Here is a 55,931-nt window from a genome sequence, read left to right as displayed (position 1 = left end):
AGGGCGGTGGCCAGGCCCGCGAGGAAGTGGCTCACCGCGCGGGCGAAGCCCTCTTCGCCGCGGATGCGGACCGCCGTGAGGTCGTGCAGGGTCTCGGCGTCGACGTCGATCATCCGGTGCGGGAACATCACGACGACGGCGGCGAGGTCTGCGCCGAACTCGAGCGTGTAGGGACGGCTGGTGTCGTACAGCACGATGTCGCCGGGTGCCAGCAGCGCGGTCCGGTCGTCCTGGATGAGGATGCCGGTGCCCGCCAGCTGCAGCGTCAGCTTGACGTAGTCGCCCGGCGAGGTGACGATGTGCGCCGGGGTGCGCTCGACCGCGTGCGCAGTCGCGCGCACCGTGGAGAAGAGGACCCCGTCGCTGACCCGCCCCTCCAGCCGCGCATGGAAGTCGGCGCCGGCCGGGGTGTGGACGGTCAGCGGGACGAACGAGCGGGAGACGGCATCCTGCCACCGCGCGATCTCCGTCGTCGTCTCCTGCACGGCCACGGGAGCGGATCCGGCCACGTCGCACCTCACCTCATCGTGATTCGGGTGTCATCGGCCGGCCCGGCGCGTCGCCGTCGACCCGCGCGATGTGCCGGGGAGTCTACTCCGGGCCGCAACGGCAGCGGCAGGTCGGGGAGGGGTCGCGCGCGGGCGGACCAGTGCTCTGCGCCCGCCGACCGATGCGCCGGCAGCGCCATCGAGGAGGTCACGCCATGATGACGGTCACCGGAAGCGGATCGTTCCGCCCCGACTCCGCCCTCTACCGGCCCCCGACCCACTTCCTGCGGGGGAGCCTGGGGCGGTTCGCCACCGGCGTCGCCGTGGTCACGTTCGACGCCGCCGAGGACGATGGGAGCCTGCGGCGACAGGGCATCACGGTGAACTCGTTCACATCGGTGTCGATGGAGCCTCCGCTCGTGCTCGTCTCGATCCAGCGCAGCGTCCGCAGTCACGATCTGCTCGCGGGGCGGCCGTTCGCGATCAATGTGCTCGGCGCCGAGCAGCAGGATGTCGCGCTGCACTTCGCCGGACGGCCCGTGGTCGACCCCGTCTGGATCGAGGGGCGCTGGGCGCCGCGGCTGGCGGGCGCGCTGAGCCACTTCGTGTGCACGCCCTGGGCGACCTACGACGGCGGCGACCACACGCTGTTCCTCGGCGAGGTGCAGGAGTTCGATTACCGCAGCGGCGATGCGCTCGGTTTCGTGCACGGTCAGTTCTGCACGATCCCGGAGCCGTCGCTGGGGCACGAGGCGCTGTTCTGACGACAGGAGAGGGCATGGGAGCGCGGACCGGGGGCGAGTACCTCGACAGGCTCAACGCGATGACGCCGACGATCCACATCGACGGGGAGACGGTCAGGGGACGGGTCGCCGAGCATCCCGCCTTCCGCGACACCGCACGCACCTACGCGACCCTGTTCGATCTGCAGCACGACCCCGCGCATCGCGATGCGCTGACCTTCGCGTCGCCGACGACCGGCGATCGGGTCGGCATCTCGTTCCTCGTTCCGCGCAGCGAGCACGACCTGCAGCGCCGTCGCGAGGGGATGACCGTCTGGGCCCGGCACGCGAACGGGTTCCTCGGCCGCACCGGCGACTACCTCAACTCGGCCCTGACGGCCCTCGCCACCGCGAAGAGCTTCTTCGCCCGTGCCGATCCCGTGTTCGCGGAGCGCATCGGCGCGTACTTCGAGCACGCCCGCGAGAACGACCTGCTCGCGACGCACACCCTCATCCCGCCGCAGGTCAATCGCGCCCAGGGCAGCGCGCAGCAGGCCGGCGGCGAGGTCGCCGCCCGGGTGGTCGAAGAGCGCGACGACGGGATCGTGGTCCGCGGCGCCCGGATGCTGGCGACGATCGGCCCCATCGCTGACGAGCTGCTCGTGTTCCCGTCCACCGTCCTGCGCGGCACGCCGGAGGACGCCCCGTACTCGTATGCGTTCGCGATCCAGAACGATGCGCCGGGACTGTCGTACTACTGTCGCGCGCCGCTCGGCTACGGCCGGTCGCACTTCGACGAGCCGCTCGCGTCGCGCTTCGACGAGATGGACGCGGTCGTCGTCTTCGACGACGTCTTCGTCCCGAACGAGAGGGTGTTCCTGCTCGGACACCCCGAGCTGTGCAACGCGTTCTACTCCGAGACGGGCGCGGCCGCCCTGATGACGCACCAGGTGGTCACCCGCACGCTCGCCAAGACCGAGTTCTATCTGGGCCTCGCATCCGAGATCGCCGAGGCGATCGGGATCGGCGGGTTCCCGCACATCCAGCAGGACATCGCGGAGCTCGTCTCGTACGTCGAGATCGAGAAGGCGCTGCTGCGCGCGGCCGAGGCGGACGGCGCGCCGAACGACGAGGGCGTGTTCCTGCCCAAGTGGGATGTGCTCAACGCCGCGCGCAACTGGTACCCGACGAAGGTGTCGCCGCGGCTGGGCGAGATCATCCGGAAGTTCTCGGCCTCGGGCCTGATGGCGCTTCCGAGCGAGCGGGACTTCGACGCCGACGAGGCGGGGGCGCTGGAGCGGTATCTCCAGTCGGCGACGCTCCCGGCCCGCGATCGGGCGCGGCTGTTCAAGCTCGCGCTGGATGCCTCGGTGTCGGGGTTCGCCGGACGCGAGGCGCAGTACGAGTACTACTTCTTCGGCGATCCGGTGCGGATGGCGGGGGCCCTCGTCGCCGGCTGCGACCGCGCGCCGCTGCGAGCACGGGTGTGGGAGCTGCTGGACCGCCCGGGACAGTGAGGCCGTCCTTGCGTTGTATCTGAAATCGTATATGATACGACGAAGTCCGGCGCGCTCCGGATGATCCCCACCGACGCAGATGGCGACATCGACGAAGGAGTCCTCCATGAGCGAGACACCGCCTCCCGGATTCACCCCCACCGGCACCATCGCGAGCCCCCGGGACCGCCGCCGCGTGGTCTTCGCCACGGTCGTGGGCACCACGGTGGAGTGGTACGACTTCTTCATCTACGCGTTCGCCGCCGGACTCGTCTTCGCCGAGCTGTTCTTCGCACCCGCGGGCGAGGGGTTCGCGCAGATCCTGGCGTTCATCACCGTCGGCATCAGCTTCCTGTTCCGCCCGCTCGGCGCGTTCCTGGCCGGGCACTTCGGCGACAAGTACGGGCGCAAGGTCGTCCTCATGCTGACGCTCGTGCTCATGGGCGCCGCCACCACCCTGGTCGGCGTGCTGCCGACGTACTCCGCCATCGGCATCGCCGCGCCGATCCTGCTCATCCTCCTGCGCATCCTGCAGGGGATCTCCGCCGGTGGCGAGTGGGGCGGCGCCGTTCTCATGGCCGTCGAGCACGCGCCCAAGCGCCGGCGCGGCATCTTCGGCGCCTCCCCGCAGATCGGGGTGCCCCTCGGCCTGCTGCTGGCCTCCGGCATCCTCGCCCTCATGGCCGCCGTCACCACCGACGAGGGCTTCCTGGCGTGGGGCTGGCGCGTCCCGTTCCTGCTCAGCGTCGTGCTGATCCTCGTCGGCTACTACGTGCGTCGCAAGGTCGAGGAGAGCCCCGTCTTCCAGGAGATCGCGGAACGCAAGGAGGAGTCGCGGATGCCGATCGTCCAGCTCTTCCGGAAGCACACGCTGCTGGTCCTGGTCGCGGCGCTCGTGTTCGCGGGCAACAACGCCGTCGGCTACATGACCACGGGCGGATTCATCCAGCGCTACGCGACCGATCCGGGGGGCGCCCTGCGCATGGATGCGGAGCCGGTGCTGTGGGCGGTGACCGGATCGGCGGTGACCTGGCTGATCTCGACGTGGGTCGCCGGGTGGATCTCCGACCTCATCGGGCGACGCAGCACGTACATCATCGGCTGGATCCTGCAGCTGGCGGGCGTCCTGCTGCTGTTCCCGCTGGTGAACACCGGCAACGTCTGGCTGCTGTTCGCGGGCCTTGCGATCCTCACGATCGGGCTCGGCTTCACCTACGGGCCGCAGGCGGCGCTGTACTCGGAGCTGTTCCCGGCGAGCATCCGCTTCTCGGGCGTCTCGATCTCGTATGCGATCGGCGCGGTGCTCGGGGGCGCGTTCGCCCCCGCGATCGCGCAGGCGCTGGTGCAGGCCACCGGCAGCAGCGAGTCGGTCACGTGGTACCTGGTCGGAATGACCGTCGTCGGTCTCATCGCGACGCTGCTGCTGCGCGACCGCTCCGGGATCCCGCTCGGTCCCGAGCACGAGGCGGAGCAGGCGAAGAGTCCGATCTACGGCCTGGCGAAGGCGTAGCGGCGCGCTGCTACGACCACTCGATCATCATGATCGCGATGGTGGACCCGAGCGCGACGACGGCCATCGCGATCGTGAGCCAGGCGAACGCGGCGTTGCGCCGCGGTGGCGCGGACACCGTCGCGCCCACGATCAGCACCGCCGCGTAGAGCGCCGCGATGATCGCGATGCCGATCACCGCGACCGCGGTCTGACGTACGGCGAGCCAGGCGAGCACGCCGATCGAGACGAGGGCGAACAGTCCGCTCCACAGGAACCACCAGCCCCGTCGCGCCGACCTCAGCGCCGGCTGGTTCCGCACCAGGGTGGGGTCCTGCTCGCGGCGGCGCGCGGGGTCGCTCCGATCGTCCATACCCGCACCGTAGGCGGACGGACACGGCCGCCGCGAGGGGGTTGACACCCCGCGCGGCGGCGCGCAGCTCAGCCGTTGATGACCTGCGGAACCGAGACGGCCTTGAGCCCCTCCACGCCGAACTCCAGGCCGTAGCCGGACTTCTTCACACCCCCGAACGGCACCATCGGATGCACGCCGCCGTGCGAGTTGATCCAGACCGTGCCGGCCTCCAGGCGCGCCGCGATCTCGCGGGCGCGATCGCGGTCCGCCGACCACACCGACGCGCCCAGGCCCACGTCGACCCCGTTGGCGAGCTCGACCGCCTCGTCGAGGTCGCGGTACCGGATGATCGGCAGGGCCGGGCCGAACTGCTCTTCGACCACCAGCGGGTTGTCCGGATCGACGTCTGCCACCAGCGTCGTGGGGTAGAAGTGGCCGGGCGCTTCGCGGTCGGGCTCGCCGCCGAGCACCACCCGGGCCCCCGAGGCCTTGGCGGCCTCGACGAGCCGGTCGACGACGTCGAACTGCATGCGGTTCTGAAGCGGCCCGAGCACATTGGCCTCGTCCAGCCCCACGCCCATCGGCATCTTCCGGGCGACCTCGGCGAGGGCCGCCACGACGTCGTCGTAGACGTCGTCGTGGACGTACAGGCGCTTGAGGGCCGCGCAGGTCTGCCCGGTGTTGATGAACGCACCCCAGAACAGGCCTTCGGCGATCGCCTGCGGATCGACGTCGGGCAGCACGATGCCGGCATCGTTTCCGCCGAGCTCGAGGGTGAGACGCGTCACGTTCCCGGCCGAGGCCTCGATGATCTTCTTGCCTGTGGCCGTCGAGCCGGTGAACATGATCTTCCCGAAGCGCGGGTCGGCCACCATCGCCGCGCCGATGTCGCCGGCGCCGGTCACGACGTTCAGCAGACCCTCGGGCAGGACCTCGTTCATCACCGCGGCCAGGGCGAGGCCGCTCAGCGTCGTGTGCTCGCTGGGCTTGGCGACCACCGCGTTGCCCATGCGCAGGGCCGGGGCGATCTGCCAGATCGCGATCATCATCGGCCAGTTCCACGGCGTGATCGCACCGACCAGCCCGACCGGACGGTAGTGCAGCTCGGCGTAGGTCTCGCCGTCGTCCACGACCACCTCGGTCGGCAGCGGCGTCGCCGCGGTGGCGCGCAGCCAGCCCACGCACGCGCCGACCTCGAACCGGGCGTTCGGGCCGTTCAGCGGCTTGCCCTGCTCACGCGAGAGCACGCGCGCCAGCGGTTCGGTCGCCGCCTCGATGGCGTCGGCGACGCGGTTCAGGGTCGCCGAGCGCTCCTCGTCGCTGAGAGCCGCCCATGCCGGCTGGGCCTGCTGCGCACGGGTGATCGCGCGGTCCAGGTCGGCGGTCGTGTGCACGGGCGCGTCGGCGATCCTCTCGCCGGTGGCCGGGTCTTCGACGGCGCGGGTCTCGCCGCCGGCGGGGGCGATGGCCGCCAGCAGGTTCTCATAGGTGTCCATGGGTCTCCTCCGGTTCTGGGTCATTGTCTCGAATCGCTCCCGCGGGCTCTTGCCGCAGGGCGCACGAACACGTGCTCGCCGCGCACGGTCGCATCACCGTCGGCTGCGCATGTCCGTCGGTGAGCAGCCGAACTCGCTGCGGAAGGCCCGGCTGAAATGGGCGGCGTCCGGGAAGCCCCACTCGGCGGCGATGCTCATGACCGAGCGGCCGTCGCTGGCCGGATCGAGCAGCCGTGTGCGGCACTCCTCGAGGCGCCGGCGGCGCACCCAGGTCGCGACCGTGGCGTCGTTGTCGTGGAACAGCGACTGCAGGTGCCGCGGCGAGATGTAGTGGGCAGCCGCGATGCCCGCTGCATCCAGCTCGCGGGAGCCGAGGTTGGCGTCGATGTACCGCACGATCTCGGCGAACAGGCGCTGGCGGGGGCTGAGCGCCACGCGCCCGAGGGCGAGCTCGTTGGCCAGGAGTGTGACCACGAGGTCGACGGTGTTGCGCGCCAGTCGGGCGCCGGACGGGCCGCGCACCACAGCGAGGTCGGCGGCCAGGTTCGTCAGATGCGGGACCACGAGCGGTCCGATCCCGCCGCTGCGCTCCAGCGACGTGGCGGTGAGCTCGCCGACGGCGTCCAGGGGCAGGTCCACCAGGTGCGTCGGGAACATCATGACCAGGGTGCGGAAGCGGTCCTCGAACCCCAGCGAGTACGGCCGGTCGGTGTCGTAGACGGCCAGCGAGCCGGGGCGCAGGAGGGTCTCGCGCCCGTCCTGCACCAGCAGGCCCGCCCCCTCCAGCTGCAGGCCCACCTTGTAGAAGCGGCGTGGCCGGGTCGCGATGAGCTCCGGCGTGCGCTCGACGAGGTGGTCGCCTGCCTCGACGATCGAGAAGTGCACCGAATCGGCGACCGCGTGCTCGATCGTGCCGCGGAAGGGGTCGGGATGGTCGGTGGTCACCTGCAGCGGCACGAACGACTCGCTGACCGCGGTGCGGAACCGGGCGAAGTCGAGCTGCTCTGTGGGTGCCGACGCCGTTGTCGACATGGCCATGTCGTCATGCCTCCTTCATGGCGCGGAACTCCTCGATGAGTCCCCGCGCCGTCGTGATCCCCGTCTCGATGGCGCCGTCGACGACGACGCCGTTCCAGCCCTTCGCCCAGTCGGCGCCCGCGAAGCGCAGCCGGCTCTGAGTGCCGCGGAACAGGCTCCACCCCTCCAGGAACTGGCCCGATCTCGGGGTGGCCCACGTCTGCCCCGACCACGGGTCCGCCCCCCAGTCGTGCCCGGTGCACTCGACCACCTCCAGGTCGGGCCGCCAGCGTTTGACGAGCTCGTCGACCTGATCGCGATCATCGAGGTCGATGGTCGTGTGATCCGAGCCGAAGCCGACGAGGATCGTGGTGTCGTCATCGAGGAAGTACTCGCTGCGCACCAGCGCGATCGGGTGCCCGGTGGGCGCGTAGGCGATCAGGGAGTGGTGTCCCTTGATCTTGATCCAGATCTTGAAGCCCGTGCAGTTGAAGCCCTCCTCGACCACCTCCTGCGCCTTCTCGGGCAGCGGCGGCGTGAACGAGATGCGCGCGAGGGCACCCAGCGGAGCCGTGACGATGACGGCATCCGAGCGCAGGACCGTGCCGTCCTCGAGCGTCACGGCGGCGCCTCGTTCGTCGTGCTCGACCGCGGTGACGATGCTGTTCAGGCGGATCTGGGCGCGCAGATCCGCGGCGATGGCCTCGTAGATGCCGCGCATGCCGCCGGTGAGCTTGAATCGCAGCGTCTGCTCGTCGAGCAGCGACAGGCGGTGGTCGCTGAGGGATGCCCAGTGCTTGGCCATCAGGGGAGAGGCCGACGCGGTGTAGCCGTTGTAGCCGGCCGACCAGTAGGCATCCGCGAGATCGATCTCCTCCTGGGTGAAGTCGCCGTCGCGCAGCGCGTCGAGCACGCTGCCCTGATCGGCGGCACGGAAGCGCGCGATGAGCTCGTCGTCGCCGCTGCCGAGGATGTGCAGCGGGTCGTGCGGGTAGGGGAAGAAGTCCCGCGAGCCCTCGAAGATCTTCGCCTGCGGCCGCTCGAGCTTCGCGTCCAGCTCGGCCTCGCTGCCGTGGTGGACCTCATCGCCGCTGAGCCAGTAGGCGTTCTCGGTCACCGGGCTGGGGTAGATGGTCTGCCCATACCGGGTGATCTCGGTCCAGATGAACGGCTGCATCCAGTGCACCCAGGTGGCGCCGAGCTCGAGGGTGTGACCCAGGCGCTGTTCGGTCCAGGCGCGGCCGCCGATGCGGTCACGCGCCTCGAGGACGGTGACCTCGACGCCGGCGCCTTCGAGCTCGCGCGCTGCGACGAGTCCGGAGAAGCCCGCTCCGACGATCGTGACCCGGGGTCGTTCGATGACCATGTGAATACCGCCTTCGGTGTTCGGGTGAGCGCCACGAGCGTATGGCTATCCATATGGATAGTCAAGGGTCGTCAGTGGGCGGATGCCTCGGCCACGAGCCGTCGGATGCGGGTGAGCACCCGATCGACGTCGGCGCCATCGCCGAGGGTGAGCTGCTTGAGCACGATGCCGTCCAGGGCGAACCAGATCGCCTCGACGAGCTCTTCGTCGTGCACGCCGAGTTCGTGCAGCCGCTCACGCGTGGCGGTGCGGTAGGTCTCGTAGTAGCGCTCCACGTAGGGCCGCAGCTCGGGCCGGCGACGCGATTCCAGCAGCAGCTCGTACTGGAACGCCTCGATCTCCTCGCTGCGGCGCGCATGAGACTCGATGCCGGAGGCGAAGGATGCGGCATCGGTGGCGGCCACGCGCATGCTCGTCTCGTGCAGGCTCTTCTCGACCGCGAACTCGAGGGCGGCGGCGATGAGCTGGTCGCGCGAGCCGAAGTGATGGCGCACGAGTCCGTGTGAGACGCCGGCCTCTGCGGCGACGGCGCGGTAGGTGAGGTCGCGCAGGCCGCCGCGGGCGACGACGGTGATGGTCGCCCGCAGCAGGGCCTCACGTCCGGGCGAGCGGGTCACACCCGACACGATACGCACGGCGCGGCGCTGTGCCCGAAACGGCAAGGGGTGTGCCGGATCAGTCAAGTGGAGCCGCGGCCCGGGGGCGAGGATTCGAGGAACCTCACCCGAAGGCAGGAGCAACCATGAGCGCGAGCACCGCCACGGACGTGCCCACCCGCGGCAAGCGGCGGCTGGGCGTGCCCGCCATCACCGTCATGATCATCGCGGCATCGGCGCCGCTGACCGTCATCGCCGGGGGTGCCACGACGGCCTACTCGGTCACCGGATCCATCGCCGTGCCCATCGGCTACATCGTGCTGGCGATCGTCCTGGCGATCTTCGCGATCGGCTACGCCGCGATGAGCCGCTTCATCACCAACGCCGGCGCGTTCTACTCCTACGCGGCGCGCGGCCTCGGCCGTGCGACGGGGGTCGGGGTCTCCCTCGTGGCGCTCGTGGCGTACAACTGCATGCAGATCGGCATCTACGGGATGTTCGGCTTCCAGGTGTCGCTGTTCCTCGGCGAGAAGTTCGGCTGGGACATCCCGTGGTGGGTGCCGATCCTGGTGTGCATCGCCGTCATCGCGGTGCTGGGCGTGAACCGCATCGATCTGTCCGCCAAGGTCCTCGGCGTCATCGTGCTGCTGGAGTTCGCGGCCGTGATCCTGTTCGACGTCTTCGCATTCGCGAACCCGGCCGAGGGGTTCACCGCCGCGCCCATCTCGCCGGCCGAGCTGTTCACGCCCGGCATCGGCGCCGTGCTCGTGTTCGGCATCGCCGCCTTCATGGGATTCGAGTCGGCCGCCATCTACGGGGAGGAGGCCAAGGACCCCAAGCGCACGGTCGCCCGGGCGACCTTCGCCGCGGTCATCATCATCGGCGTCTTCTACGCCCTGTCGTCCTGGGCGCTCGCGCTCGCGATCGGTCCGGACAAGATCACCTCGGGCGGCATCACCCTCGACGAGGCGGGTCCGCCGCTGTTCTTCAACTTCGTGGCCGAGCGCCTCGGGGTGATCTTCGTCGACATCATGTCGCTGCTTTTCATCACGAGCCTGTTCGCGGCGCTGACCTCGTTCCACAACGCCGTCGCGCGCTACTTCTTCGCCCTCGGGCGCGAGCGGGTGCTGCCGCACGGCCTGGCGGCGGTGAGGCCGCGCCAGGACGCGCCGTGGGCGGGGTCGCTGACTCAGACGGTGCTGGCCGCGATCGTCGTGATCGGGTTCGCCATCGCCGGCGCCGGGTCTGAGCTGGGCATCCTGTTCCCGGTCGTGACCCTGTTCTCGTGGCTGACCAACACGGGCGCCCTGGGGCTGGTGCTGCTCATGGCCATCGTGTCGCTCGCCGTCGTCGGATACTTCCGCAGGGATCCGCGCGACGTCGGCGTCGGATCGCGCCTCGTGGCGCCGATCGTCGCCTTCCTGGCCCTGACCACGGTGCTGGTCCTCATCATCGCGAACTTCAACGTGCTGCTGGACCAGGCGCAGGTCGACGCGGTGACCTTCATCCTGCCGGCGATCATCGTCATCCCCGGGATCCTCGGGGTGCTGTGGGGGCTGTGGCTCAAGTCGGCCCGGCCGGAGATCTACGAGAACATCGGCCATGGCGCCGACGACGCCTCGCAGACCCTGACCGAGCTGGGCGACGAAGAGCCGGCGGACGTCCGGCGCTGATCGCGGTCAGCCGCCGAGCGACTCGCGGATCGCCGCGGCCGATCGGTTCAGGCGCTCGGCGATCATCGCGGGGTCGTCGCCGCGGCCGACGTGCACGACGGCGATCGCAGCCGGGCGGTGCCCGCCGCGCAGCCGCAGCGGCACCGCCACCGCCTGGACGGTGGGGATGACCTCGTCGTGGCTGGTGGCGTAGCCGTCGCGAGCGGCTGCGGCGAGGTCGGCCCGCAGGCGGTCGCCGACGCCGGACGGCCACTCGGCCTCGGGCAGCGCCGACAGGATCGCCTTGCTCGGCGCGCCGACGAGGATCGAATGCCGCGCGCCCGGCCGCTGCGCGACGGACGCGACGGCATGGCGCGGCTCGACGCTGGCGAGCGTGATGCACTCGTCGCGATCGAGCACCGCGAGGAAGCACGTCATGCCGAGCTCGTTCGCGATCGCCGTCAGCTCCGGCAGCGCCTCGGCCTGCAGATCGTGGGCGACGCCGGCTGCGAGGGCGGCCATCCGCGGGCCCAGCACCACCCGGCCGGACGAATCGCGGGTGATCAGCCCGTGATCCTCCAGCGTGCGCACGAGCCGGTACGCGATCGAGCGGTGCACCTCGAGCCGGCGGGCGACCTCGTCGATCGCGAGGGGCTCGCGCACGTCGGCGAGCAGCTCCAGGATCCGGATGCCGCGGCTCAGCGTCTGCGAGGCGGGCGCCGCCGCCCGTGCTTTCGCGGTGGCCATCGGCATCCCTCCCGGGTCTTGCGGTCGACGAGCGGCTTCGTATACGATCTGTTCAATAGTAGAACGGCGTGTTCGAATATAGAACAATCCGTCGGCGCAGACAAGACACCGCAGTCAGGACGAGGGATCGACGACGATGCAGTTCCACCACCACGGCTATGTCTCCGGCGACCCCCGGGTCAGCCCCGCCGCCGGGACCGGGATCGACCGCCCCGCCGACCTGCCGGATGAGATCGACGTCCTCATCGTCGGCTCAGGACCGGCCGGAATGCTGCTCGCCGCGCAGCTGTCGCAGTTCCCCGACGTCGTCACCCGCATCATCGAGCGGCGCGACGGCCGGCTGGTGCTCGGTCAGGCCGATGGCATCCAGCCCCGCAGCGTCGAGACCTTCCAGGCGTTCGGCTTCGCCGGACGCATCATCGAGGAGGCCTGGAACCTGGGCTGGATGAACTTCTGGGGTCCGGATCCGGAGAACCCGCAGAACATCATCCGCACGTCCCGCACGGAGGACTACGGGTTCAAGATCAGCGAGTTCCCGCACATGATCGTCAACCAGGCGCGCGTGCTCGACTACTTCGCGGAGGCCGCCGCCCACGGGCCGGGCCGGATCACTCCGGACTACGGCGTCGAGTTCGTCGGTCTCACCGTCGACCGCGAGCAGGATCGGCCGGTCGAGGTGCGCCTGCGCTACGTCGCCGGCGACCGCGCAGGTCAGGAGCGCACCATCCGCGCGACCTATGTCGTCGGCTCGGACGGCGCCCGCTCGCCGGTGCGCGAGGCGATCGGCCGCAAGCACATCGGCGGCATCTCGGCGCACGCGTGGGGCGTCATGGACGTCCTGGTGAACACCGACTTCCCGGACTGGCGCACCAAGTGCGCGATCAACGCCGAGGCCGGCAACATCCTGCACATCCCGCGCGAGGGCGGATTCCTCAGCCGGGTCTACGTCGACCTCGGCGAGGTGCCCGAAGACGACGACCACCGGGTGCGGCAGACGCCCATCGAAGAGATCATCCGCCGGGCGAACGCGATCCTCCACCCCTACTCGCTGGACGTGAAGGAGGTCGCCTGGCACAGCGTCTACGAGGTCGGTCACCGGGTCACCGACAAGTTCGACGACGTGGATGTCGAGGACGACCACGCGCCGCACGTGTTCCTCACCGGCGACGCCTGCCACACCCACAGCGCCAAGGCCGGTCAGGGCATGAACGTCTCGATGCAGGACGGCTTCAACCTCGGCTGGAAGCTCGGGCAGGTGGTCACCGGACTCGCCTCCGAGGAGCTGCTGAAGACCTACTCCGCCGAGCGTCAGCCCGTCGCCCAGGAGCTCATCGACTTCGACCGGGAATGGTCGAGCCTCATGGCCCGCAAGCCCGAGGAGATCACCGATCCGCAGGAGCTGGCGACCTACTATCTCGCGACCGCCGAGTTCCCCTCCGGGTTCGCCACGCAGTACAGCCCCTCCTCGATCACGGCGGCCGGCGCGCAGCAGGATCTCGCCACCGGATTCCCGCTGGGCAAGCGCTTCAAATCGAGTCCGGTGACGATCGTCGCCGACGGAAACGCCGTGCACCTCGGGCACACCGCCTCCGCGGACGGGCGGTGGCGCATCTATGCCTTCGCCGACGCGCCTGCCGCGGGCGAGCCGTCGAAGCTGACCGACTTCGCTGAATTCCTGGCATCGGATGCCTCGCCCCTGGCGACCTACACACCCGCCGGCGCCGACCTCGACGCGGTCTTCGACGTCAAGGTCGTCTATCAGCAGGGGTGGGAAGGGGTCGACATCAACCGCGTGCCCGGCGTGTTCCGACCGAAGGTCGGTCCGTTCCAGCTCCTGAACTGGGAGAAGGTGTTCTCAGCCGGGCCGAACGTGTGGCTGCCGACCGACATCTACGACGAGCGCGGCCTCTCCCGCGACGGCGTGGTCGTGGTCGTCCGCCCGGATCAGTACGTCGCGCACATCCTGCCGCTGACCGCCCACGACGAGCTGAACGACTTCTTCGCCGGCGTCCTGCTGCCCCAGCGCTGAGCGCGTCGGTCAGCGGGGCGACTGCAGACCGTCCAGGGCGACGGCCAGCACGTCGCGGGCAAGTTCGTCCGGGTCGACCGCGCCGTCGGGCCGGTACCACTCGACGAGCGAGTTCACCATGCCGAAGACCAGGCGCGTGGCGACCGCCGCGTCGATGTCGGCGCGCACGAGTCCCTCGTCCTGGGCCGCGCGCACCAGCGCCGTCACCCGCTGATCGAAGGCGCGCCGGCGGCGCAGCGCCTCCTGCTCGACGTCGGTGTTCCCGCGCACCCGCAGCAGCAGCGTCACGGAGGGCTGCCGCGCGGTGAGCACATCCACCGCGCCCCGCACCACCTGGCGCAGGTGGTCGGATGCCGTCCCGGGCTCGGCGAGAGTGCGGTCGAGCACCTCCTCGAGCGCGTCGAGCGCGGCATCCAGCGCGAGCCGCAGCAGCTCCTGCTTGGACGCGAAGTGATGGTAGAGCGCCGACTTCGTCAGGCCCAGGCGGGCCGCGACATCCGCCACCGAGGTCGCGTCGTACCCCTGCTCGTTGAACAGCTGCACCGCGACGGCGAGCACCTGGTCGCGGTCGTGGCCCGGCCGGCCACGGCGGGGGCGCGAGTCGGCGGACATGCACCCCAGTGTGGCACGTGGGCGGGGTCCCGATCGGCCGCTGCGCCTCGATTACTGAACGAGCGGTCTGCTATTCTGGGCGCGGTTCGCACCGGGGCGGATCGAGAGGATGCCGATGTCCGGACAGCAGCGGGACGCCGAGCCCTTGCGCGTCGACCGACGCGACGATCGCGTCATCGCGACCCTGGATCGCCCCGCGGTCCGCAACGCGATCGACCGCGACCTCGTCGACCGCCTGCACGCGCTGTGCGGTGAACTGGAGGCCGATCCGCGGGTGCTCGTCATCGCGGGAGCGGGCGGTGTGTTCGCGTCGGGCGCCGACATCGCCCAGCTGCGCGAGCGCGGCGCCGCCGACGCACTCGAGGGCATCAACACGCGGGTGTTCGCGCGGATCCGGGCGCTGCCGATGCCGGTGATCGCCGCGATCGACGGCTATGCGCTCGGCGGCGGCGCAGAGCTCGCGTACGCCGCCGACATCCGCATCGGGTCGCCGAGCCTGAAGATCGGCAGCCCCGAGACGGGCCTGGGCATCATCGCCGCCGCCGGGGCGACCTGGCGGCTGCCCGAGATCGTGGGGGAGGCGCGCGCCGCCGAGCTGCTGCTGACCGGCCGTGTGCTCGACGCCGAGACGGCGCTGGCGTGGGGGCTCGTATCGGCCATCCACCCCGCCGACGAGCTCGATGCCGCCGCGCACGCGCTGGTCGACCGGATCGTCGCGAACGACCCCCTCGCGACCCAGTACACCAAGCGGGCGCTGCGGGCCGGGCACGACACCGGCGCCGTGCTCGCGCTGCAGGCAGAGCTGTTCGAGAGCCCCGAGAAGCACCGTCGGATGACGCGGTTCCTGGAGCGGAGGCAGCGGCGATGACCCTCCCGCAGCGGGTCGGCGTGCTCGGTGGCGGCCGGATGGGTGCGGGCATCGCGCACGCGTTCCTGCTCGCCGGATGCGAGGTGACGGTGGTCGAGCGCGATGCGCAGGCCGAGGCATCCGCGCGCTCCCGGGTCCTCGAGAGCGTGGACCGCTCGCTGGCGCGGGGAGCAGACGGCACGAGGGAGCGCTTCGAGGCGATGCTGCACACCGCTGTCGACGTGGCGGCCTTTGCCGGCTGCGGGCTCGTCGTCGAAGCGGTGCCCGAGGATCGCGCGCTCAAGGTCGAGGCGCTGCGGCGGGCCGAGTCATCCCTGTCGTCCGGCGCGGTGCTCGCCTCGAACACGTCGTCCATCTCGATCGACGACCTCTCCTCGACCCTGCAGCGCCCGCGCCGGTTCCTCGGGCTGCACTTCTTCAACCCCGTGCCGGCGTCCGCGCTGGTCGAGGTGGTGATGGGCGCGGCGACCGATCCCGCGCTCGAGACCGCCGCGTGCGAGTGGGTCGCGGCGATCGGCAAGACCCCCGTGGTCGTGCGAGACGCGCCCGGCTTCGCGTCGAGCCGTCTCGGCGTGGCGCTGGCGCTGGAGGCGATCCGCATGGTCGAAGAGGGTGTCGCGGCACCCGCCGACATCGACACAGCCATGGAGCTCGGGTACCGGCACCCGATCGGACCGCTGCGAACGACCGACATCGTCGGGCTCGACGTGCGCCTGGGCATCGCCGAGGAGCTGCGCGACAAGCTCGGCGATCGGTTCGAGCCCCCCGCCCTGCTGCGCCGCATGGTGGCCGAGGGCCGCCTCGGGCGCAAGAGCGGCCGCGGCTTCTATGAATGGAGTGAGCAATGACCGACATCCTGCCCAGTTACGTCCAGGACGCCTGGTGGGTGCCCGACGAGGCTCGGGAGCACGACGGGGATTCGAGCGGCACCGTCGTGCGGGATGCCTCCACCGGCGCTTCCGTCACACGGATCAGCACCGACGGACTCGACCTCGCCGCGGCGCTCGACCACGCCCGCACCGTGGGACAGCAAAGCCTCGGCGCGCTCACGTTCCATCAGCGCGCGGTGCTGCTCAAGCAGTTCGCGACGACCCTGGGTGACCGCAAGGAGGAGCTGTATGAGCTGTCCCTGCGGGCCGGAGCGACCCGGCGCGATTCGCTCAGCGACGTGGACGGGGGCATCGGCGTCCTGTTCACGTACTCGTCGAAGGGCCGGCGGGAGCTGCCCAACGCGCGCGTGTACCTCGACGGGCCGGTCGAGCCGCTCTCGAAGGACGGGTCATTCCTGGGTCGGCATATGTACACGCGGCTGCCCGGCGTGGCCGTGCAGATCAACGCCTTCAACTTCCCGATGTGGGGCGCGCTGGAGAAGTTCGCGCCCGCGTTCCTCGCCGGGGTGCCGTCGGTGATCAAGCCCGCCACCCCGACGGCGTACATCGCGCAGGCGTGGGTGCGCATCCTCGTCGAGTCCGAGCTGCTGCCCGCAGGCTCGCTGCAGCTGATCAGCGGCCCGGTTCCGGGACTGTTCGACCACCTCGGGCTGGGCGATCTGGTCGGGTTCACCGGCAGCGCCTCGACGGCCGAGCGGCTGCGCGCACAGGCCTCCCCCGACGTGCGCTTCACGACCGAGACCGATTCGATCAACGCGTCGATCCTCGGCCCGGATGCCACTGCGGGAACGCCCGAGTTCGACGCGTACGTGAAGCAGCTGCTGGTCGAGCTGACGACCAAGGCCGGGCAGAAGTGCACGGCGATCCGCCGCGCGATCGTGCCGCACGGCGCGGCCCGCCCGCTGGTGGAGGCCCTGCGCACGAAGATCGCCGAGCGCGTCGTCATCGGAGACCCGCACGCCGACGCCGTGACGATGGGGCCGCTGGTCTCGGTGGAGCAGCGCGAGGAGGTGCTGCGGCAGGTGGGCAGGCTCCGGGAAGCGGGTGGCACCCTGCTGCTGGGCTCGCTCGACGCCCCCGAGGTCGTCCGCGCCGACGGCAGCACCGGCCCTGCTCCCGAGGGGGCGTTCGTGGCTCCCATGGTGTTCGGCTTCGCCGACGGCGAGTCGCCCGCCGTGCATGAGGTCGAGGCCTTCGGTCCCGTCGCGAGCGTGCTCACCTACGAGACCCTGGCCGAAGCGGCCGACCTGGTCGCCCGCGGCGGCGGCTCGCTGGTGACGAGCCTTGCCACCCACGACCCGGCTGTCGCGACCGAGCTGATGAGCCGCATCGCCGCCTACAACGGGCGCGTGCTGCTGCTGGACCGCACCGACGCTCGCACCTCGACCGGACACGGCGCCCCCGTGCCGCACCTCGTGCACGGCGGACCGGGCCGCGCCGGCGGGGGAGAGGAGCTGGGCGGCATCCGCGCGGTGCTGCACCACATGCAGCGCACCGCGGTGCAGGGATCGCCCGAGATGCTCACCGCGCTCACCGGCGTCTGGCACCCCGGCGCCGGCACGCGCACCGACCGGCATCCATTCCGCAAGTCCCTCGGCGAGCTGCGCATCGGCGACCAGCTCGCCTCGGCGGCACGGGAGGTGACCCTCGACGACATCGAGACGTTCGCGCATTTCACCGGCGACACCTTCTACGCCCACATGGACGAGGAGGCCGCCGCGGCCAACCCGTTCTTCCCCGGGCGGGTCGCGCACGGCTACCTGCTCGTGTCGTGGGCGGCCGGGCTGTTCGTCGACCCCGACCCCGGCCCGGTGCTGGCCAACTACGGCCTCGAGAACCTGCGGTTCGTCACGCCGGTCTCGCCGGGCGACGAGATCCGGGTGGTGCTGACGGCCAAGCAGATCACGCCGCGCGAGACGGACGACTACGGCGAGGTGCGGTGGGACGCCGTCATCCTCAACCAGGACGACGACCTGGTCGCCCAGTACGACGTGCTCACGCTCGTGGCCAAGGAGGCGGCGTGACCGAGATCATCCCCGAGTACGCAGACCTGCGCCCCATGCTGCAGCGCGACCGGGCCTCGGCCGCGCTCGGCATGGTGATCGAGCGCGACGCGCCGGGCGAGGCCGTCGTGAGCATGGTCGTGCGCGACGACATGCTCAACGGCTTCGCGATCACGCACGGCGGGTTCGTGTTCGCCCTCGCCGACACCGCCTTCGCCATCGCGTGCAACGAGGACGACGTCGTGACCGTCGCCGCCGGCGCCGACATCACGTTCCTCAAGGCCACCCGCGGCGGCCAGACCCTGCGCGCGCACGCGCGGCGCCGCATCCGCTCGGGTCGGACCGGGCTCTACGACGTGACGGTGACCGACGACACCGGCGACGTGGTCGCCGAATTCCGGGGACGCTCGATCGCCACACGCGACCGGATGCCGCGCTGAGTCACCGGAGCTCGCGCCGCATCAGCCATCGCTCGCGGTGCCCGGCGTGCGCCGTGGTGAGCAGGACCCGTTCGAATCCGTGCTTCTCGAAGAGCTCGACCGTCCCGACGTAGCCGCTGACCATGTCGGTCCGCTCGCCGCGGGTGTCGGCGGGGTAGCCCTCCACGACGTCGGCGCCGTGCGCGCCGGCGTGCTGCACGGCGCCGTCGAGCAGGTGGTGCATCAGCCCGCGCCTGCGATGCCCCGCCCGCACCACGAAGCAGACGATCGACCACGGATCGCGCTCGTCGACGCGGGGGATCGTGCGGGAGTTCATCAGACGCCGGTAGGTCGACCGCGGCGCCACCGAAACCCAGCCGGCGACCTCCTCGTCCTCGTACAGGAGCACGCCCGGACCCGGCTCGCGCGAGCATTCGTCGCGCATGTACTCGATGCGCGCCGGCGTGGCCAGGCGCGCATCGCGGTACGACATGCAGATGCACCCGCCCGCCCCGGGCTTTTTCGGCACCAGCAGCTCGGCGAAATCGTCCCATCGTCCGGTTGCGGGAAGCACCTCGATGCTCATGAGCCGAGGGTACCCGCGGCATCCGACGCTCCTGGCGGACCCGGGTCGACAGCGCACGCCGATCGCCCCCGCCACGCTGGCGTGGCGAGGGCGACCCGGGCTGCTCGGCGTCAGCCGCCGAATCCGATCGGCACGAACTCGGTCGCAGCCTTGCTCGGGTCGGTCGTGCAGTGCAGGTTGATGATCAGCTCACGACTGGTGAACGGGTCCCAGTTGGTCGCCGTCGCGTTGCCGGCCCGATCGGTCCCGTCCAGGCGGAAGTAGGTGCCGAGCGACGTCTTCTCCGTCGACGAGCTCCGGCTCGTCTGCGGGATCGTCACCCCGACCCCGCCCGGCTCGATCACCTGCACGCCGTGGGGCACGATGCGTCCCGGCGACAGCACCTGATCCTGGAGCCAGCCGGAGGGGCACGTCATGCCCGGAACGTGGATGGATGCGAACCCGCCGAGCGTGTAGCGGAACGCCTCGAAGCTGTACTCGGTCTGCCCGTTGGCGCGAGCCTGCTCGGCGGCGACGTAGCCCGGGTCGGGCGGCCCGGTGATCTCGGGGAAGTCGCCCGCGTAGGCGGCTCCGGTGGTCATGCCGGCCAGGCCCGCCACGGCGACTCCGACCAGGGCGATCTTGGCTGCGAGCCGGGTGCCGGGTCGGGCGGTGCGAGTGGATGCTGAACGGTTCATTTCTGTCTCCTTGTCTGGGGTTCTGCGGGGAGTGCACGGGTGGTGGACTGCGCACTGACAACGCTAGATTTCGGGCGGTCGCGGCTCGATGGCGCGGTCACCCCAATGGCTGTGGTGCAGGCACCACAACCCGTGGGCGGGGGCGCTCAGCGGCGGTCGAGATAGGTGAGCACGGCGCGCACGCGACGGTGGTCGTCGCTCTCGGGCGGGAGGTCGAGCTGCTGCAGGATCGCGTTGATGTGCCGGGCCACGGCCTTCTCGGTGACGAAGAGCCGGCGGGCGATGGCGGCGTTGCCGAGGCCCTCCGCCATCAGCGCGAGCACCTCGAGCTGGCGCGGGGTCAGACGCGCGATGGGGTCGTCACCGCGCCGCTGCATCATCACCGCGACGACCTCGGGGTCGATGATCGAGCCCCGGGCCACGACGAGCCGGCACGCCTCGAGGAAGCGGTCGACGTTCATCACCCGCTGCTTGAGCAGGTAGCCGACACCGTCGGCGCCGTCGGCGACCAGCTGCAGCGCCCCCGCGGCGTCGACGAACTGCGACAGCACGATCACCGCGAGGTCGGGCCGCTCGCGGCGCAGGGTGAGTGCTGCGCGCATCCCCTCGTCGGTCTGGGTCGGAGGCATCCGGATGTCGGTGATCACGAGGTCGGGGACGAGGCTCCTCGCCCGCTCCAGGAGCGCGCGCTCGTCGGCGACCGCCGCGAGCACCTCGAGTCCCTCGTCGGCGAGCAGGCGAGCCAGTCCCTGGCGCAGCAGGGCCTCGTCCTCGGCGATCACGACGCGCACGGGACCTCCGCGAGGACGACGGTGCCGCCGCCTTCCGCATCGCCGACGCTGAAGCGGCCGCCGAGCGCGCCGACGCGATCGGCGAGGCCGCGCAGGCCCGACCCGTCGCGGTCCGCGCCGCCGATGCCGTCATCGCGCACCTCGACGTCGAGCAGATCTCGGGTCAGCGAGATCGTGACGTCGCAGCGTGCGGCGCGGGCGTGCTTCACGGTGTTGGCGAGCGACTCGGAGACGACGAAGTAGCCGGTGCTCTCCACCTCGTCGGGGAGGCGGCGATCGAGCCCCCGTGCGGTGACGGACACCGGCATCGGAATGCGGGCGGCCAGGGCCCGGGCCGCCGCCTCGAGTCCGCGATCGACGAGAGCGGCCGGCATGACCCCGTGCACGAGCGCGCGCAGCTCGTCGAGCAGGGACTCGAGGCCGGCCGACAGCTCGAGCGCCTGGTGGCTCACCGCTGCCGGATCGCCGGGCCGGCGGGCGATCTGCTGGGCCTGCAGGCCCAGGGCGACGATCCGCTGCTGCGCGCCGTCGTGCAGGTCGCGCGCGATCCTGCGCCGCTCGTCGTCGGCCGCACGCACGATCCGGCGCTGGGCCCCGCGCACGGCCCGCGCGGCCTCCTCGAGCTCAGCCGTGCGCGCGCGCAGTTCGACCGTCATCCGGAAGCGCTCGAACGCGAGGGCGGCCACGCGCGCGACCTCGTCGACGAGCTCGGTGTCGGCCACGAGCGTCGAGTCGTACTCGAGCAGACCGATCGCGTCGTCGCCGATCGACACCGCGGCAAGTCCCCGCCCGGCACCGCCCGGTGCGACGGGCGAGCCTGCGCGGTCGACGTGTCCGGGGCCGCGTGCGTAGAGGACGCGCAGGGTCTCGTCGCCGAGCGCGTCGCCCAGCAGACGCTCGAGCTCGTCGACGTCGACCGGGCCGCGATCCAGCCCCGCCAGCAGCTCGCGGACCTCGCCGGCCCGATCGAAGCTGCCGCGGGTCAGTCCGGCGAGGAACGCCAGAGGGAGCCCGGCCAGCGCCGCAACCTGGAGCCAGGCGGCGACGACCGGCCACGGATCGCGGGTGAGCACGTCGGCGGCGACGGCGCCCGCCGCGGCGACCGCCAGGGCGACCGGTCCGTACCAGCGCAGCGGCCCGATCGCGCGCCGGACGGCCGGGGGCGCGGCACGGGCGCGCCGCTGCAGCAGGACGGTCGCGGCGACGAGCACGCTCACGCCCGCCACCGCCTGGAGCACGGTCGATGCGGACTCGAGGAGCGGGCTGCCCCCGCCGGCGAACAGGATCCGCGGCAGCTGCAGCACCACAGCCACGACGTAGCCGGCCGCCACCACCGCGCGCGCCGATGACGAGCCCAGCCGCCCCGACGGATACGCCATCAGCAGGTGCAGCGTGAGGGCGAGGGGGACGGTCTCCACGAGGAGCCCGAGCGTGTCCAGTGCGGCGACCGGCACACCCTGGAGGCCTGCCACGGCGAACGCGAGACCGGTGCCGATCATCAGGAGCCCGCATCGGTTGTGCGGTCGGCGCGCCCAGGCCACCAGGCCCGCCCCGACGAACACTCCTGCCGCCAGGACCATCACCCAGACCTCGGTCGGGCCGGTGCCCGGAGTGGCGGCGACGAGGGCGGCGACGATCAGCACGAGGAGGGCGCACAGCGTGCCCACGACGATCCGGGTCGGATCGACGCTGCGCGCGGGAAGCTGGAGGCGGACGGAGCCCGGACGCACGTCCATGCGCCCCAGTATGGTCCCGCGCTCCGGGCTTGACGAGGGGGGCGGCGCCGCGCGCCTTGCCGCGGCATCCCTCACCTCGTAGACTTACTGAACGGACGGTCTGTAATGTTCGCAGGCTCACGAACCGAACGGAGTCGACGATGACGACCGAGATGCTCATCGACGAAGAGGCCGAGCACCACGCGTTCGACGCGCTCATCGAGGCCGAGCAGCGCATCGAGCCGAGGGACTGGATGCCGGACGCATACCGCCGGACGCTGATCCGGCAGATCTCGCAGCACGCCCACTCCGAGATCATCGGCATGCAGCCGGAGGGGAACTGGATCACCCGCGCGCCGAGCCTGAAGCGCAAGGCGATCCTGATGGCGAAGGTGCAGGACGAGGCCGGGCACGGCCTCTACCTCTACTCGGCCGCGCAGACGCTGGGCATCACGCGCGACGAGATGACCGAGCAGCTCATCGAGGGCCGCGCGAAGTACTCGTCGATCTTCAACTACCCGACTCCGACGTGGGCCGACATGGGGGCGATCGGGTGGCTCGTCGACGGCGCCGCGATCGTGAACCAGGTGCCGCTGTGCCGCTGCTCGTACGGACCGTACGGCCGGGCGATGGTGCGGATCTGCAAGGAGGAGTCCTTCCACCAGCGGCAGGGCTTCGAGATCCTGCTGACCCTGATGCAGGGCACGCCCGCCCAGCGCGAGATGGCGCAGGACGCGGTGGACCGCTGGTACTGGCCGAGCCTCATGATGTTCGGGCCGCCCGACGACGCGTCTCCGAACTCGGCGCAGTCGATGGCGTGGCGCATCAAGCGGTTCTCGAACGACGACCTGCGGCAGCGGTTCATCGGGATGCTCGTGCCCCAGGCGGAGATCCTGGGTGTCACCCTGCCCGACCCGCAGCTGCGGTGGGACGAGGAGTCCGGCCGCTGGCATACGAGCGAGATCGACTGGGACGAGTTCCGCGAGGTGCTCGCGGGACGCGGCCCGATGAACGCCGAGCGGCTGCGCAGGCGTCGGCAGGCGCACGAGGACGGCGCGTGGGTGCGCGAGGCCGCCGCCGAGTACGCCCGCAAGCGGGCCCTGCGATCCCCGGGCCTGCCGAAGGGGGCGGCATGACCACTTCCGGTGCCTCCGAGCGTGAGACCTGGCCCCTGTGGGAGGTGTTCGTGCGGGCCGGCCGCGGCCTCAGCCACGTGCACGCCGGGTCGCTGCACGCGCCCGATGCCGAGCTCGCCCTGCGCAACGCCCGCGACCTGTACACGCGCCGCGGCGAAGGGACCTCGGTCTGGGTCGTGCCCGCCGACGCCATCACGACGAGCGACCCGGACGCCAAGGGCGCGTTCTTCGAGAGCCCGGCGGGCAAGAACTACCGCCACGCGCGGTACTACACCGCCTCCGAGGGGGTGCCGCACCTGTGACCGATCCGGTCGTCGAACGAGGCGCCGCAGACGCCCAGACGAAACGCGACGACGCTCACGGCGAAGTGACCGTCGACGAGGTCGTGCTGTCCGCCGAGCTCGCCGGCGACGACGCGGCCGTCGCGAGCCCGGATGTCGCCGAATACGCGCTCTGGCTGGGCGATGACGCGCTGATCCTCGCCCAGCAGCTGGGCGGCTGGATCGCGAACGCCCCCGAGCTCGAGGAGGACGTCGCTCTGGCCAACATCGCCCTGGACCTCCTCGGGCACGCCCGCAGCCTGCTGCGCTACGCGGGCACCGCGGACGGCCGCACTGAGGACGACCTGGCGTACTGGCGCGACGAGCCGGAGTTCCGCTGCGCGTGGCTGTTCCAGCAGCCCAACGGCGACTTCGCGCAGACGATCGCCCGGCAGCTGATCGCCGCGACCTATCAGTTCGAGCTGTATCGCGCCCTGGCGGACTCCCGCGACGCCACGCTCGGCGCCGTCGCCGCCAAGGCCGTGAAGGAGGTCGACTATCACCGCGACCACGCCGTGCAGTGGACCCTGCGCCTCGCCGGCGGCACCGACGAGTCGCGCCGCCGCATGATCCGTGCGCTCGCCGAGGTGTGGCCCTACGTGGACGAGCTGTTCCGCGACGAGCCGCTCATCGACCGGCTCGAGGGCGTCGCGGTGCGCCCCTCCGCGCTGCGGCCCGCCTTCGACGAGGTGATCGCGGCCGTCTTCGCCGAGGCCAAACTCGAGGTGCCGGAGGGCTTCGTATCCTCCGGCGGCGGTCGCCATGGCCGGCATTTCTCCACCCTCGGGTACCTTCTCGCCGAGATGCAGGTGCTCGCCCGGCAGCATCCGGGGGCGACATGGTGACCGACATCGTGACCGCGGGCGTTCACAATTCAGTCTCTGCGCACGCGCCGGATGCGAGGGCCCCTCATTTCCGGGCACGCGCCGACGCCGAACCGACCGCGGGACTGAATTGCGAACCCGATGCGCGGGTCGCGAGGGCCTGGGAGGCGGCGGCATCCGTCTGCGACCCCGAGATCCCCGTGCTCACCATCGCCGACCTCGGCGTGCTGCGCGAGGTCGCCGTCGACGGCGACCGTGTCACGGTGACGATCACGCCGACCTACTCCGGCTGCCCCGCGATGGACGCCATCCGCGACGACATCCTGCTGGCGCTCGCCGATGCGGGATTCGGGCAGGTCGACGTGCGGCTGACGCTCGCGCCCGCCTGGACCACCGACTGGATGACGGATGCCGGAAAGCGCAAGCTCGCCGCGTACGGCATCGCTCCGCCCACCGGGCGCGCCGCAGCCGGTCCCGTCAAGCTCGCGCTCGCCGTCAAGTGCCCACGCTGCGGGTCGCTGCAGACGCGCGAGGTCACGCGGTTCGGGTCGACCTCGTGCAAGGCAATGTACGAGTGCGGCGCGTGCCTGGAGCCCTTCGACCACTTCAAGGTGCACTGATGTCGCTCGACGGGCGCGGATCCCGCGGCGGGGACGCGCAGACCGAGCAGCTCGCCGAGGCGCTGCTGGCCGGAGCCGTCGGAGGAGCCCCGGGCTCGCGCCGCCGCGGCCGGTTCCACACGCTGCGCGTCGCCGAGATCCGCCCGCTCACCGAGGATGCGATCGAGGTCACCTTCGCCGTGCCCGCCGAACTCGCCGGTGACTACGACTACCTCGCCGGCCAGCACGTCGCCCTGCGCGCGCAGATCGACGGGCACGAGCTGCGCCGCTCGTACTCGCTGTGCCGCCCCTCGACGAGCTCGAGGAGCGGGGGAACGAGCTCGGGGAGCGGGGAAACGAGCTCGGAGGGCGGGGAAACGAGCTCAGGGAGCGGGGACCGGACCATCAGCGTCGCGATCAAGCGGGATGCCGGGGGCCGCTTCTCGACCTGGGCGCACACCGACCTGCGGGTGGGCGCCGAGATCGACGTGATGAGCCCGCAGGGCGGCTTCACCTCTTCCCTGGCCGAGCTCGACGGCGCCCATGTCGCCGGCATCGCCGCGGGATCGGGCATCACCCCGCTCATGGCGCTGGCCGCCACCGTGCTGGGGCGGTCGGAGACATCCCGCTTCACCCTCGTGTACACCAACCGCTCGTCGACCGACGTGATGTTCGTCGAAGAGCTCGGCGACCTGAAGGACCGGTACCCGGCGCGCCTCGCCCTGCACCACGTGCTCACCCGCGAGCAGCGCACCGCACCCCTGCTGTCGGGCCGGCTCGACGAGGAGCGCCTGCGGCGCATCCTCGACGAGCTGGTCCTGCCCGACACGGTCGACGAGTGGTTCCTGTGCGGGCCCATGCCCCTGGTCCAGCTGTGCCGCGACACCCTCGCCGATCTGGGCGTCGATCGCGCGCACGTGCGGTACGAGCTGTTCACCACCGACCGCGACCGCAGCGACCCGCCGCCGCTTCCCGCGGTCGTCGCGGAGGGCGACACGGCGTACACGCTCGACTTCCGCCTGGACGGGCAGTCCTCGACGGTGGAGAGCCCGGCCGGCGCCCACGAGTCGATCCTCACCGCCGCACTGCGCGTGCGCCCCGACACGCCGTTCGCCTGCGCGGGCGGGGTGTGCGGCACCTGCCGGGCACGCCTGATCGAGGGAAAGGTCGCCATGACCGAGAACTACGCCCTCGAGCCCGACGAGCTCGAACGCGGGTATGTGCTCACCTGTCAGTCCCACCCGACGACCGACCGCGTCGTCGTGGACTACGACGCCTGAACCGAGAGGATGGCCGGATGATCCGCCTCCAGCTGGACGGCGACATCGCCGAGATCGTGCTCGACGCGCCCGGCAGGCTCAACGCCCTCGACCGAGCGGGGGTCGCGGAGCTGTCCGACGCCTATCGGGATGCCGAGGCGGCCGGTGTGCGCGCGCTCCTGCTGCGCGGTGAGGGCCGGGCGTTCTGCGCGGGCCGCGACATCTCCGGGGTCGACCCCGAGACCGACGACGTGCCCGGGTATCTGGGCGAGTTCGAGGCCCTGATGCGCCGCATGGCCGCGTTCCCCGCCCCCACCTTCGCGGCGGTGCAGGGCGCGTGCCTCGGGGTCGGGCTCGGCCTCGCCATCGCCACCGACGTGGTCTACGTCGCCGACGACGCGAAGATCGGGTCGCCCTTCGCGGGGCTGGGCGCGCTGCTCGACTCCGGCGGTCACGCGCTGCTGTTCGAGCGGCTGGGCGCGCACCGCGCGCTCGACCTCGTCTACACCGGCGAGCTGATGTCGGGGGCCGAGGCGGCCGCCTCCGGCCTGTTCAGCCGCGCCGTGCCGCGTGACGAGCTGGACGGCTTCACCCGCGAGCGCGTCGCGCGGGCCGCGCAGGGGCCGACGCAGGCGTTCCTCGCATCGAAGCGGATCGTCGCCGGTCTGCGCGATGACACCCTGTGGCCGACGGTGGCCGCCGAGACCGCGGGCCAGGAGGCGCTGCGCAGCACCGCCGACTACCGGGAGGGGTTCGCGGCGTTCCAGCAGAAGCGCCGGCCACGGTTCGAAGGCCGCTGAGTCAGGTCACCGCAGCGGCCGCCATGAACGCGGTCGCGCCGCCCATGAGCAGGCAGGACAGCCGGGCCGCCGCTCCCGGGCTGCGGGTGAAGGCGGCACCCGCGCCGATGACATGCCCGACGGCGACGGCGAGCACGACCGCCGTGAGCAGACCCCCTCCGGCACCGTGCCCGGCATGCGCAGCGGCGTCGTCCGTGCTGCCCGGACCCGACATGAGCGGGAGCAGCGCCGCCATCGCGACCAGCCCCAGCGCGTCATGTGTGGCGACGGCCACGCCCCGTGCCGCGCCCCCGTCCGCGACGACGCAGCGGCGCCGGCTCGACCGGGAGGCGGCGAGGGCGACACCGGCCCCGAGCAGCAGCGCGGTCCAGGCGATCGGACTCACGGTGCCCACATATGCCGCATCCACCATCGCGGCCAGCATGAGAGCGGCCGTGGCGAATCCGGAAGCGGCGCCTCGATCACGGACGCGGGCCAGCAGTGCGCCCTGGGCGACGACGGCGCCTGCGCTGAGCAACACCGCCACCAGGTGCAGGATGCCGTGGGTCGTCACTGTGCCTCCGGTCCGCTGCGGCGGGCCCCGGGCCCGTCCGCTGCGTTGACCGACACCGTACCGGCGACCGGGCGATCCCGCACCAGGGCCGACTCAGCCGGATGCGGCGTCGAGCTCGCGGTGCAGGTACTTCGGCGCCTGGAGGTACCAGGCCTCCGTGACGAGCTCGGCCAGGTGCCGCGGATCGATCGCCGCCAGCCGGAAGGCGACCTTCGGCTCGCCCCACCGCGTCGTGGTGTGCAGGAAGACATCCGGCCTGGCCTGCACCAGCGCGAGCCGGTCGAGCTCGTCGGCGACCTTGACGCTCACGACCGTCTCCGCCGCGATGATCGCGCGCACGTCGGCGGGGATGCTCGGCCAGGGGTGGCACTCCCACGCATACGTCTTGCGGCGCACGAGCCACGTGCGCCCGCCCGTCATCTCGCGCTCCTCGCTGCCGGGCAGGGCCGCAGCGATCCGGGACACGTCGTCGAGGGTGGGCATGCGGTCAGGGTACGCGCGGCATCCGACCCTCCCCGGATGCGGGAGACTGGATGCCGCACCTGCTCGACCGGAAGGGACGATGATCGACAGCTACACGGTCGCCACCGATGGCGCCTGCAAGGGGAATCCCGGCCCGACCGGCTGGGCCTGGGTCGGCGAGGACGGCCACTGGGCCGCGGGCTCGCTGCCCGAGGGCACCAACAACATCGGCGAGCTGCTGGGGCTGCTGGCGGCCCTGCGCGACCATGCCGACGTGCGCGACCTCGTGATCCAGGCCGATTCCAGATACGCCATCGACACCTACGAGCGATGGATGGACGGGCACGCCCGCCGCGGCTGGCGCACGGCCGCCAAGCAGCCGGTGAAGAATCGCGAGATCCTCGAGCAGCTGATGGCCGTGCGCGACGCGCGCCGTGCCGCCGGACTGCCGGATGCCCGCCTCGAGCACGTGCGCGGGCACCGCGGTCACGTGCTCAACGAGTGGGCCGACGAGCGCGCCGTACGCGCCTCCGGGCACGCCGAGAAGGGCGTCACAGGCGCCTGGTCGTCGCACGCCGGCCAGGAGCGGCTGGACGTCAGCGGCCCGCCGAAGCGGTGACGGCCCCTCAGCTGTTCACCCGGATGATCTCCTGCTGATACGGCGCGATCACGGATGTCGAGATGCGCAGGTCCAGCAGCAGGAAGGGGCGGGATGCCGCGGGCTCGGCCGTCCACGTCGCGAGCCGGTCCAGATCGGCGAGCTGGCGCACGACGACCCCCTCCGCGCCGACCGATCGGGCGAGCCCGGCGAAGTCGACCTCCGGGATGAGCATCGGCTCGGGCGCCAGTCCCTTGAGCCCGTAGAGGTTCACCTCGGCCCCGTAGGCGCCGTCGTTCCACACCACGGCAAGCCCCCGGCCCCTGGCGGTGCGCACCGCCGACTCGAGGTCGGCGAGGGCCATGAGACCGCCGCCGTCGCCTGTGGTCAGCACGATCGTCGAGTCGGGCTTGGCCGCGGCCGCGCCCGCCACCGAGGGGAAGCCGAGACCGATCGCCTGATAGGCGGTGCCGACCATCATCATCCGATCGGGGGACGCGACGGGCCAGTACATGTTGGCCCAGCCGATGAAGTGCCCGCCGTCCGAGACGACGACCCGGTCGTGCGGCAGCAGCTCGGCGATGCGCGCGGCGGCCGACCGCGGGTCGAGCCGTCCGTCGGAGGCGACGCCCTCGCCGCGCTCGCGCGCCCGCAGCGCGGCGATGTCGACGCTCTCGCGCCAGCCGCTGGGTGCCGCGCCCAGCGCGCGCAGCTCGTCGACGAGGGCGGACGCGACCACCGTCGCGTCGCCGCGGATGAAACCGCCGACGTGCGGGTGCGTTGCCGCGGGGGCGACATCGACCTGCACCACCCGGGTGCCGGGGGAGAACAGCTCGCCGAAGCGCATCGTGAACTGGTTCAGCGAAGCGCCGAACACGACGGCGACATCGGCCTCGTGCACCAGCGCCATCGCGCCCTCCGCGCCGAACCCGCCCGTGACGCCGAGGTCGAACTCGGCGCGGGGGAAGATGCCGCGGCCCAGCGCCGTGGACGCCGTGACGGCGCCGGTCGAATCGGCCAGCTCGCCCAGGGCTGCTCCGGCGCCGGAGACCCACGCGCCGCGGCCGGCGAGCAGGAGCGGGCGCCGGGCGTCGCGGAGCACGCGGGCGAGCTCTGCCACCGCGACGGCACCGAACGGGGATGGGGCCAGCGGTGCCGGCAGGGTGGGCTCGGGCGCCTGGGGAACCGGACCCGCTTCGAGGTCGGCGACGTCGTACGGGATCGCGAGGACCGTGGGCACCCGGTAGGCGAGGGCGTGCTCGATCGCGATCACCGTGGTCGCCGCGGCATCGGCCCGCCCGACCGTGTAGGTGCGTGCGCCGACGGCGGAGGCCAGGGCGATCTGGTCCACGCCCCACGGCCGCGGGCCGGAGGTGGGCTCGTCGCCGACGACCAGCACGAGCGGCACGTGCGCCTGGACCGACTCGGCCAAGGCGGTGAGGGTGTTCGTGAAGCCGGCGCCGTAGGTCGCGGTGGCGGCGGCGAGCCGGCCCGACGCGCGATGGAACGCATCGGCGGCGACGACGGCCCCCGCCTCGTGACGCATGGCGGTGTAGGCGGCGGAGGTCTCGCGCTCGAGCGCGTCGAGCAGGTAGGCGTTGCCGTTGCCCATCACGCCGAAGACGTGGTCGATGTGTCGGGCGAGTGTGGCGGCGACGTGGGCGGAGACGCTGGGCATGGAGGAGCCTTTCGAGACGACGGCGTGCGATTCCGTATGTGTCTCGCGCCTGCGGCGCTGCGTGCCCCTTTTCCGAGCACCGGCGGGAGGACCGCCGGACAGCATGAGTATAGGACGCCCCGCCGCGTCGGAGGTGCGGGGGATGATGGCGGGATGGATGTCACCGCGCTCCGCGCCCAGCGGCTGCGGTCACATGGGCTCAGCGCACCCGCGGCCTCCGTCGCCGACGCGGCGGCGCACCTGCTCGCGACGCAGGCGCAGGAGTTCTGGGGCGGGCGCTGGGCGCTCGCGCTGCGCTCGAGGGGGGCGCCGACTCTGCGGCAGGTCGACGCCGCCTTCGACCGCGGCGACCTCGTGCGCACCTGGACGATGCGCGGCACCCTTCACATCGTGCCCGCGCGGGATGCGGCCTGGATGCTCGAGGTGACCGCGCACCGACAGCTTCGCCAGGTGAGCCGCGTGCTCGCGCAGGAGGGCGCCGACGACGACACCGTGCGGCACGCGGAGCGGATCGCGCGTGCGGCGCTGCGCGGCGGGGGCCGGCTCACCCGGGCGGAGTTCGCCGCGGCGCTCGAGGCCGGCGGCGTGCGCACGGTCGGTCAGCGGCTGTACCACCTGATCCTCGCGCTCGGGCTGCGCGGCGTGGTGTGCTGGGGTCCGGTCGTGGCCCGCGACGGCGGGCCCACCCGTGAGCAGTGGCTCGTGCTCGGCGAGGACTGGATCTCCGACGCGGCCGCACCGGCGGATCCGCTCGCCGAGCTGTTCTCGCGATACATCGCCGGACACGGTCCGGCCGGTGCCCGCGACTTCGCATGGTGGACGGGACTGCCGCTGACCCTCTCCCGGCAGGCCGCCGCGGCGGCATCCGGATCCCTCCTGGAGGTCGACGAGGGCCTGTTCGTCGCCCGCGTGCAGCCACGCCGCAGCGCGACGGCGGCGGCGGTGGTCGCCCTGCCTCCGTTCGACGAGTACTACCTGTCGTACGCCGACCGCTCGGTCGCGTGTCATCCGGCGCTGCACCGGGCCGTGGGGCCCGGCGCGAACGGCATGGTCAAGGCGGCGATTCTGGCCCGTGGCGAGGTCGTCGGCACATGGACCCACTCGTTGGCCGTGGGACGGCGCGCCGACGCGCCGCTTCCGGAGCTGCTCGTGCCCGATGCCGCTGCGCCGGCCGCGGTCGCGGCGGCGCTCGACCGCTACGCGGCCTTCATCGCGGGGCGATCAGGCGTGCCGGTCCAGGAACGCGTACACCTCGCCGTCGTCGACGCCGGGGAACGCGCCGCGGGGGAGCGGTGAGAACATCTGCATGTGGACCCGGGCGCTCGGCCAGGCCTTGCCCTTCCAGCGCGCCGTGAGCTCCGGGTCCGGGCGGCGGCAGCACGACTCGTCCGGACACGTCGACGACGCGCGCTTGTGCGTCTCGCGTCCCCGGAACCACTTCGCGTCGTCGAAGGGCACGCCGACCGTGATCGAGAACTCGCCGTCCGCCGTCGTGCCGGTCTGGGTCGCGCACCAGAACGTGCCGCTGGGCGTATCGGTGTACTGGTAGTGCTCGGTCGTGCGGTTCTGCTCCTCGAACGCGGACCGGGCGAGGAAGCGGCGGCACACCATCTGACCCTCGACCGATCCGGTCACATCCATCGGCACGGGAAGGTCGTCGTTCTCGTACACGCGGCTGATGGCACCCGTGCCGTCGACCCGCAGGAAGTGCAGCCGGATGTCGAGGTGCTGCGTGAACAGGTTCGTCATCCGCATCGCGGCGGCCTCATGCGTCACGCCGAACGCGTCGCGGAAGTCCTCGACGGCGAGGTTGCGGTCCTTCTTCGCCTGCTGCAGGAAGGCGACGGCGGCCGTCTCGGGCATGAGGCAGCACGCCGCGTAGTAGTTGATCTCGAGCCGCTGCTGCAGGAAGTCGGCGTAGTCGCTCGGCGGTCGGTGACCCAGGAGCCGATGCGCCATCGCCTGCAGCGCCATCGAGCGCAGGCCGTGGCCGCCCGGGATCGACGCGGGCGGGAGGTAGATGCGCCCGTTCTCGAGGTCGGTGACCGAGCGAGCCGAGTGCGGCAGGTCGTTCACATAGATGAGCTCGAAGCCGAGCTGCCCGGCCATGAGGCTCACCGTGCGGTGGGTCAGGGCGCCCGACACGTGCCCCGCCGCGCGCAGCTGCTTCTCGGCGAGCTTCTCGATGTCGGGCAGGTAGTTGTTCTTCGCCCGCATCTGCAGGCGCAGCTCGGTGTTGGCCCGCCGCGCCTCCTCGGGGGTGGCGATGGCCTCGAGCTCGCGGCGCTGCAGCTCGCGATGCAGGCCGAGAATCGACTCGAGGGTCTCATCCGACATCCCCTTGACCACGCGGATCGGCGCGACGCCGAGCCGGCGGAAGACGGAGCCGGCCTGCGCGCGCTCGAGCTCGATCTCGAGGGCCGCCCGCTTGTTCGGCGGTTCGTTGGACAGGAGATCGGCGACCTCCGTGCCCGTCGCCTCCGCGATGGCCTGCAGCAGCGACAGCTTCGGCTCCCGCTTGCCGTTCTCGATGAGGCTCAGCTGGCTGCCGGCGACGCCGACTCGGGCGCCCAGTTCGTCCAGCGTGAAGTCGTTGCGCAGCCGGTGGTGGCGGATGCGGTGGCCCAGGGTGTTCAGCTCGAGCGAGGGGGTCGGCATTCCTTGATGATAGCGAAAGAATTCGGATTCTTTAGGCGACGGATTTTGTAAAGACTGCGTGATTCGCGGGATAGTAGGTGACAGGCGCGGAGTTCCACCGTGCGCGAAAGAGGGAGCGTCATGGCCTTGGCAGAGATCTTCACCCGTCCCGCTGCGACTCGTGACCACTCTTCCCGCCCGTTCGGCGCCCAGCCCGACATCCACGGCCCGGGCATGGATGCCCTGGTCGCCTGGGTCGACGAGATCGCCGCGCTGACCAAGCCCGAGCGGATCCACTGGGTCGGCGGCTCCCGAGCCGAGAACGACGCCCTGCTGCGCCAGATGGTGGACGAGGGCAAGATCATCAAGCTGAACCCCGAGTGGCGTCCCGGCTCCTACCTCGCCCGCTCCCACCCCAGCGACGTCGCGCGCACCGAGGCGCGCACCTTCATCGCCTCCGCACGCGAGGAGGACGCGGGCCCGACGAACAACTGGGCCGATCCCGTCGAGATGCACGCGACGATGACTGAGATCTTCGACGGCTCCATGCGCGGGCGCACGATGTACGTCGTGCCCTTCTCGATGGGCGCCGTCGGCGGCCCGCTCTCGCACATCGGCGTCCAGGTCACCGACAGCGCCTACGCGGTCGCCTCGATCGGCATCATGACGCGGGTCGGCGACGAGGTCACCGAGCTCATCGCCCAGGGGGCGCCGTGGGTCAAGACCGTGCACTCGGTCGGCGCGCCGCTGGAGCCGGGGGAGCAGGATGTCGCGTGGCCCTGCAACGACGAGAAGTACATCGTGCACTTCCCGGACACCCTCGAGGTCTGGTCGTACGGGTCGGGCTACGGCGGCAACGCGATCCTCGCCAAGAAGTGCTTCGCGCTGCGCATCGCCTCGGTGATCGGCCGCGACGAGGGCTGGCTCGCCGAGCACATGCTGCTGATCCGGCTCATCTCGCCCGAGGGCCGCAAGTACCACGTGGCCGCGGCTTTCCCGTCGGCCTGCGGCAAGACGAACCTCGCCATGCTGCGGCCCACGATCCCCGGCTGGCGGGTGGAGACGCTGGGCGACGACATCGCGTGGCTGCGCCCCGGTGAGGACGGGCGCCTGTGGGCGATCAACCCCGAGGCCGGCTTCTTCGGCGTCGCCCCCGGAACCGGCGAGTCGACCAACGTCACCGCCGTCGAGACGCTGTGGGGCAACACGATCTTCACGAACGTGGCCCTGCGCCCCGACGGCGACGTGTGGTGGGAGGGCCTGACCGACGAGGCGCCCGCCGAGCTCATCGACTGGGAGGGCAACCCGTGGACGCCGTCGTCGGGCCGCCCCGCGGCGCACCCGAACTCGCGCTTCACGGTCTCGGCCGCGCAGTGCCCGCAGATCGCGCCGGACTGGGATGCCGCCGAGGGCGTTCCGCTGGATGCCATCCTGTTCGGCGGCCGTCGCGCGACGAACGTCCCCCTGGTCGTCGAGGCGACCGACTGGACGCACGGCGTCTTCCTCGGCTCCACGATCTCGTCTGAGCGGACCGCCGCCGCCGAGGGGACCGTCGGCGAGCTGCGCCGCGACCCGTTCGCGATGCTCCCGTTCTGCGGCTACAACATGGCCGACTACTTCGGGCACTGGCTGACCGTCGGCCAGAAGCTGCGCTTCGACCGTGCTCCGCGCATCTTCCAGGTCAACTGGTTCCGCAAGGGCGCCGACGGCCGCTTCCTCTGGCCGGGCTTCGGCGACAACTCGCGCGTGCTCGAGTGGATCGTCCGTCGCATCGAGGGCGATGCCGGAGCCGTGGAAAGCCCGGTCGGCCGCCTGCCCCGCACCGAAGACCTCAACCTCGAAGGCCTGGACATCAGCGAGGACGACCTCGCGGAGCTCTTCTCGATCGATCCGAAGACCTGGGCCCGCGAGGCCGACCTCACACAGGAGTTCTTCGACACGTTCGACGGCCGGGTGCCGGCGGCGCTGCAGGCCGAGCTCGAGGCTCTGCGCTACCGGCTCGCGAAGGCCTGAGGGCCGAGGCTGCGTCAGACCAGGAGCTGGTGGCGGGCCAGTTCGCGATACAGCGGCGTGGCGGCCAGCAGTTCGTCGTGCGTGCCCTGACCCACCACGCGACCGTGGTCGAGCACCACGATGTGGTCGCTGTCGACGACGGTCGACAGCCGATGCGCGATCACGACGAGAGTGCGGCCCTCGGCCACGGCGTCGATGGCGTCGCGCATGCGCTGCTCGTTGAGGCCGTCCAGCGACGACGTCGACTCGTCCAGCAGCAGGATCGGCGGTGCCGCCAGCAGCGTCCGGGCGATCGCGAGCCGCTGGCGCTCCCCGCCGGACAGCATGACGCCGCTCTCGCCGACCGGCGCGTGGATGCCCAGCGGTGAGCGCTCCAGCACCTCCGTCAGATTGACCTCGCGCAGGACACGCTCGCAGTCGGCGTCGGTCGCCTCGGGCGCGGCCAGCCGCAGGTTGTCGGCGAGCGTCCCGGCGAGAGTCGGCGCGTCCTGCTCGACGTAGCCCAGCTGCGCGCGCAGCACGCGCCGGTCGAGCGCGCGGATGTCCAGGCCGTCGAGCAGGATCGCGCCCTCCGTCGGGTCGTAGAACCGCTCGATGAGCGCCAGGGCCGTGCTCTTGCCGGCCCCGGACGGGCCGACCAGGGCGACGCGAGCGCCCCGCGGCACGGCGAAGGAGACCCCGCGCAGCACCTCGCCTTCGACCTCGGCCGGCGCCGCGGCATCCCGCTCGGGCAGTTCCAGCGCCGAGGTGTCGACCCGTGCGCTCTCCAGCAGCCGCAGCGCCTCGGTCTCGGCGCTGCGTCGTGCGGCGACCACGTTCTCGGGGTAGCGGAAGTGCACGGCGCGGAACTCGATCGCGGGTGCATCGACAGGCTCGGGTGGAGCCGTCGACTCACGCGTCGCGGCGGCCGCGGGGAGGTCATGCTGTGTCTCGGTCGGCAGATCGAGCACCTCCTGGATGCGTCCCAGGGCCCCCAGCGCCTGATTGACCGACGTGATGGCGCCGAAGAACGAGCCGAGCGGGCCGATCAGCAGGAACAGGAACATCACGAACGTGACCAGGCCCGCGACGGCGATCGCGCCGGATGCGACGCGCAGACCTCCCACTCCGAGCACGACCAGCAGCGACACCTGGAGTGCGATGCCGGCGACGGGCACCACCAGGGCCGAGACCTTCGCGATGCGCACGCCGGTCTCGTACGCCTCGGTCGCGCGGGCGGTGACCGCCGCCTGCTCCCGGGCTTCGGCACCGGACGCGCGCACGGTGCGGATCGAGGTGACCGCACGCTCCACGCCCGAGGCGAGTTCGCCCACCTTCTCCTGCTGCACGCGGGTGTGCCGGCGGATGCGTCCGCTCAGCACCCCGACCACCCCGACCGAGGCACCGATCACGAGGACGATCAGCAGCAGCAGGAGCGGGTCGATGAGGGCCATCGCGACGATCGCGCCGACGAAGATGAGGCTGTTGCCCACGGCATCCGCCAGGCCCTGGGTGAGCACCGCGTACAGCAGCGTCGTGTCTGTGCCGACCCGCGAGACGAGGTCGCCGGTGCGTCGCGCGTCGAACTCCGCGATGGGCAGGTGCAGGATGCGGGCGATGAGCTTGCGCCGGCTCGAGTACACGACGGCGGTGCCGGTGCGCTGCAGCAGGTAGTGCTGGTAGCCGGAGATGACGGATGCCGCCACCACCAGCCCCACGATCAGCCACACGAGCACGCCGAGGCCCTCGTTCGCCTGCACGCGCGCGATGACCTCGCCGACCAGGAGCGGCTGGGCGAGCGTCGCCGCGGCGCCGACGACACTGAGCACGGCGACGACGACGAGGACGCGCTTGTGCTCGAAGAGGAACGGCAGCAGCTGCTTCATGCTCGCGCGGGGCCCGTCGTCCTTCGCGGCACGGCGCCATCCCCGGGCGCGCGGGGGCGCGGCGGTATCAGCGGACATGGGCTCTATCTTCTTCCGTACTTCTTGTGAACGGCCTGACGCGTGACGCCCAGTGCGTCCGCGATGGCGACCCACGAGTATCCCTGGCTCCGGGCGCGACGTACGTTCTCGGCCTCGGCGCGTGCGAGGTCGGCCTGGAGTGCCCGAAGCCGTCGCAGCTCGGCGAGCGGCTCGCCGCCGGCGACGGCTCCGATCGCGGTGCGGGGAAGGTCGCTCATGCTGTCAACCCTAGTTGACGGCGATCGACCCTGTCAACTCACGTTGACAGGGTCGATCGTTCGGCGCCCGCGACGTCTGGGTCGCGGGCGCCGCGAGCGGTCAGTGCGCCATGGCGGCGAGGGCTTCAGGATCGATCGTGGCGATCGAGCGGGTGTCCTGGAACGCCCGGATGCCTTCGATGCCCTGCTCACGGCCGAAGCCGGACTGCTTCATCCCGCCGAACGGCGCACGCAGGTCCAGCCGCGTCGCGCCGTGGTCGTTGACCCAGACGTACCCGCACACCAGCTGCGATCCGACCCGCTGCGCCGCCTCGGGCGACGCCGTCCACACCGAGGCGCACAGGCCGCCCCAGCTGTCGTTGGCCATGCGCACGCCCTCTTCCTCCGTGTCGAAGGGGATCACGGGGATGACCGGGCCGAACTGCTCCTGGGTGACGACCCGCAGCGACGGGTCGGGGTCGACCACGATCGTCGGGCGCACGAAGTTGCCGCCGGCGAGATCGCCGCCGGGCAGCGTGCCGAACTCGCGCACGTCGGCGCCGGCATCCTTCGCCTCCTGGATGATCTCGTCGACGAAGGCCTTCTGCGCAGGCTGGTTCAGCGGGCCCATCGTGGTGCCCTCGTCCAGCCCGTACCCCAGCACGACCTTCTCCAGGCGCGCGACGAGCCCGCTCACGACCTCGTCCATGCGCGACCGGTGCACGTACACGCGCTTGGCGTTCATGCAGATCTGCCCCGTGGTGTCGTAGATCGCCGCGAACAGGCGGTCCAGGTGCACGTCGTCGATGATCGCGTCCTCGAGGAAGACCGCGGGGTCGTTGCCGCCCAGCTCGAGGGTCACCCGAGTGAGGTTCTTCGACGCCATCTCCATCATGCGCTTGCCGCCACCCACCGAGCCGGTGAAGCAGATCTTCGCGATGTCGCGGTTCTGCACCAGCCCGGACATGTTCTCGTCCTTGCCGCTGATCACGTTCAGGACGCCCGCGGGAAGCTTCTCGGCCACCCGCTGCACCACCCGGGTGAGGGCCAGCGGCGTTGTCGGCGGCACCTTCACGATCACCGTGTTGCCCGCCAGCAGCGCGTGCGGCAGCGACGCGCCGAGGATCGCGATCGGCCAGTTGAACGGCACGATGATCGTCACCGCCCCCAGCGGCTGGTACGACACCTCCGTCGAGACCGGGATCTGCCCGGGCACCACCGGGAGCGTGTGCGACGCGTCCACCTCGTCGGCGAGCATCAGCGCCAGCTTCCAGCGGATCTCGAACACCAGGGCGTCGATCCACGCCTCCATGCGGATCTTGCCGTTCTCCTGCGACAGGATCGCCGCGTCCGTGTCGCGGTCGTCCTCGATCCCCGCGATCGCCTCGGTCATCTGCGCGGCGCGCTCCGTGGCCGACAGCGCCGACCAGGCCGGGTACGCCCGGTTCGCCGCGGCCACTGCGTCGGCGACATCCTGGGCGGACGCCGATGCCGCATGCCCGACGATCACACCGGGCTTGCCGGGATCGGCGACGGCGAGCGTCTCTTCGGTGAACCGCTCCTCACCCCCGATGTAGAGTCCCGTGCGCACCGCCGTGTCCACCGCTGCATCCGTCATAGCAACCGCCACCTCTCTGTCTGCTGGCTTCCCTTACAGGGTGCATCCACGAGAATGGAAAGGCAAGGGATCAGGCCGCGCACCGCCCCAGATCGGCGGCGGCGGCTCACTCAGTGAGCATCTGCAGCGGGACGCGGCGGCGGGCGGCGGCGCCGGCCCAGACGAGTCCGCACCCGACGGCGGCGGCCAGCAGCAGCAGCCCGGCCATCACGCCTCCGGTCGCAGCATCCCCCGTGAGGGTCGCGCGCAGCAGCACCAGCCCGTGGGTGGACGGCAGCGGCGCCGCGGCCGCCGCGATGACGGGGGGCACCGTGCCGGACAGCCCCGCGGCGAGGGTGAGCAGGCCGAACGCGAGGGCGATGAGGCGTCCGATGCCGCCGAAGGCGGCGGCGAGCCCGAGGTTCACGGCGCCGGAAACGGCTCCCACGAGCAGGGCGGATGCCGCGAAGGCCACCCACTCCGCCGGCCCCGCGGCGACACTTGCCAGCACGACGGGCGCCACGATCAGCCCCTGCACCGCGCCCAGCACCATGACCGGAAGCAGCGCCGCGCCGGCGATGCGACCGGACGAGACCCCGGTCAGAAGCCGTCGCGGCGGCACGGCCTGGAAGGCGAGCGCCGAGGCGAGACCGCCTGCCCACAGCGCCAGGGCCGCGAACAGCGGCGCCGACTGCAGTCCGGGAGCCGCCGCGTCCTGATCCACCAGCACCGGCTGCGCCACGACGGTCGACAGCGTGGCGATGTCGGAGGCGCTGTAGGTGGGGATCTGCTCCGCAGCCTCGCCCAGGCCCGCCGCCAGCTGCTGGGCGCCCTCGTCCACCTGCGCGCTGCCGTCCGCCGCCGCGCTCGCGCCCTCGGCGAGCGTGCCGGCGCCGGTGTGCGAGGCATCCGCGCCCGCCGCCACCGCCTGCGACCCGTCCGCGGCGGCATCGATGCCGCTCACCAGCGGTGGCATCGCGCGGGCGAGCGCCGCGTTGCCGTCCCGCACGGCGCGCGCGCCGGCCGAGAGCGCCGAGGCCCGCTCGGCCGCCGCGACCAGCTCGTCCAGCGCTCCCTGCGCACGGTCGCAGAGCGGCCCCGCTGGGTCGCAGAGCAGGTCGACCACGATCGCGAGCCGCGCGGTCGCCCGGTCCAGGCGTCGCGCGATGTCTTCGACGCCGGCCGCGACGGCGGCAGAGCCCCGTGCGAGCGCCGCCGTGTCCGCGGGCAGTCCGCTGCTCGACGTCGCGAGGCGGTCGAGCCCGGCGGCGAGGTCCGCTGCGCCGGAGGCGAGCTCGTCGAGCCCGGCGGCGAGGTCTTCTGCGCCCGTCGCGACGCGGGCCGTGCCGTCCGCCGTCTGCGCGGCGCCCGCCGAGAGCTGCTGGGCGCCGTCCGCGGCGCTCCCGATGCTCTCGCCGATCGTGTTGAAGCCGTCGTAGACGCCGCCGAGATAGCTCCCGATCAGCTGACGGTTCAGCGCTGCGGCGGCCTGCTGGGTGACCACGGCGGTGATGGCCGGATCGAGCCAGGCCGACGCCGGCGTCGTCTGCACCTGCAGGGTCGCCTGACGGGCGCTCGATGCCGGCCCGCTGTACGAGGTGGCGTCAGCCGAGAACGTCGCCGGGACCGTCACCACCGCGGCGTAGCGCCCTGCCGCGAGTCCCGCCGCCGCCTCGTCGCCGTTCGTGAGCACCCAGGTGAAGGTCGCCGGGGGGTCGGCGGCGGGCGAGGCGCCGTCGGCGCCCGGCTGCGCGGGCTCCTGGGCGGCCATGAGCCCCGCGGCGAACTGGCGTCCGAGCGGCACGGTCTGCCCGTCGATCGTCACCGGCACGTCGTCGTTGACGATCGCCGCCGTGATGCGGTCGAGGTCGTTCGTGGGCGTGGCGAGGGCCCACGCCAGCAGGCCGCTCACCAGCAGCGGCACCACCGCGAGTCCCACGAGCGCCAGGCGGCCGGGGCGCTCCGCGCCGGAGATCGCCGAGAAGTCGCGTCGCGGCATCCGTCATGCCTCCCGAGCCATGGCAGCCGTCGCGGGCGCTTCCAGAACGAGCGTGCGCACGACGGATGCCTCGGGCAGCGCATCCGCGACGCTCGCCGTGTCGCGGGCCGCCACCACGAGGGTCGTGCCGGTCAGGGCGCTGCGCACCCGCGCCCGCTCCGACGGCTCGGCGAGCGCGTCGAGCGCGTCGATCATGATCACGGACGGACGCGCTGCGGCAGCGTCGGAGAGCGCGCCGGCGGCATCCGTGCTCCGCATGGACACATACGCGGTGCGCGCTCGCACAGCCCCCGACCGCACCGGCAGCACGAGCCCGGTCACCTTCAGCCGTCGTGCGGTCACCGGGGCGCGCCCGCCCAGGGCCAGCAGCAGCGCCGTGCGCTCTGCGGCGTCCCCGCCGGTCACCACGAGCACCTCGCCGGCGCCGAGCCGGATGTCGGCGCCTTCCGGGCTCGAGGTGAACGAGGTGCGCACGCCATCGCCGGCGATGGCGAGCCCGGCTCCGTCCGGCGGCCAGTCGGCGAGCTCACGTTCCCGTGCGATGCCCTCTCCCTCCACGTCGAAGCTCGGCAGCACGCGGTCGAGCCAGCGCGGCATCGCCCAGGCCAGGTCGCCGAACAGCACCAGCACGGCGGGGATGAGCGCCATCCGCACGACGAAGGCGTCGATCACGACGCCGACGGCGAGACTCAAGGCGATCGGCTGGATGTTGGCGTCGCCCTCCGGGACGAACGCGGCGAAGACGGCGAACATGATCGCCGCCGCCGCGGTGACCACCTTCCCCGAGGTGATGAAGCCGTCCTGGACGGCGCGGGTCGCGCGCCACGGCGCCGGTCCGCTGTGGACGTACGCCTCGCGCATGCGACTGACGAGGAACACCTCGTAGTCCATTGCGAGGCCGAACAGCACCCCCATGAGGATGATCGGCATGAAGCTGACGACCGAGCCCACCGCCGCGACGTTCAGCGGCCCGGCGAGGAACCCGTCGACGAACACGAGGGTCGTGACGCCGAAGGCCGCGCCGATCGACAGCACGAAGCCCAGCGCCGCCGTCACCGGGACGACGATCGAGCGGAATACCATCGCCAGCAGCACCAGGGAAAGCCCCACCACGAGGAGGCCGAAGGGGAGCAGGGCGCCTGCCAGCCGGTCGGAGATGTCGATGCCCGCGGCCGTGTAGCCGGTGACCGACAGGTCGACGCCGAACTCCTGCTCGAAATGGTCGTGCATCGCCCGGAGCCGGACGACGAGCTCCTTGGTCGCCTCGGACGAGGGCGCACCGTCGGGGATCACCTGCACGATGCCGGTGTCTCCCGTCTCGTTGGGCGTCGCCAGCGGGACCGACGCCACACCGCGCACGGTCGCGATCTCGGCGCCCAGGTCGTCCATGAGGCCCACCGGGTCGGTGCTCTCGATGACCGACCCGGTCACCAGCAGAGGTCCGTTGTAGCCGGGGCCGAAGTGCTCGGCGATGAGGTCGTAGGTGACGCGGGCGGGCTGGTGCTCGTCGAGCGAGCCCGCATCGGGCAGCGCCAGCCGCAGGTGCGCCGCCGGGATCGTGAGGGCGCTGAGGGCCACCACGATCAGGAGGATGGATGCGATGGGCCACCGCGTCACGCCGCGCACCCAGTACGTGAAGAAGCCCGGCCGGGCGGGCTTCGACGCTGTCTCGGCGCCGGCCTCCTCACGATCCTCGGCATCCTCATCCGCCTCCTGCGCATCGCCGCCGGGCGGCCGATGGCGCCGGGCCACGACCCGCCACCCGGCGAAGCCGAGCAGCGCCGGGGCGAGGGTCAGCGAGATGCACACCGCCATCGCCACGGCGAGCGCCGCCGCCACGCCCATCGTCGTCAGGAAAGGGATGCCGGCGACCGCCAGTCCGAGCAGCGCGATGATGACGGTGGTCGCCGCGAACGCCACCGCCGAGCCCGAGGTCGCGATCGCGAGGGCCGCCGACTCCTCGGGATCCATGCCGGCCTTGAGCTGATCCTGGTGGCGGGCGAGGATGAACAGCCCGTAGTCGATGCCGACCGCGAGCCCCAGCATGAGCGCCAGCAGCGGCGTCGTCGAGGTCACCGTGATGACGGGGGTCACCATCATCACCAGCGACAGCGACGCGCCCACGCCCAGCAGCGCGGTCACCAGCGGCAGCCCGGCGGCGATCAGCGAGCCCAGGGTGAGGAACAGCACCACGAACGCGATCGCGATGCCCAGCAGCTCGGTGATGCTGATGCCGGCCGCGTCCTGCGAGAACAGCTGCCCGCCCACGGCGACCTGCGATCCGTCCGGCAGCGCCTCCTGCAGGTCGGCGCCGGCCTGCTGCAGCGCCGCCGAGGTCGACGGCAGCACCGCGGTCGTTCCCACCGACAGCTGGACGGGCACGATCACGGCGGAGTCGTCGGCGGCGATGTTCGCGCTGGATGCCGATGTGTACGGCGAGGTCGCCGAGGTCACCTGGGGGATCTGCGCGATCGCGGACGCGGTCTCGGTCACGGAGGCTTCGAACCCCGGATCGTGCACGCTCGCTCCGGGCGGTGCGACGGCGACCATCTGCGCGGAGGTGCCGCTGACCTGCGGGAACGTGCGCGCGAGCGAATCGAGCGCCTCCTGCGACTGGGTGCCCGGGATCGTGTAGGTGTTGTCGGTGCCGACGCTGAGCAGTCCCGCGCCGGTGAACAGGACCGCCAGGGCGCCGATCCAGACCACGAGCACGCGGACGCGGGCGCGGAAGGCCCACCTCCCCAGAGCATAGAGAGCCGACGACATGTCGCCCCTCTCGTTCAGCCGCCCCAGGACCCTTCGCACAGGCTACGCCCGCGCCGCGCCCGCGATCAATGCGGAAGGGGATGCCGCGGCTCGCCGCGACATCCCCTCACCGGATCGGATCAGATGCTGATCAGCCGACCGCTTCGATCGACTCGTAGCCCTTTCCGTTGTACTTCTGCACCACGACCTCGGACACGGCGGGGATGCCGTCCTGGGTCGTGTCGATGGCGGCTCCCGGCAGCATGAACGGAGCGTCGAAGTCGCTGATGTTCAGCAGCGCCTCCATGAAGCTCTCCCGCGTGGGCTCCGTCATGTTCTGGAACGCCTGCTCGAGCGTGGCGGCCGCGATCCAGCTCCACACGCAGTGCGGGAAGCCGGGGATGCCGTCCTGGTTGGTGTACTCGGCCAGGGCCTCCATGAACACCTTGCCCTCCTCGCTCTCCTGGAAGGCGGGGCTTGCGGCCGCCTCGGAGAACGCGACGGTGTAGATGCCGGGGAAGGCCGAACCGCCACCGGGCTCGAGGATGGCCACCGGGCTCGACGTGTTCGACGGCAGGAACCAGCTGGGCAGCCAGCCGAGCTGCTGCGACTTCTGCAGCGCCGCGATCACCAGCGGGGTGATCGACATCGCGTTGAAGAAGACGTCGGCGCCGGTGCCGGCCAGCTCCGTGAGCTGCGCGTCGACACTGGTGTCGGTGGCCTCGTAGGTCAGCTCGCCGACGATCTCGATGTCGGGGTTGTCGGCGATGGCCTCCTTGAAGCCCTCGACGTAGCCCTCGCCGTAGTCGTCGTTCTGCGAGAGGATCGCGACCTTGTGCGGCTCACCGGACGCGACCAGCGCCTCGCCGAACGCGCGGCCCTCCTGCGGGTAGGTCGCCACGAAGCCGAGCTGCCACGGGCTCTCCTCGCGGTTGCTGAACAGGGGGTCGCCGGTCTGGGCGAGCACCTGCGGGAAGCCCTCGTCGATCGCGGCCTCGCGCCACGCCCGGTTCGTCGGGGTGCCCAGGCCGATGCCGCCGGCGAAGACGCCCTCGGCGACCATCTGCTGGAAGTTGGCCAGCGCCTTCTGCGGGTCGTACTGGTCGTCGTACGTCTTGATCTCGATCGTCCGGGTCTTCCCGTCGCCGAACGTGATGCCGCCTTCGGCGTTCTTGACGCCGAAGTAGGCGATCGCGCCGTCCGCGGTGCAGTTGCCCGGTCCGGCGGTCGCCCCCGTCAGGGGCGTGGTGATGCCGAAGGTGAGCGTCGTGTCGGTGATGCCCGGGCTCGCCGTCGTCTCGCCGTTGTCGCCTTCGTTGCCGGAGTCTCCGCCGCGCGCACATCCGCTGAGGATGAGCGCGACCGCGGAGGCCATGGCAACGAGACCGACGGCGCCCTTCAGGTTCTTGCGCATGTTCATGCCTGCCTCTCTGTTTCGGAACCCTCCGCCTGCGTTGCGGGCGGAGTGGGCTGTGGGGATGGGGTCTGGTCGGTCCCACCGCTGCGGCGCCGGAAGATGCGCCGGATCACGCGGGGGAGCGAGACCAGTCCGCCGGGGAGCAGGAAGAGCACCGCCACGAGGATGACGCCCTGGCTGATCGCGGTGATCGTGGGGTCGATGGCGTTGGTCACCTGCGGGACGAGCACGTAGTAGATGCCGCCGATGAGCGATCCTGCGATGCTCGCGGCGCCGCCGACGACCATCGCGGCGAGGAGGCTGATGGAGTGATGGAACGCCATCGTCTCGGGCGAGGTGTACTGCACGGCCACCATGTAGAGGAAGCCGCTGGCGCCGCCGAACAGCGCGGCGATCGTGAACGCCATCACCTTGTAGCGGTACGGGGAGATGCCCATCGAGCGGGCGACCGCCTCGTTCTCCTTGACGATGCGCATCGCCCGGCCGTACTTGCCGCGCACCAGGTTGTAGGCCAATGCGAAGGCGACCGCTGCGATCACGATGACCACGTAGTACTGCCACTGGTCGTCGTACAGGCCCGTCCAGTCGGGCGCGGACGAGAAGCGCGCCGACGTCCCCTGGGATCCGCCGGTGAGGTCGGACAGCCGCTTGGCCAGCGGCACGCCGATGATCGGGAGCGCGATGGTGACCATCGCGATCGCGAGGCCGCCGAGGCGGGCCGCGGCGAAGGCGATGATCAGGCCCAGGAGGGCGGGGATGACGCACGCGGCGATGAAGATGACGACGATGTTCCAGTCGTTGACCACCCCGTAGGCGGTCACGTACGCGCCCACGCCGAGGAAGAAGATCTGGCCGAGCATGATCTGGCCGGTGTAGCCCATGATGATGTTCAGCCCGAGGACGGCGACGGCGTAGACGCCGATGCGCGTCAGGGTCTGGTTGACGAACACCGGCAGCATCAGCGGCAGCACCGCGAGCACGACCGCGACGACGAGGAGGATCAGCCAGCGCACCCAGGGCCGGCGGAGGAGATCGGAGACCTGGCTCATCAGACTCGCACCACGACCTTCCTGCCGAACAGACCCTGTGGTCGCAGGAGCAGGACCACGAAGAGGATGATGAAGGGCACCGCGATCTTCAGGTCGTGCCCGATGAACGGCACGTACACCGCGCCGAGGTTCTCGAGGACGCCGATGCCCCAGGCGGCCACGACCGCGCCGATCGGGCTGTTCAGTCCGCCGATGATGACCGCGGCCAGCGCGTAGACCAGGGCCGTGTCCATCATCGTCGGGGTGAGCGTCAGCTGCGGGGCGACCAGGGCGCCGGCGACCGCGCCGAGGGCCGCGGCGAGCCCCCATCCGACCATGAGGAGGCGCCCCACGGGCAGTCCGGACAGGGCGGCGGAGGTGGGGTTGAACGACACGGCCCGCAGCGCGAGGCCGAGCTTGGTGCCGATGAACAGCAGCTGCAGCAGGAGCATGATGGCCACGAGCACCGCGATCGTGCCGAGCGAGCGCACGCTGATCACGGCGCCGAAGACGTTGATGGTATCGAGGGGGAACAGCGATGGGAACTGGCGGTTGTTGTACCCCCACAGCCAGCCGCAGATGCCGGTGAACAGCGTGAGCAGACCGATCGTGACCACGACGGCGGTGTCGGGGTCACCGCCTTCGAACCGGCGGATGAGCAGCCGCTCGACGACCGCCCCGATCACGAAGGAGATGATCAGCGAGATCAGGATCGCCAGGATCGTGGGAACGCCCCAGCCGACGAACACGTAGGCGATGTAGGCCGAGAACACCGCCATCGCGCCCTGGGCGAAGTTGATGAGACCGGTCGACTGGTTCACGAGCACGATGGCCAGGGCGAGCGCCGCGTAGATCGACCCGGTCGACAGCCCGTCGACGACCAGCTGGATGAAGGTACCCACTCACCCTCCCAAGTAGGCTCGGCGGATCTCGTCCATGCCCTTTAGCTCGGCGGACGATCCGGTCAGGACGTTGCGGCCCGTCTCCAGCACGGTGGCGGAGTCGACGACCGTGAAGGCGAGGTTCGCGTTCTGCTCGACGACGAGCATCGCGATCCCGGAGTCCTTGCGCAGTCGCTGGACCGCCTCGTAGACCGCCTTCGCGGTGCTCGGCGCCAGCCCCAGGGATGCCTCGTCCAACAGCAGCAGGCGCGGCTTGGCCATGACGGCGCGGCCCACCGCCAGCATCTGCTGCTCGCCGCCGGAGAGGGCGGAGGCGCTCGAGGAGATGCGCTGCCTCAACTGCGGGAACAGCTCGAGAAGGTAGTCCAGGTCCGCGGCGATCGCCTTGCGGTCCTTGCGCAGGTAGGCGCCCACCCGCAGGTTCTCGCGCACCGTGAGCTGGCCGAGCGTGCCGCGGCCCTCGGGCACGTGGGCGATGCCGAGCTTGGCGACCTGCTCCGGCCGCAGGCCCCGGATGTCGCGCCCCTCGAACGTGATCCGCCCGGTCGTGCGCACGGTGCCGGAGATGGCCCGCAGCGTCGTCGTCTTGCCCGCACCGTTTGCGCCGAGGATCCCGACCGCCCCGTTCTCGGGCACGGACAGCGACACGCCGTCGAGGACCTGCACGTTCCCGTACGAGGCGGTGACGTCCTCCAGCTCAAGCAGCGTCATCGGCGGCATCCTTCCCGATGTAGGCCTCGATCACCCGCGGATCCGACTGCGCCTCGGCCGGCGTCCCCTCCATGAGCTTGCGCCCGTGGTCGAGCACCATGACGCGCTCGGTCAGGGCGGAGATCAGGCCCATGTTGTGCTCGACGACCACGACCGTCACGTCGAAGTCGTCGCGGACGCCGCGGACCAGCTCGATCAGCCGGTCCACCTCCGCGTGCGGCAGCCCGGCCGCCGGCTCGTCGAGCAGCAGGAGGCGGGGCTCCAGCAGCAGCGCCCGCGCCAGCTCGATGCCCTTGTGGAGGCCGTGGGACAGCTCGTCCGGCGTGCGCTGGGCGGCCCACCCGAGGTCGAGCCGCTCCAGCATGTCCAGGGCGCGCTGCCGCTCCCGGCGCTCGTCCTTGCGCGTGAACGGCAGCCGCAGCGACCACTCGACCGGCCCGCCGCGCAGGTGCGGGTGGGCGCCGAGCATGACGTTCTCCAGCACCGTCTCGTTCAGCTGCAGCGCGGCATGCTGGAACGTGCGCGCCAGCCCGAGCCGCGACATCCGCCAGGACGGCTTGGACAGCACCTCGACGCCGTCGATGGTCACGCTGCCGGACGATGGGCGGTAGTGCCCGCTGATGCAGTTGAACAGCGACGTCTTGCCCGCCCCGTTCGGGCCCACGAGCCCGAAGATCTGCCCGGCAGGCACCGTGAAGCCGACATCCTCCAGCACCTTCACTCCGCCGAAGTGCAGGTTGAGATCCCGCACCGTCAGTTCAGCGCCCATGTCAGTCCTTCGCGTCCTCGCGTGCCTGTCGCCTCTGGGACGGGATCGGGTGCCCCCGAGTGGGAGCGTGGCACCGTCCTCAGATTGTGGACGAAATCAGCGTGCGGTGCCACGTGGTTGCGCAATCGTGATGGAACCGACTGCTGCGCGAAATCGACACGCCACTCGTCCTGTCTACATCGTCGCCGGATGCCGGGCGTGGTGGGTCGCGCGATTCGCATGAACGGAAATCCCATCGTTGATATTCGTCCGCCGAGACCTACGCTGACGGCGACCGAAAGGAAGGGTCGAGGATGACGGAGACACTCGCACAGGCGATCGAACGGGTCGGCAGCCCCGTGGAGCTGCTGCGCAACCAGAACTGGCCGGCGTTCACGTTCCCGGTCGCGCCGGAGTTCACCAACTGGCGTGACGAGCAGCGGGCGTGGAGCACCACGGTGGCGGTGATGGACCAGTCGCATCACATGACGCAGCTGTTCCTGCACGGCTCGGACCTCATCGAGCTGCTCAGCTCGATCTCGCCGAACACGTTCAAGACGTTCCGCCCGGGTGTGGCGAAGCAGCTGATCTCCGTCAACAAGGACGGCTACATCATCGGCGACGGCATCCTCTTCTACAACGCCGAGGGGCCGGAGGGCATCGTCCTGATCGGCCACCACCTGCTCATCGACTGGGTGCGCTTCAACATCGAGAAGGCGCAGGGCGCCGGCAAGGACGTGCACGCGCGACTCGAGGCCAACTCGCACATGCGTCAGGGTCCGCCCACCTTCTACCGCTACGAGCTGCAGGGCCCCAAGGCCGACGAGGTCATGGAGAAGCTGTTCGGCGGGCCGGTGCCCGAGCTCAAGTTCTTCCACATCGGCGAATTCCAGATCGCCGGGAAGAAGGTCCAGGCGCTGCGCCACGGCATGGCCGGGCAGCCGGGCTTCGAGTTCTACGGACCGTGGGAGGACAACGAGGTCGTCCTGGCCGCACTGATGGAGGCCGGCGAGGAGTACGGCATCCGCCGGGTCGGAGCCAAGGCGTACTCGTCGTCCCCGCTGGAGTCCGGCTGGGTGCCCACCCCCTTCCCGGCGATCTTCGACGAGGACTTCGCCGAGTACCGCGAGTGGCTGCCGGCGGCAAGGGCCGGCAACATCGCCGGGTCGCTGCACTCCGACGACATCCACGACTACTACATGACCCCGTTCGACCTGGGGCTGGGCAGGTCGGTGCGGTTCGACCACGACTTCCACGGACGGGACGCGCTCCAAAAGCACGCCGAGAACCAGCGCCGGCGCAAGGTCACGCTGCTGTGGAACGCGGACGACGTCGCCGCCGTCGTGAAGTCGCAGGTCGAGCCCGGCACCCCCGGCAAGTACCTCGATTTCCCGAAGTCGCGCTACGGCCTGTTCCAGATGGACGAGGTGCGCAAGGACGGCCGGCTCGTCGGCATCTCGACCGACTGCGGCTACGTCACCAACGAGCAGCTCTACATGTCGCTGGCGACCGTCGACGTCGAGCTCGCCGACGGCGACGAGGTCGTCGTGATCTGGGGTGAGGACCCGATCTCGCGCAAGCACTCCGTGGACCGGATCCACCGCCAGATGGAGATCCGCGCCACCGTCGCGCCGGCACCGTACCAGGAGTATGCGCGCACCGTGTACCGCGCCGACTGAGCGCGCCGTCGCCGGCGGAGGCCCCGGAGGTCTCCGCCGGCGATGCCTCCTCCTCGAATTCCGCTCAAAGGAAGCCAGTACGATGGTGGGCGGGGAGAGGAGGATGCGGTGGCGCGTGGCTCGGCGGGACTGTCGGTGCTCTCGCGGCACCTGCGCATCCTGGAATCCTTCGACGCCTGGCATCCGTTCCTGACCCTCAGCGAGATCGCGCAGGCCGCCGACCTGCCGCGCTCGAGCACGCACCGGCTGGTCGCCGAGCTCGAGAAGGAGGGTCTGCTGGAGCGCCTTCCCGATCGCACCTACCGGCTCGGGGTGCGGCTGTGGGAGTTCGCCAGTCGCACACCGGGAGCGGTCGGTCTGCGCGAGATCGCGCGGCCCTGGCTGGGTGCGGTGCACGAGCGGGTGCGTCAGCACACGCAGCTGGGCGTGCTCAGCGGGACCGACGTCCTCTACATCGAGCGGATGTCGACGCGCGATGCGGTGGTCAACGCAACCCTCATCGGCGGCCGGATCCCCGTGCACGCCTCGTCGATCGGACTCGTGCTGCTGGCCAATGCCGACCCGGGCCTGATCGACCAGGTCGCCGAGGGGCAGCTCAAGGTCTACACCGAGCGCACGCCGCACACGGCGACCGAGCTGCGGGCGATCCTGCGGCGCGTCCGCGGCGACGGGCACGCCGTCACCGACGGGTACATCCATCTCGCCTCGCGCGGCATCGCCGTTCCGGTCATGGGACCGGACGGCACCGTGTACGCCGGAATGGGCGTGGTGGTGCCCAGCGACGGCACGCCCGCCGCACCGTACGTGCAGCTGCTGCGGCGGGCGGCCGCGGGCGTGGCGCGCGACCTGGCGATGGCCTACCGGCCGGACGTGGACGAACGGGCCCACGGCATCCGCTCGCTGGTGACCGGGTCGCGCGCCTCGCTGGAATACCTCGAGAGCCTCGGCTCCTGAGCCCACCGGGGTCGCCGATCAGAGCTTGCCGGTGGTGCGCCAGCCGCCCTGGTACTCGGTGCGTGCCGTCTCGGCGTACGGCACGGGGCTCACCACGGCGCGCACCTCGAACTGCTCGTGGGGCTCGACGGTCGTCTTGCGTGAGCCGCCGTCGGGCTCGCCCCACACCACGCGCACCTCGGCGCCGACCGGGACGTCGTGGTCGACGGTGGCCAGCGACAGGCCGCGCTTCTCGTTCGCGGTGACGCCGGTGAACAGCGACAGACCGACCGTGTTGCCGTCCGCGTCGATGACCGCGTCGTAGTTGCTCGAGCCGTAGTTGGCGTTCGGAAGGTCGAAGAACTGGTAGCCGGGACCCTCGCGGTCGAGCACCGTGGCGAGGATCTTCGCCAGATCCTCGTCGTTCCAGGCGAGGGTGACCTTGCGGCGCTGGTGCTCGGGGTCGAGCTTCTCGAGGGCGTCGCGGCCGATGAAGTCGTGGTCGAACTTCACGAACGAGCCGTAGCCGAGCTCCCACGGGTTGAGGTAGTAGTCCTCGATGTCGTCCGACACGAACGACCCGGCCAGCGCGTTGATCGCCTCGTAGCTGTCGGCGGGCAGCCACTCGCGGTAGGCGCGCTCCGCCTCGCTCGAGTAGATCGCCGGAAGAGGCGAGGGGATCCAGCCCGACTCGAGGGTGTTGGAGGAGTACGCGCGCGAGCCGCAGGGCTCGATGCCGAACTCCCGTCCCGCCTCGAGGATCGCGTCGCGCACCCTGCCGTGCTCGGCGTACGGGCCCCACAGCTCCAGGCCGGGGGCGCCCGCCATGCCGTGGCGCAGCGTGCGCACGGGCGTCCCGGCGATGGTCATGTGGCCCATGTGGAAGAACTTCACCTTCTCGACCGTGCCGCCGGCGAGCTTCTCGATGATCGCCCAGGCATTGGGCCCCTGGATCTGGAAGCGGTAGTAGTCGCGGTGCACCGCCTGCCCGTAGGGGCGCGAGGGGGAGCGGTCGTCGTAGCGGAACTCGACGTCGTAGCCGCCGGTCTCGGCGTGGAACTGCAGCCAGTTCGCGCCCGGCGCGCGACCCACATACACGTACTCGTCCTCGCCCTCGCGGAAGAGGATGCCGTCGCCGATCACGCCGCCGTTGGACGCCGTCGGCACGAACTGCTTCGCCGTGTCGACGGGGAAGTTCGCGAACGAGTTGATGCCCGTGTCGCTGAGCAGCTTCAGCGCGTCCGGGCCGGAGACGAAGAAGTTCACCATGTGGTGGGTCTGGTCGTAGAGCACCGCGGTGTGCCGCCACGCCTTCTGCTCACGGCGCCAGTTCGTGAACTCCGCGGGGACCACCGGGTAGATGTAGGTGCCCAGCTGCGAGTCGCGCAGCATCCGGACCGTGTTCCCCTGCTCGTCCAGCAGTTCCTGCAGGTTGCGTGCCATGTTTCCTGTCTCCTTCGACGCGCGGTCTGTGATGCCGATCGTACGAGCAAAATTTACCTATGTCCAGAGGTATTCTTGGAGTACGCTGACCTCAGAGACGAGGAGGACGAAAATGGCCACTTCCGAGAACTTCGATCTTGCGCATCTGGGCGGCATCGAACTGTTCACGCCGAAGTTCGAGGAGAGTCTGCACTTCTTCCGCGACATCTGCGCCATGCGCGAAGTCGCCCGGATCGGCGACTCCTCGTATCTGCGGTGCTGGGACGAGTACCAGCTGTACACGCTCAAGCTCACCGCAGCCGACACGAACGGCGTCGGGCGCACGCTCTACCGCGCCACGAGCCCGGAAGCGCTCGAGCGTCGCGTCGCCGCCATCGAGGCGGCCGGCCTCGGGCACGGCTGGCGCGACCCCGAGGTCGGGGTGGGGCGCTCGTACGAGTTCGAGGACCCGGACGGGCACCTCATGGGGATCTACTACGACACCGAGCACTACGTGCCCGACGACGAGGACCGCCCCGCGCTGAAGAACCAGGCCTCCGCCTACCCCGGCCGCGGCATCAACGCGCGTCGCATGGACCACATCAACTACCTCGCCGCGGACGTGAACGCCGCCGGCGAGTTCTGGCGCGACGTCATGATGGCCCGCGAGTCCGAGCGGGTGCGCATGGATGACGGCCGCTATGCGGCGTGGTGGTTCCGGTTCCACCAGAAGTCCTACGACGTCGTCTACTCCGAGGACTGGACCGGTGCGCGTGGGCGCTTCCATCACTTCGCGTTCGCGCCGGACAGCCGGGAGGACATCCTCAAGGCCGCCGACATCTGCCTGGAGAACGGCGTCTACATCGAGTACGGACCCTACAAGCACGCCATCAACCAGACCTTCTTCCTGTACGTCTGGGAGCCGGGCGGCAACCGCATCGAGTTCGCCAATGCGCAGGCGCGCCTCATCCTCGACCCGGACTGGCCCGTCGTCGAGTGGAGTCAGGCCGAGCGGGCCAAGGGCCAGGCGTGGGGCATGAAGACCGTGCCCACCTTCCACACCCACGGCACCCCGTACGTCGACAACCAGGAGGAGATCGACCGCAAGGCGCTCGCCGGCGAGCTCTGATCCGGGGAGTTGCCCTTCCCTGACAAGCGGGCTATGGTGCAGGGCACCGGGCACCGGACACGAGCAGCGAAGCTCCACGACCGACCGCCCGGCGCATCGATCCAGCGGGGATCGATGCTCCGATCAGGGGTGATCGAACGGCGCGTCCGGCCGTGATGTGGCGCGCCCGCGTGATCGCTCCGAGGCGATCACTGGAGCGGGCGATGGGCAACGTCGGACTTCTATATGTCGGAGCGGTCCTCTTCATCAACGGCCTGATGCTGATCGGGGTCATCCCCGGCAAGGGCGCAGGCATCCTCAACTTCTTCGTGGGCACGATGCAGGTCGTCTTCCCGACGATCGCGCTCATGCAGAGCGGCGGAGACCCGGGCATCGTGTTCGCCGCCGCCGGGATCTACTTGTTCGGCTTCACCTACCTCTACGTCGGCTTCATCCAGTGGACCGGTCACGGCGGCGAGGGACTGGGCTGGTTCTCGCTGTTCGTGGTCATCTGCGCGATCGTCATCGCCGCCGTGCTCTTCCTGCGCGAGGGTGACCCCTTCTTCGGCGTGGTGTGGCTGCTGTGGGCCGCGCTGTGGTTCCTCTTCTTCGTGCTGCTGGCGCTGCACAGGGAGGAGATCACGGTGCTCACCGGATGGTTCACGATCTTCGTGTCGTTCATCACCGGCACGATCCCGGCGCTGATCCTGCTGACCGAGGCCTTCGCCCTGGACGGAGTGTGGGCGATCGTGCTCGCGGTCATCGGCGTGGCATCCCTGCTGGTCTCGATGTCCCTCGGGCGAAAGCGGGTCCCGAAAGCACCGGAGCCGGTCGCGGAGGTGAGGTGACCCGATGCCCCGCTACGACTTCCGCTGCGGATGCAGCGCCGAGTTCACGGCGACCTACCCGATGAGCGCGGTGCCTGAGGTCGCCGACTGCCCACGCTGCGGAGAGAGAGCGCGCCGTCGGCTGACGGCGCCGCACCTGAGCCGAACCGGATCGGCCGCCTTCGGACTCATCGACCGCGCCGCCAGGTCGGCGCACGAGCCCGAGGTCGTCTCCGGTTCGCTCCCCGGCCGTCGGCGTCGGCCCGGCACGCCGGTCACGAGCAATCCCCTGCACGCCAAGCTGCCGCGCACCTGATCCTCGCGCGACCGGTTCGCGCTTCCCCCAACTGAACACCGACATCAACTCGATTTGGAGAGAGCAATGCCTGAAGTCATCTTCCCCCTCGATTCGAGCAAACCCTTCCATGAACAGGAGAAGCTCGGGCACAACCGCTGGCACCCCGAGGTTCCGCCGGTGGCGACGGTCAAGCCGGGCGACGAGTTCCGCGTGGACTGCCGCGAGTGGTTCGACGGCGCGATCCGCAACGACGACTCCGCCGAAGACATCCTCAACGCGCCGCTGCTGACGGTGCACAAGCTCTCCGGCCCGTTCCGGGTGGAAGGCGCCAAGCCCGGTGACCTGCTCATCGTCGACATCCTCGACGTCGGGCCGATTCCGCAGGAGGAGGGCCCGCTCGCCGGTCAGGGCTGGGGCTACACCGGCATCTTCTCCCGCAACAACGGGGGCAGCTTCCTCACTGACCAGTTCCCCGACGCCTATAAGGCGGTCTGGGAGTTCTCCGGCCAGATCGCGCGGTCGCGCCACGTGCCCGGAGTCTCGTTCGCCGGTCTGATCCACCCAGGCCTCATGGGCACCGCGCCCTCGGCCGAGCTGCTGGCGAAGTGGAACAAGCGCGAGGGCGATCTCATCGCGACCGACCCCGACCGCGTCCCGCCGCTGGCGCTGCCTCCCGAGCCCCGCGAGGCGATTCTCGGGTCGCTTCCGGAGTCGGAGTACGAGCGCGTCGCCGGCGAGGCGGCCCGCACCGCCCCGCCGCGTGAGAACGGCGGCAACCAGGACATCAAGAACCTGTCCAAGGGCACCCGAGTGTTCTACCCGGTGTTCGTCGACGGCGCGAACCTGTCGGTCGGCGACCTGCACTTCTCGCAGGGCGACGGGGAGATCACCTTCTGCGGGGCGATCGAGATGGGCGGCTTCATCGATCTGCGCGTCGACATCATCCCCGGCGGCATGGACACGTACGGCGTGCACGAGCACGCGATCTTCATGCCCGGAAACGTCGACCCGCGGTTCGACCAGTGGATCGCGTTCTCGGGCACGTCGGTGACGCTCGACGGCGAGCAGCGCTACCTCGACTCCCACCTGTCGTACCAGCGCGCGTGCCTGCACGCGATCGACTACCTCACCAAGTTCGGCTACAGCCCCGAGCAGGCCTACCTGCTGCTGGGCGCCGCGCCGATCGAGGGGCGCCTCTCCGGCGTGGTGGACATCCCGAACTCGTGCTCGACGGTCTACATCCCGACGGCGATCTTCGACTTCGATGTCCGTCCGTCGGCGGCAGGACCCCACCAGATCGACCCGGGAATCGGGGCACCGCGCGCCGCCAACGCCTGACGTGCCCAGGCCGTCACCGGCCCCTTCCTCTGGGGAGAGGGGGCCGGTGACCAGGGCGTCCGACCCACCGCACTTCAGAGGAGAGATCTCGGTGGTCGGGATGTCGGTGGTCCGCGAGTAAAGTGGTCCGGTGCCAGAAGCCGTCA

51 protein-coding genes (1 of these 51 running past the window's edge) are annotated in these 55,931 nt (G+C 71.1%); 24 read left to right on the top strand and 27 right to left on the bottom strand.

Annotated features, from left to right (window positions below):
• Window positions 1-509, bottom strand: partial view of a helix-turn-helix domain-containing protein gene (locus ACIWQI_RS07770; RefSeq protein WP_396656574.1) — the 5' portion only. The gene continues 454 nt to the left of window position 1, outside the view; 509 of the gene's 963 nt are visible here — the first part of the coding sequence; the start codon lies at window positions 507-509; its stop codon lies beyond the left edge, outside the window.
• 194 nt (window positions 510-703) lie between these two features.
• Between ACIWQI_RS07770 and ACIWQI_RS07765 the strand changes: the two genes are divergently transcribed.
• The 3 genes from ACIWQI_RS07765 (at window position 704) to ACIWQI_RS07755 (ending at window position 4,216) form a co-directional block, all read left to right on the top strand.
• Entirely contained in the window at window positions 704-1,252 is a 549-nt protein-coding gene (locus ACIWQI_RS07765; protein ID WP_396656573.1) for a flavin reductase family protein, read from the top strand.
• Between the two features lie 14 nt (window positions 1,253-1,266).
• Window positions 1,267-2,727 carry a 4-hydroxyphenylacetate 3-monooxygenase, oxygenase component gene (gene hpaB, locus ACIWQI_RS07760; RefSeq protein WP_396656572.1) on the top strand — a complete coding sequence of 487 codons (1,461 nt, stop codon included), beginning with the start codon at window positions 1,267-1,269 and terminating at the stop codon, window positions 2,725-2,727.
• A 106-nt stretch (window positions 2,728-2,833) separates the two neighbouring features.
• Complete coding sequence (locus ACIWQI_RS07755) at window positions 2,834-4,216, top strand: MFS transporter (protein ID WP_396656571.1); 1,383 nt, start codon at window positions 2,834-2,836, stop codon at window positions 4,214-4,216.
• A gap of 10 nt (window positions 4,217-4,226) precedes the next feature.
• On the opposite strand, the gene ACIWQI_RS07750 is transcribed toward ACIWQI_RS07755, so the two are convergent.
• The 5 genes from ACIWQI_RS07750 to ACIWQI_RS07730 all read right to left on the bottom strand — a co-directional run bounded on the left by ACIWQI_RS07750 (window position 4,227) and on the right by ACIWQI_RS07730 (window position 9,046).
• Window positions 4,227-4,568 (bottom strand): hypothetical protein, encoded by a 342-nt coding sequence (locus tag ACIWQI_RS07750; RefSeq protein ID WP_396656570.1) that lies wholly within the window; start codon window positions 4,566-4,568, stop codon window positions 4,227-4,229.
• Window positions 4,569-4,636: 68 nt separating this feature from the next.
• The gene (locus ACIWQI_RS07745; RefSeq protein ID WP_396656569.1) at window positions 4,637-6,046 is read right to left on the bottom strand and encodes an aldehyde dehydrogenase family protein; all 1,410 of its coding nucleotides are present in this window, start codon (window positions 6,044-6,046) and stop codon (window positions 4,637-4,639) included.
• Window positions 6,047-6,139: 93 nt separating this feature from the next.
• Complete coding sequence (locus tag ACIWQI_RS07740; RefSeq protein WP_396656568.1) at window positions 6,140-7,084, bottom strand: helix-turn-helix domain-containing protein; 945 nt, start codon at window positions 7,082-7,084, stop codon at window positions 6,140-6,142.
• Between the two features lie 4 nt (window positions 7,085-7,088).
• On the bottom strand, window positions 7,089-8,429 hold the full coding sequence (locus ACIWQI_RS07735) for an NAD(P)/FAD-dependent oxidoreductase (protein WP_396656567.1): 1,341 nt from the start codon (window positions 8,427-8,429) through the stop codon (window positions 7,089-7,091).
• Between the two features lie 71 nt (window positions 8,430-8,500).
• A complete protein-coding gene (locus ACIWQI_RS07730) occupies window positions 8,501-9,046 on the bottom strand; it encodes a TetR/AcrR family transcriptional regulator (RefSeq protein WP_396656566.1) in 546 nt (181 codons plus the stop codon).
• 125 nt (window positions 9,047-9,171) lie between these two features.
• Here ACIWQI_RS07730 and ACIWQI_RS07725 point away from each other — a divergent pair, with 125 nt between their 5' ends.
• On the top strand, window positions 9,172-10,698 hold the full coding sequence (locus tag ACIWQI_RS07725) for an APC family permease (RefSeq protein ID WP_396656565.1): 1,527 nt from the start codon (window positions 9,172-9,174) through the stop codon (window positions 10,696-10,698).
• 6 nt (window positions 10,699-10,704) lie between these two features.
• Here ACIWQI_RS07725 and ACIWQI_RS07720 read toward each other — a convergent pair whose 3' ends face one another.
• Entirely contained in the window at window positions 10,705-11,424 is a 720-nt protein-coding gene (locus tag ACIWQI_RS07720) for an IclR family transcriptional regulator (protein WP_396656564.1), read from the bottom strand.
• A 136-nt stretch (window positions 11,425-11,560) separates the two neighbouring features.
• Here ACIWQI_RS07720 and ACIWQI_RS07715 point away from each other — a divergent pair, with 136 nt between their 5' ends.
• Window positions 11,561-13,453 (top strand): FAD-dependent monooxygenase, encoded by a 1,893-nt coding sequence (locus ACIWQI_RS07715; protein ID WP_396656563.1) that lies wholly within the window; start codon window positions 11,561-11,563, stop codon window positions 13,451-13,453.
• A 9-nt stretch (window positions 13,454-13,462) separates the two neighbouring features.
• Here ACIWQI_RS07715 and ACIWQI_RS07710 read toward each other — a convergent pair whose 3' ends face one another.
• Window positions 13,463-14,065, bottom strand: a complete 603-nt coding sequence (locus ACIWQI_RS07710) for a TetR/AcrR family transcriptional regulator (protein ID WP_396656562.1) — start codon at window positions 14,063-14,065, stop codon at window positions 13,463-13,465.
• 115 nt (window positions 14,066-14,180) lie between these two features.
• Between ACIWQI_RS07710 and ACIWQI_RS07705 the strand changes: the two genes are divergently transcribed.
• Genes ACIWQI_RS07705 through paaI form a run of 4 tightly spaced genes read left to right on the top strand, consistent with a single transcriptional unit; the run spans window position 14,181 to window position 18,266 of the window.
• Window positions 14,181-14,933, top strand: a complete 753-nt coding sequence (locus ACIWQI_RS07705; protein ID WP_396656561.1) for an enoyl-CoA hydratase/isomerase family protein — start codon at window positions 14,181-14,183, stop codon at window positions 14,931-14,933.
• The gene (locus tag ACIWQI_RS07700) at window positions 14,930-15,781 is read left to right on the top strand and encodes a 3-hydroxyacyl-CoA dehydrogenase family protein (protein ID WP_396656560.1); all 852 of its coding nucleotides are present in this window, start codon (window positions 14,930-14,932) and stop codon (window positions 15,779-15,781) included. Before ACIWQI_RS07705 ends, ACIWQI_RS07700 begins: the two co-directional genes overlap by 4 nt.
• Window positions 15,778-17,847 carry a phenylacetic acid degradation bifunctional protein PaaZ gene (paaZ, locus tag ACIWQI_RS07695; RefSeq protein WP_396656559.1) on the top strand — a complete coding sequence of 690 codons (2,070 nt, stop codon included), beginning with the start codon at window positions 15,778-15,780 and terminating at the stop codon, window positions 17,845-17,847. Before ACIWQI_RS07700 ends, paaZ begins: the two co-directional genes overlap by 4 nt.
• A complete protein-coding gene (gene paaI / locus ACIWQI_RS07690; protein WP_396656558.1) occupies window positions 17,844-18,266 on the top strand; it encodes a hydroxyphenylacetyl-CoA thioesterase PaaI in 423 nt (140 codons plus the stop codon). The genes paaZ and paaI overlap by 4 nt, the downstream gene beginning before the upstream one ends.
• Before the next feature lies 1 nt (window position 18,267).
• Here paaI and ACIWQI_RS07685 read toward each other — a convergent pair whose 3' ends face one another.
• The 4 genes from ACIWQI_RS07685 to ACIWQI_RS07670 form a co-directional block, all read right to left on the bottom strand.
• On the bottom strand, window positions 18,268-18,831 hold the full coding sequence (locus ACIWQI_RS07685) for a GNAT family N-acetyltransferase (RefSeq protein WP_396656557.1): 564 nt from the start codon (window positions 18,829-18,831) through the stop codon (window positions 18,268-18,270).
• Between the two features lie 110 nt (window positions 18,832-18,941).
• Complete coding sequence (locus ACIWQI_RS07680) at window positions 18,942-19,508, bottom strand: hypothetical protein (RefSeq protein WP_396656556.1); 567 nt, start codon at window positions 19,506-19,508, stop codon at window positions 18,942-18,944.
• Window positions 19,509-19,654: 146 nt separating this feature from the next.
• A complete protein-coding gene (locus tag ACIWQI_RS07675) occupies window positions 19,655-20,299 on the bottom strand; it encodes a response regulator (protein WP_396656555.1) in 645 nt (214 codons plus the stop codon).
• Entirely contained in the window at window positions 20,287-22,035 is a 1,749-nt protein-coding gene (locus ACIWQI_RS07670) for a sensor histidine kinase (RefSeq protein WP_396656554.1), read from the bottom strand. The genes ACIWQI_RS07675 and ACIWQI_RS07670 overlap by 13 nt, the downstream gene beginning before the upstream one ends.
• A 140-nt stretch (window positions 22,036-22,175) precedes the next feature.
• On the opposite strand from ACIWQI_RS07670, the gene paaA reads away from it, so the two are divergent.
• The 6 genes from paaA to ACIWQI_RS07640 are packed head-to-tail and all read left to right on the top strand — an operon-like array spanning window position 22,176 to window position 26,952.
• Window positions 22,176-23,150, top strand: coding sequence for a 1,2-phenylacetyl-CoA epoxidase subunit PaaA (gene paaA / locus ACIWQI_RS07665; RefSeq protein ID WP_396656553.1), 975 nt, complete (start codon window positions 22,176-22,178; stop codon window positions 23,148-23,150).
• Window positions 23,147-23,452, top strand: coding sequence for a 1,2-phenylacetyl-CoA epoxidase subunit PaaB (gene paaB, locus ACIWQI_RS07660; protein WP_396656552.1), 306 nt, complete (start codon window positions 23,147-23,149; stop codon window positions 23,450-23,452). Before paaA ends, paaB begins: the two co-directional genes overlap by 4 nt.
• Window positions 23,449-24,315, top strand: a complete 867-nt coding sequence (paaC, locus tag ACIWQI_RS07655) for a 1,2-phenylacetyl-CoA epoxidase subunit PaaC (protein ID WP_396656551.1) — start codon at window positions 23,449-23,451, stop codon at window positions 24,313-24,315. The genes paaB and paaC overlap by 4 nt, the downstream gene beginning before the upstream one ends.
• Window positions 24,309-24,914 (top strand): 1,2-phenylacetyl-CoA epoxidase subunit PaaD, encoded by a 606-nt coding sequence (gene paaD, locus ACIWQI_RS07650; protein WP_396656550.1) that lies wholly within the window; start codon window positions 24,309-24,311, stop codon window positions 24,912-24,914. The genes paaC and paaD overlap by 7 nt, the downstream gene beginning before the upstream one ends.
• On the top strand, window positions 24,914-26,173 hold the full coding sequence (locus ACIWQI_RS07645; RefSeq protein ID WP_396656549.1) for a 2Fe-2S iron-sulfur cluster-binding protein: 1,260 nt from the start codon (window positions 24,914-24,916) through the stop codon (window positions 26,171-26,173). Before paaD ends, ACIWQI_RS07645 begins: the two co-directional genes overlap by 1 nt.
• Window positions 26,174-26,190: 17 nt before the next feature.
• A complete protein-coding gene (locus tag ACIWQI_RS07640) occupies window positions 26,191-26,952 on the top strand; it encodes an enoyl-CoA hydratase/isomerase family protein (protein ID WP_396656548.1) in 762 nt (253 codons plus the stop codon).
• A gap of 1 nt (window position 26,953) precedes the next feature.
• Here the strand turns inward: ACIWQI_RS07640 and ACIWQI_RS07635 are convergent, their stop codons facing one another.
• Both ACIWQI_RS07635 and ACIWQI_RS07630 read right to left on the bottom strand, forming a co-directional pair.
• Window positions 26,954-27,505 (bottom strand): hypothetical protein, encoded by a 552-nt coding sequence (locus ACIWQI_RS07635; RefSeq protein ID WP_396656547.1) that lies wholly within the window; start codon window positions 27,503-27,505, stop codon window positions 26,954-26,956.
• 93 nt (window positions 27,506-27,598) lie between these two features.
• Window positions 27,599-27,988, bottom strand: a complete 390-nt coding sequence (locus tag ACIWQI_RS07630) for an MmcQ/YjbR family DNA-binding protein (protein WP_396656546.1) — start codon at window positions 27,986-27,988, stop codon at window positions 27,599-27,601.
• Between the two features lie 79 nt (window positions 27,989-28,067).
• Here ACIWQI_RS07630 and ACIWQI_RS07625 point away from each other — a divergent pair, with 79 nt between their 5' ends.
• A complete protein-coding gene (locus ACIWQI_RS07625) occupies window positions 28,068-28,586 on the top strand; it encodes a ribonuclease H (protein ID WP_396656545.1) in 519 nt (172 codons plus the stop codon).
• A gap of 7 nt (window positions 28,587-28,593) precedes the next feature.
• On the opposite strand, the gene ACIWQI_RS07620 is transcribed toward ACIWQI_RS07625, so the two are convergent.
• Entirely contained in the window at window positions 28,594-30,243 is a 1,650-nt protein-coding gene (locus tag ACIWQI_RS07620; protein ID WP_396656544.1) for a thiamine pyrophosphate-binding protein, read from the bottom strand.
• A gap of 153 nt (window positions 30,244-30,396) precedes the next feature.
• On the opposite strand from ACIWQI_RS07620, the gene ACIWQI_RS07615 reads away from it, so the two are divergent.
• Window positions 30,397-31,539, top strand: a complete 1,143-nt coding sequence (locus ACIWQI_RS07615; RefSeq protein WP_396656543.1) for a winged helix DNA-binding domain-containing protein — start codon at window positions 30,397-30,399, stop codon at window positions 31,537-31,539.
• On the opposite strand, the gene ACIWQI_RS07610 is transcribed toward ACIWQI_RS07615, so the two are convergent.
• On the bottom strand, window positions 31,465-32,901 hold the full coding sequence (locus tag ACIWQI_RS07610; protein ID WP_396656542.1) for a helix-turn-helix domain-containing protein: 1,437 nt from the start codon (window positions 32,899-32,901) through the stop codon (window positions 31,465-31,467). The two genes, ACIWQI_RS07615 and ACIWQI_RS07610, sit on opposite strands and share 75 nt — an antisense overlap.
• Before the next feature lie 120 nt (window positions 32,902-33,021).
• On the opposite strand from ACIWQI_RS07610, the gene ACIWQI_RS07605 reads away from it, so the two are divergent.
• Window positions 33,022-34,893, top strand: a complete 1,872-nt coding sequence (locus tag ACIWQI_RS07605; protein WP_396656541.1) for a phosphoenolpyruvate carboxykinase (GTP) — start codon at window positions 33,022-33,024, stop codon at window positions 34,891-34,893.
• A gap of 14 nt (window positions 34,894-34,907) precedes the next feature.
• Here the strand turns inward: ACIWQI_RS07605 and ACIWQI_RS07600 are convergent, their stop codons facing one another.
• The 10 genes from ACIWQI_RS07600 to ACIWQI_RS07555 all read right to left on the bottom strand — a co-directional run bounded on the left by ACIWQI_RS07600 (window position 34,908) and on the right by ACIWQI_RS07555 (window position 48,201).
• The gene (locus ACIWQI_RS07600) at window positions 34,908-36,836 is read right to left on the bottom strand and encodes an ABC transporter ATP-binding protein (RefSeq protein WP_396656540.1); all 1,929 of its coding nucleotides are present in this window, start codon (window positions 36,834-36,836) and stop codon (window positions 34,908-34,910) included.
• Window positions 36,837-36,841: 5 nt separating this feature from the next.
• Window positions 36,842-37,054, bottom strand: coding sequence for an AsnC family protein (locus ACIWQI_RS07595; RefSeq protein WP_396656539.1), 213 nt, complete (start codon window positions 37,052-37,054; stop codon window positions 36,842-36,844).
• Window positions 37,055-37,154: 100 nt separating this feature from the next.
• Entirely contained in the window at window positions 37,155-38,651 is a 1,497-nt protein-coding gene (locus ACIWQI_RS07590) for an aldehyde dehydrogenase family protein (RefSeq protein ID WP_396656538.1), read from the bottom strand.
• 106 nt (window positions 38,652-38,757) lie between these two features.
• Window positions 38,758-40,629, bottom strand: a complete 1,872-nt coding sequence (locus tag ACIWQI_RS07585; RefSeq protein WP_396656537.1) for a hypothetical protein — start codon at window positions 40,627-40,629, stop codon at window positions 38,758-38,760.
• 3 nt (window positions 40,630-40,632) lie between these two features.
• Window positions 40,633-43,395 carry an MMPL family transporter gene (locus tag ACIWQI_RS07580; RefSeq protein ID WP_396656536.1) on the bottom strand — a complete coding sequence of 921 codons (2,763 nt, stop codon included), beginning with the start codon at window positions 43,393-43,395 and terminating at the stop codon, window positions 40,633-40,635.
• Between the two features lie 130 nt (window positions 43,396-43,525).
• Window positions 43,526-44,794, bottom strand: a complete 1,269-nt coding sequence (locus ACIWQI_RS07575) for an ABC transporter substrate-binding protein (protein ID WP_396656535.1) — start codon at window positions 44,792-44,794, stop codon at window positions 43,526-43,528.
• Complete coding sequence (locus ACIWQI_RS07570) at window positions 44,791-45,840, bottom strand: branched-chain amino acid ABC transporter permease (protein WP_396656534.1); 1,050 nt, start codon at window positions 45,838-45,840, stop codon at window positions 44,791-44,793. Before ACIWQI_RS07570 ends, ACIWQI_RS07575 begins: the two co-directional genes overlap by 4 nt.
• Window positions 45,840-46,721 carry a branched-chain amino acid ABC transporter permease gene (locus ACIWQI_RS07565; protein WP_396656533.1) on the bottom strand — a complete coding sequence of 294 codons (882 nt, stop codon included), beginning with the start codon at window positions 46,719-46,721 and terminating at the stop codon, window positions 45,840-45,842. Before ACIWQI_RS07565 ends, ACIWQI_RS07570 begins: the two co-directional genes overlap by 1 nt.
• Window positions 46,722-47,432 carry an ABC transporter ATP-binding protein gene (locus ACIWQI_RS07560; RefSeq protein ID WP_396656532.1) on the bottom strand — a complete coding sequence of 237 codons (711 nt, stop codon included), beginning with the start codon at window positions 47,430-47,432 and terminating at the stop codon, window positions 46,722-46,724.
• Window positions 47,419-48,201, bottom strand: a complete 783-nt coding sequence (locus ACIWQI_RS07555) for an ABC transporter ATP-binding protein (protein WP_396656531.1) — start codon at window positions 48,199-48,201, stop codon at window positions 47,419-47,421. The genes ACIWQI_RS07560 and ACIWQI_RS07555 overlap by 14 nt, the downstream gene beginning before the upstream one ends.
• Window positions 48,202-48,494: 293 nt before the next feature.
• On the opposite strand from ACIWQI_RS07555, the gene ACIWQI_RS07550 reads away from it, so the two are divergent.
• The gene (locus ACIWQI_RS07550) at window positions 48,495-49,859 is read left to right on the top strand and encodes an aminomethyl transferase family protein (RefSeq protein WP_396656530.1); all 1,365 of its coding nucleotides are present in this window, start codon (window positions 48,495-48,497) and stop codon (window positions 49,857-49,859) included.
• Between the two features lie 108 nt (window positions 49,860-49,967).
• Complete coding sequence (locus tag ACIWQI_RS07545) at window positions 49,968-50,813, top strand: IclR family transcriptional regulator (protein WP_396656529.1); 846 nt, start codon at window positions 49,968-49,970, stop codon at window positions 50,811-50,813.
• 18 nt (window positions 50,814-50,831) lie between these two features.
• Here the strand turns inward: ACIWQI_RS07545 and ACIWQI_RS07540 are convergent, their stop codons facing one another.
• On the bottom strand, window positions 50,832-52,235 hold the full coding sequence (locus ACIWQI_RS07540) for an aminomethyl transferase family protein (protein WP_396656528.1): 1,404 nt from the start codon (window positions 52,233-52,235) through the stop codon (window positions 50,832-50,834).
• 112 nt (window positions 52,236-52,347) lie between these two features.
• Here ACIWQI_RS07540 and ACIWQI_RS07535 point away from each other — a divergent pair, with 112 nt between their 5' ends.
• From ACIWQI_RS07535 to fmdA, 4 genes are all read left to right on the top strand, one after another.
• Window positions 52,348-53,343: a VOC family protein gene (locus tag ACIWQI_RS07535; protein WP_396656527.1), complete on the top strand. Its 996-nt coding sequence runs from the start codon at window positions 52,348-52,350 to the stop codon at window positions 53,341-53,343.
• Between the two features lie 170 nt (window positions 53,344-53,513).
• Entirely contained in the window at window positions 53,514-54,170 is a 657-nt protein-coding gene (locus ACIWQI_RS07530) for an AmiS/UreI family transporter (protein ID WP_396656526.1), read from the top strand.
• 4 nt (window positions 54,171-54,174) lie between these two features.
• Window positions 54,175-54,465 (top strand): FmdB family zinc ribbon protein, encoded by a 291-nt coding sequence (locus tag ACIWQI_RS07525; RefSeq protein WP_396656525.1) that lies wholly within the window; start codon window positions 54,175-54,177, stop codon window positions 54,463-54,465.
• 66 nt (window positions 54,466-54,531) lie between these two features.
• On the top strand, window positions 54,532-55,785 hold the full coding sequence (gene fmdA, locus ACIWQI_RS07520) for a formamidase (protein WP_396656524.1): 1,254 nt from the start codon (window positions 54,532-54,534) through the stop codon (window positions 55,783-55,785).
• Window positions 55,786-55,931 lie beyond the last annotated feature (146 nt).

The sequence above is a fragment of the Microbacterium sp. genome, assembly GCF_044508325.1.
GTDB lineage: Bacteria > Actinomycetota > Actinomycetes > Actinomycetales > Microbacteriaceae > Microbacterium.
This window is presented reverse-complemented; position numbering and strand designations above follow the sequence as displayed.

What these genes read in the sequence shown, in the direction of transcription:
- ACIWQI_RS07740 (WP_396656568.1), bottom strand. Translation starts at nt 7,084, where the DNA reads ATGGCCATGTCGACAACGGCGTCGGCACCCACAGAGCAGCTCGACTTC.
- ACIWQI_RS07745 (WP_396656569.1), bottom strand. Translation starts at nt 6,046, where the DNA reads ATGGACACCTATGAGAACCTGCTGGCGGCCATCGCCCCCGCCGGCGGC.
- ACIWQI_RS07715 (WP_396656563.1), top strand. Translation starts at nt 11,561, where the DNA reads ATGCAGTTCCACCACCACGGCTATGTCTCCGGCGACCCCCGGGTCAGC.
- ACIWQI_RS07725 (WP_396656565.1), top strand. Translation starts at nt 9,172, where the DNA reads ATGAGCGCGAGCACCGCCACGGACGTGCCCACCCGCGGCAAGCGGCGG.
- ACIWQI_RS07535 (WP_396656527.1), top strand. Translation starts at nt 52,348, where the DNA reads ATGGCCACTTCCGAGAACTTCGATCTTGCGCATCTGGGCGGCATCGAA.
- ACIWQI_RS07610 (WP_396656542.1), bottom strand. Translation starts at nt 32,901, where the DNA reads ATGCCGACCCCCTCGCTCGAGCTGAACACCCTGGGCCACCGCATCCGC.
- ACIWQI_RS07570 (WP_396656534.1), bottom strand. Translation starts at nt 45,840, where the DNA reads ATGAGCCAGGTCTCCGATCTCCTCCGCCGGCCCTGGGTGCGCTGGCTG.
- ACIWQI_RS07580 (WP_396656536.1), bottom strand. Translation starts at nt 43,395, where the DNA reads ATGTCGTCGGCTCTCTATGCTCTGGGGAGGTGGGCCTTCCGCGCCCGC.
- ACIWQI_RS07590 (WP_396656538.1), bottom strand. Translation starts at nt 38,651, where the DNA reads ATGACGGATGCAGCGGTGGACACGGCGGTGCGCACGGGACTCTACATC.
- paaD (WP_396656550.1), top strand. Translation starts at nt 24,309, where the DNA reads ATGGTGACCGACATCGTGACCGCGGGCGTTCACAATTCAGTCTCTGCG.
- ACIWQI_RS07680 (WP_396656556.1), bottom strand. Translation starts at nt 19,508, where the DNA reads ATGAACCGTTCAGCATCCACTCGCACCGCCCGACCCGGCACCCGGCTC.
- ACIWQI_RS07540 (WP_396656528.1), bottom strand. Translation starts at nt 52,235, where the DNA reads ATGGCACGCAACCTGCAGGAACTGCTGGACGAGCAGGGGAACACGGTC.
- ACIWQI_RS07685 (WP_396656557.1), bottom strand. Translation starts at nt 18,831, where the DNA reads ATGAGCATCGAGGTGCTTCCCGCAACCGGACGATGGGACGATTTCGCC.
- ACIWQI_RS07645 (WP_396656549.1), top strand. Translation starts at nt 24,914, where the DNA reads ATGTCGCTCGACGGGCGCGGATCCCGCGGCGGGGACGCGCAGACCGAG.
- ACIWQI_RS07750 (WP_396656570.1), bottom strand. Translation starts at nt 4,568, where the DNA reads ATGGACGATCGGAGCGACCCCGCGCGCCGCCGCGAGCAGGACCCCACC.
- ACIWQI_RS07605 (WP_396656541.1), top strand. Translation starts at nt 33,022, where the DNA reads ATGGCCTTGGCAGAGATCTTCACCCGTCCCGCTGCGACTCGTGACCAC.
- ACIWQI_RS07525 (WP_396656525.1), top strand. Translation starts at nt 54,175, where the DNA reads ATGCCCCGCTACGACTTCCGCTGCGGATGCAGCGCCGAGTTCACGGCG.
- ACIWQI_RS07595 (WP_396656539.1), bottom strand. Translation starts at nt 37,054, where the DNA reads ATGAGCGACCTTCCCCGCACCGCGATCGGAGCCGTCGCCGGCGGCGAG.
- ACIWQI_RS07705 (WP_396656561.1), top strand. Translation starts at nt 14,181, where the DNA reads ATGTCCGGACAGCAGCGGGACGCCGAGCCCTTGCGCGTCGACCGACGC.
- ACIWQI_RS07720 (WP_396656564.1), bottom strand. Translation starts at nt 11,424, where the DNA reads ATGGCCACCGCGAAAGCACGGGCGGCGGCGCCCGCCTCGCAGACGCTG.
- ACIWQI_RS07585 (WP_396656537.1), bottom strand. Translation starts at nt 40,629, where the DNA reads ATGCCGCGACGCGACTTCTCGGCGATCTCCGGCGCGGAGCGCCCCGGC.
- ACIWQI_RS07670 (WP_396656554.1), bottom strand. Translation starts at nt 22,035, where the DNA reads ATGGACGTGCGTCCGGGCTCCGTCCGCCTCCAGCTTCCCGCGCGCAGC.
- paaB (WP_396656552.1), top strand. Translation starts at nt 23,147, where the DNA reads ATGACCACTTCCGGTGCCTCCGAGCGTGAGACCTGGCCCCTGTGGGAG.
- ACIWQI_RS07640 (WP_396656548.1), top strand. Translation starts at nt 26,191, where the DNA reads ATGATCCGCCTCCAGCTGGACGGCGACATCGCCGAGATCGTGCTCGAC.
- ACIWQI_RS07700 (WP_396656560.1), top strand. Translation starts at nt 14,930, where the DNA reads ATGACCCTCCCGCAGCGGGTCGGCGTGCTCGGTGGCGGCCGGATGGGT.
- ACIWQI_RS07625 (WP_396656545.1), top strand. Translation starts at nt 28,068, where the DNA reads ATGATCGACAGCTACACGGTCGCCACCGATGGCGCCTGCAAGGGGAAT.
- ACIWQI_RS07755 (WP_396656571.1), top strand. Translation starts at nt 2,834, where the DNA reads ATGAGCGAGACACCGCCTCCCGGATTCACCCCCACCGGCACCATCGCG.
- ACIWQI_RS07630 (WP_396656546.1), bottom strand. Translation starts at nt 27,988, where the DNA reads ATGCCCACCCTCGACGACGTGTCCCGGATCGCTGCGGCCCTGCCCGGC.
- fmdA (WP_396656524.1), top strand. Translation starts at nt 54,532, where the DNA reads ATGCCTGAAGTCATCTTCCCCCTCGATTCGAGCAAACCCTTCCATGAA.
- ACIWQI_RS07620 (WP_396656544.1), bottom strand. Translation starts at nt 30,243, where the DNA reads ATGCCCAGCGTCTCCGCCCACGTCGCCGCCACACTCGCCCGACACATC.
- ACIWQI_RS07710 (WP_396656562.1), bottom strand. Translation starts at nt 14,065, where the DNA reads ATGTCCGCCGACTCGCGCCCCCGCCGTGGCCGGCCGGGCCACGACCGC.
- paaA (WP_396656553.1), top strand. Translation starts at nt 22,176, where the DNA reads ATGACGACCGAGATGCTCATCGACGAAGAGGCCGAGCACCACGCGTTC.
- ACIWQI_RS07550 (WP_396656530.1), top strand. Translation starts at nt 48,495, where the DNA reads ATGACGGAGACACTCGCACAGGCGATCGAACGGGTCGGCAGCCCCGTG.
- paaZ (WP_396656559.1), top strand. Translation starts at nt 15,778, where the DNA reads ATGACCGACATCCTGCCCAGTTACGTCCAGGACGCCTGGTGGGTGCCC.
- ACIWQI_RS07575 (WP_396656535.1), bottom strand. Translation starts at nt 44,794, where the DNA reads ATGAACATGCGCAAGAACCTGAAGGGCGCCGTCGGTCTCGTTGCCATG.
- hpaB (WP_396656572.1), top strand. Translation starts at nt 1,267, where the DNA reads ATGGGAGCGCGGACCGGGGGCGAGTACCTCGACAGGCTCAACGCGATG.
- ACIWQI_RS07560 (WP_396656532.1), bottom strand. Translation starts at nt 47,432, where the DNA reads ATGACGCTGCTTGAGCTGGAGGACGTCACCGCCTCGTACGGGAACGTG.
- ACIWQI_RS07765 (WP_396656573.1), top strand. Translation starts at nt 704, where the DNA reads ATGATGACGGTCACCGGAAGCGGATCGTTCCGCCCCGACTCCGCCCTC.
- ACIWQI_RS07735 (WP_396656567.1), bottom strand. Translation starts at nt 8,429, where the DNA reads ATGGTCATCGAACGACCCCGGGTCACGATCGTCGGAGCGGGCTTCTCC.
- ACIWQI_RS07555 (WP_396656531.1), bottom strand. Translation starts at nt 48,201, where the DNA reads ATGGGCGCTGAACTGACGGTGCGGGATCTCAACCTGCACTTCGGCGGA.
- ACIWQI_RS07600 (WP_396656540.1), bottom strand. Translation starts at nt 36,836, where the DNA reads ATGTCCGCTGATACCGCCGCGCCCCCGCGCGCCCGGGGATGGCGCCGT.
- ACIWQI_RS07615 (WP_396656543.1), top strand. Translation starts at nt 30,397, where the DNA reads ATGGATGTCACCGCGCTCCGCGCCCAGCGGCTGCGGTCACATGGGCTC.